Raw genomic sequence first — 56,019 nt, forward strand, 5'->3', positions numbered from 1 at the left:
GTCCGCCCTTCTCGGCGGAGCCACACGGGTGGGGAATTTCGATGAGCGTCAGTGGGGAAATTCAGCGAGCGCGGTCAACATGCCCCGCAGCGACGGAGCCAACACAGTGACTACTGACCGGCTCACCGAACGCTAGCTCAAGTCGGACACATCTGGAAGACATTCAAGGTTGAGTTGCCCGCCGACCCGGACGCGCTGGTGTTCCCGAGTCGCAAGGGCGCGTTCTTGCCCCTCGGTGAGTACCGGTGGGCATTCGACAACGCGTGCGCAGAAGTCGGTATCCACGGGCTGGTACCGCATGGCCTGAGACACTCCACCGCGTCGCTGGCGATCAGCGCAGGCGCTAACGTCAAGGTCGTGCAGAGACTGCTCGGACACGCGACCGCCGCGATGACGCTCGACCGCGACTGTCATCTCCTCAACGATGATTTGAGCGGTGTGGCCGATGCGCTGGGCAAGGCAATCGACAGCACTGCGGTATCGCTGCGGTATTCAGGACGAGGGACGAGCCTGAGAAGGCATAAAGAATGCTCTGAGCTGCGAAGCCCCCATAGCCCAATTGGCAGAAGCAGCGGACTTAGAAAAAAAATTTGCACAGTGTCGGTTCGAGTCCGACTGGGGAAGAAACCTGGTAGTACGGCCTTCGATGCCGCCGCAGGACACCACCCCCGCGAGCGACGGGATCGCGGCGGCGAGCGCGGCTCGGTAGCCGATAACGGGCTCCGCGTCGTCGAAGCTGCGGTATCCGAGCGATCTCCGCAGACGCCGGCACCTGGATCTCGAGGGTGTCGGGATCTGACGAGGACTCCGGTGATGTCGTAGTGGAAAGCACGATCGCAATCGCGCCGACGACTGTCCTGCGCGATATCCGCTGGAACCTGCGGCCCAGACCAATGGTCGTGGACGTGCGTTGAATGCCGACCCGCGGGGGTGGGTCGCGTTTCCAGGTGACGGACCGAAAGCTGTATTTCGTGCTGTCGTGACGCACGAGTGGAGGCTTTGAGAATCCGTTGAGGTCGACGCCCGATTCTCTTTTCAACCACGAAGACCGTGGCTCCACGAAAGGAAAAGTCGATGACCAACACCCCGTTCACCAAGCACGCAGGGACCGTCGCCACCTTCGGCGCGGTCAAGAAGCTCGCCGCCGCTGCCGCCATCGCGGGGGCCCTGGGGCTAGCTGGCCTCGGCATGGCCGGCATCGCGTCCGCGGCACCCGCCCATGACGCCGGGGCGGCGCACTCCACGTCATCCTCCGAGGATCACGCCGGCTCGGTCTCCGCGCCGCACGTGGAGTCGTCGGCCCCGCATGCCGAGGTGTCAGCGCCGCATGCCGAGGTCTCCGCCCCGCACGTGGAGTCGTCGGCCCCGCACGTCGGGTCGTCTGCCCCGCACGCTGAGTCGTCCGCTCCGGATGCCGACGCGGCCGCGCCGACGGGTGACGACGTAGTCCACGCCCACCTGATTCCCGGCGTGAAGCTCGTACCACCGGCCGCCGACTCGTCCGCGCCGGCCGCCGAGTCGTCGGCGCCGCACGCTGAGTCGTCCGCTCCGGATGCCGACGCGGCCTCGCCGACGGGTGACGACGTTGTCCACGCCCACCTGATTCCCGGCGTCAAGCTTGTACCACCGGCCGCCGAGGCTCCGCAGACCGCTCATCCGACTCCGGACTCCACGTCGAATCCGAACGAAATCGGCATGGTCTACCCCTCGGGCAGCATTTACCCCAACCCTCCCGATTACGACCCCAACTGCGGACCCGCCTGCTACGAGGTGATTGACGAGTGAGGCGCGCGACAAGCAAGTGAGTTGAGTGGGTAAGGGCAGGTGTTCCCAGTGGAACACCTGCCCTTACTCCGTTTACAGATCGGACCCCGAGGCGGCAGGCATTCACGTGCGACACCCTCGCGACGGCGTTCACCTGCCCGCTCGACTCGGCGCGCGACGCCTTCAAGGCGTACTTCCTCCCGTTGCGGTCCGTTGATGGAAAGGCAAACGGCGCAATGGTATTCGACGTCGCGAGGATCGTGTAACAGCAGACCACCGCGCCCAGTGTCGGTTCGAGTTCGAGGCGCCCAGGTCATTGCCCGACTGGCTGGATTCGCGTAGGTGACCCGTGAGCAGCCGATTGACACAAACCCCCGAGGCCGCCGTCCGCAACGGCGCTGCTGGCGCTCACCGCCACTGCTCCCGGTGGCGAGCCGCACTTGGACATCATCGCGGGGGCTAGGTCGCGAGATGTCCCGCCAGGACGCCGCTCGGGTATTAACGTGTGCGTAATTGATCGCCACGGTGGGGGGTCCCGTGTTCCGGAGCGTACGGTGAGCGTCCGAATCGACGCCGATCACGGCCCGACGCTGGCGCGCCATCGCAGCGGTCGCTCCGTGCTGGCCGTGGTCTTCCTCCTGCTCTTCGTCTTCTCCTACAGCGAAGAAGTCGTGTCCGGCGCGCTCGAGGCGATCGACCAGGAAAACATGCTCGGCTGGCTGATCGGGGTTGGTGGGACTCGACGCCGCCGTGCTCGCCGTCGTGGGCCTGCTCAAGCGTGACATCACCGCAGCCGACGGCGGGGTCTCCCGGCTGTGGCGTCCCTGGTGGGTGGCGGTCGGCGCCGTGCTCGGACTCGACGTCTTGTTGTGCCTGCTCCCCGAGGACCATCCGTTGTGGCTCCATCTGACCTTCTCGGTCGCCATGGCCATCCTGATGGGACTCGTAATGGCGTTGTCGCTCAACGCCGATCCAATGACGATCCTCAGCGGTACACGACGAGCCGCGGCACCGACCGACTGGATGCGGGTACGGGCCGTCGTTCCCCTCGTCGTGGGCGCCTTCGTGTGCTACCTGGTCGCCACGGCTTTCAACGACTTCTTCGACCTCGATACTCAACGGGCTCTCGACCCCGACCTGGCCGCCGAGGTCCACGCGATGCCGTTGCCGAAGCATCTCGGCGCCATGGCGACCTTGTGCGAGGGTGCGGTGAGCCCGGCGTTCTTCTACCAAGTGGTCGCCGTGATCCCTCTGCTTCTGCTCACCCTCGGCGTGGAGTTCACCTTCTTCCGGCGGGCTCTGGCCGAACCGGTGCAGCGGGCGGCAGCAGCGGCGACCGTGACCGTGATGTCGATCGGCCTCGTGCTGGCCTTGTCCACGCTGCCGTTCGCCGGGATCGGGTGCGGTCAAGTGTGGGGGTACTGGCATGAGTTTCTGGCGTTTGTGGTGTCGGTACAGGGTCTTGGCACAGGTCTGGCGACGCTGGTGTGGGTCCTCTTGGTGAGCGATCCAGACCGCCGCCTCGTGGGGGTTGATGATGGTTAAAGCCGTTGTCCGACAGGCTGATCGCGCTATCTTCGGCATCGTTTTCCTGATGCTGTTCGCCTTCTCCTACAGCGAGCAGCTGGTCTCCGGGGTCTTCGAAACCGACGCCGGTCAGGACCGCTGGCGGGTTTTGGTGATCATCGTCGACGCCATCGTGCTGGGTGTGGTCGGCGCGCTGAAACGCGTGGTGACTAAGACGGACGGCGATGCGCCGCGGCTGTGGCGCTGGTGGTGGGCCGGCGTGGCAACCTTGATCGGCGTCGATCTCCTGCGCCTCGTGGCGGTCGGTTCGCTGCCTGTCGACGTGCTAACGGCCACCATCTATGCCGCCGCCTTAGGCTTGACCATCGCGGCGTCGCTGAACGCCGACCCGCTCACGTTGTTCAACAGTCGGCGTCGGATTGCGGCGCCGACGGACTGGGCCCGAGTCCGCGCCATCGTGCCCCTCGTCGCCGGAGCCTGGCTCTGCTACTTGGCCGCAAGCGCCTACGTGGACCTTTTCGACGTCGACACCGACCGGACAGTCAATCCCAGGCTCGAAGCCGCACTCGAGACGCTCCCGGCCGCCGAACAGATGTCGGTGCTCTCACAGCTTTGCGAGGGCGCGATCAACGCCGCCTTCTTCGAACAGGTCGTCGCGGTCATTCCTGTCCTACTCCTCGCGATCGGTGTGGAGTACAACTACTTTCGTCGCACCCTGGCCGATGCCGGACAGCGTGCCGCCACCGCCGCTACCGCAACGGTGCTGGCCGCCGGGCTCGTTGGGGCGCTGTCGACGTTGCCGTGGGACGGTCACGGGTGCGGTGACGTGCTGTCGCGTTGGCACGAGTACATCGCCTTCCTCTTGGCCGTCCAAGGCGTCTTCACCGGGTTGGCGACGCTGATCTGGCTGCTGGTCTCGAGCACACCCGACGGCTTTGACGAACAGGACTCGATGGCCGCTTCGGAACACTGAAGCGCAACGGGCGGTAAGCGGGGCGCGCAGAACGGCGTCCGTCAGGTCATTGCCGTCGGTAAAGGCGGCCGTGCATGCGCAGCCAGGCGACGTTTCCGTTCGGGTCGCGCACGAAATTGGAACGGGTGCCGATGGGTTGACCGTCTGGATCCAGGTCCAGTCCATAGTCCGGCCGGTAGAAGGCGAAGCCCAGATGTGCGCTGGTGTCGGCGTCCTCGTCGGGGTGAGTGCTGGGATCGGCCAGGTCGCTCATGGTGCCGTGCAACCGGCCATCCCCGCCGTCGAACTCGATGACAACCTTTTCGAGGCTGCCGGATTCGGTGATCTGCTCCGTCACGTATCGCCCTTCGTAGGGCGCGAGGTCCGCCGCGCTCAAAGTTTGCGGTTCCGCTGGCGTATTGGTGATCCCCGCAAACCGGCGCAGCGCCCAATCATCGGCGAACAGGTCGGTCGTGAGCTGCGCTCCGCCCTCGGAGTTGGTGAGCAAGGTCATCGCGAAGTTTCGGCTGGGCACCATGAAGAAGCCCGACCTTTGGCCTTGCCAGGTGCCGCCGTGCTGCACGATCGTCTCGTTCTCGGCCGAGGGGCGCAGCATCCATGTCACCCCCATCCCGGTGAGCTCGACCTGCAGCGTGCCGCCGGCACCGGGGTTGGAGCGCATCGCCACAAGTGCTTGTTGGCTCAGCAGCCGAGTGCCGTTGGGAGCGGTACCGTCACCGAGATGAAACCGCGCGTAGCGCAACTGATCGCGCACGCTGGAGATCAACGAGCCGGTCGGGTTGCAGCTGCGCGGGAACCCCCAGAACCCGGTGTCGACAACGGGTTTACCGTCAACCACGTTGTGGGATACGGCGATATTGAAGCCGATGATCTGGTCCGAGAAGTACCGGGTGTGCTGTAGCTCGAGCGGATCGAGCAGCAGATTCTGTACCGCCGCCTCATAGGTGGACCCGGTGACGACCTCGATGATCCGCCCCGCCACGACCAATCCTGCATTGTTGTAGGCGAATACGGCACCCGGCGGTGTCAGTTGCGGCAACCGGGTCATCGACGCGACATAACGCGACAGCGCGTCATCACCACGGCCGAAGTCCTGCAGATCGTCGCCCAGCCAGCCCGCTGTGTGGTTGAGAAGCTGACGCACGGTGACAGCGGCGCTGGCTGACGGGTCCGCCACCGCGAAGTCAGGAAGATAGCGGCGGACCGGAGCATCGAGGTCCACTTTGCCCTGATCCACCAGCCGCATCAGCGTCGTACCGGTGAAAGTCTTCGTGGTGGAACCGATGCGGAACACCGTATCGCCGTCGACCGGTACCGGATGGTCGACATTGGTGACACCGTAGCCCTTTATGTACTCCTGGCCGCCCGCCAGGACGCCGACTGCCACCCCCGGTATCGCATAGGCCTTCATGCCCTCTTCGATCTTGGCGTCGAGTTCGTCGAACCCCGTTGCCACGTCGGACGCGGATGTCGTCGTGGGTTCCGGCGAAGGGTTCGACGAACATGCGGACAGGGCCAGCGCAGCGGCCCCGGCGACGGCTCCTCCCAGCAGGCCGCGACGCGAAATCCCCGCGACATCCGACGCCGCGGTCATGGTGGCGGGATGATCTCGTACGGCGGTGGTTGTGTCGCGCCGACACAACTCGTGTCCGGTCGCCCCGGATTGTCGTAGAAGGAGGCAATCACCTTCGCCCCGCAGTCATTCGTGTACACGCCATGAGCGACGCCGGGCACCGTCACGACGTGGGATTGCGAGAGATGTTGCGCCACATACTCACCCCATTGGGGTCCGGTCTGTCCGTCGTAACTCCCCGACAGAACGAGCGTCGGGATCGCGCTCTCGGTGACCGACCGGATCTCATCGGGCGCCTTGGGCACATCCCAGGCTGCACAGGCGTCGCGCAGGAAAGGCAGTTGCGGCGCTTGGGCGCGAACCGACTCGGGAAACTCCGGAAAGGCCTGCTTTGCTTTGTCGAGTTGATCCTCGACCGATTCGAACGGGACCCATTCACGGCACCACACGCTCAAGGTCAGGCCCCAGCCCATGGTCCCGACCCGCTCGGGATTGGCCCACACTTCGGCGTACAGCTCGGCGATCCGCCTGGGATTGTTTCGAGCCAGTTCGTCAATCGCGGCCGGGAACTCCTCTGGGAAGTGGGTGGCCAGCGGGACGAACCAGTTCAGTAGCGCGCCCCCGTCGAGGACGACTTTGGTGTCGCCGACCGACGGGACGGCGACCGTGGTGGTGACTGGCCGCTCTTCGAGCTGATTGACCAGTCTGATGAACGACTCGGCGAGGTCGGGATAGCGCGCCTGACATGCGGGCTGTGCCACGCATGCATTGGTCATGTTGTCGAACGCCTCTTTGGCGCTGCTCCACGTCCACCCGGGGGTGGCGGCCGAGGGTGGTGCCACCCCGTCGAGGGTCACCGACCTGATCCCGTCGGCGTCGTGCCGCATGTAGATCAGCGCGAGATCCGTGCCATACGAATGCGAAAACACATTCCACTGGTCGACACCCAACGCTGTCCGCAGGTCCGCAAGGTCATATGCGCTTTCGGTGGAGTTGAACGCCGCAAAGTCGGCCTCCGGGGCCAGGCGGTCGCGGCACGCCCGGGCCGCCTGCACATACTGATCGCCGGTGGAGGCCGCGTCATAGACCAGCCCGACCCGGCGCGCGTAGAACTGGTCGATCTCCGGGCAGGTCAGCGCCGGCTTCGACGAGTGAGTCCCCCGCTGGGACAACAGGATCAGATCCCGGTTGCGGTTGATGCCCACATCGTTCGGAATCGGCGGATCCGCGACCGCGTCGCCGCCGGGACCCCCAGTGAGGAACACAATCGGATCCGGTGAGGGTGGCTGCGTCTCCGACGGAATGATCGCCACCGCCAAACGGAGCGTGCGCCCGCCGGCCTTGGTACGGTCCTCGGGCACCACCAACTCCCCGCACCGGGCACCTTCCAACTCGGGCACCGGTTGCGGTGTTTCGGGGCAAGGCCCGGCCACGAATTGCGCAGGCGGATGTTCCACCGTTGTCGGCGTTGTCGGCGACGGGGCGCCAGCGGGCGGTGCGCTCGAGTTGCCGCACGCGGCGCAAACCACGACCACGATGAGCGTTAGCACAAACCCCACCCGGCGCACTGGACGCGCGGTGAGCGCCCAACCGTCAACTGGTGGAAACGGTCCCGCCCACGTCACGGCAGAAATCTTGACACACGAACCGAGCGCCGGTCATAGAAATATGCCGAACTCGCCAAGGGCTCCGCTGCGACACGGTCCACCATCGACCGTCAGTTCAGCGCGAGGTTGACGGCGACGACGAGCCAGCCCATTCCCGCATTCAGAAGGCCGATGACCACCGTCCATGCTCGGGCAAGCCTGGCCTGGCGAGCCGCTATCACGCCCCAGAAGAAGAGCAACACCACGTTGAGGTTGAGCGCGACCGTGGTGTAACCGATGGTGACTCCACCGTCGGGATGCTCCCAGTCGTCGGGCCAGTCAAAGGCTGCAGCGAGCAGCAGCACGGCCAAAGTGGGCAGGGCTGCCGCGACGACGGGCCACCCACTGGCGACATTTCGCAGAAAGGCGGCAATGTACTGTGCGCCTCCGGCCTCCTCGTGGCTCGAGACATGCAACCCGTACGCCCGGGTCAGCAGGCTCAACGCCACACCGAGGAGAATCCATGCGATTTCCTGCAGTGGGTTGCCACCGCCTTGGGCGGCCAGCAAGAGGGTCGTCATGATGGTGCCGGTGAGAAACGCGGCCAGTGTGCTGGACTCCAACCTCACAAGCTGCAAGCGTAAGCCGCAATCACGCCTCCGCGCCGGACCGACGCGGCCTATGACGCCTATCGTTGTCAGAGTTGCTTCCCTGAATGGTGGCTCAGATACGCTGTGATGCAAGGACGTATCGTCCTCAGCGGCGATTTTCAGCGCGCTCGCGGATGCCGAGCAGCATCTTGCGGTACATGGGGAAGTCGGCGAGTTCGAGGATCGGGGCGAAAGCCAGCCCGCCAGGATTGGCGTACGAGATTCGCAGCCTCGTGACGAGCCGTGTGCCACCGGAGGGTAGCGGGCGAAGGATCCACGCCCACGTTCCGGCGTTCACATGCCGCCACACCAGCACATGCGGCACAGCGACCTGTGCGACGCGCCACGGCGAATCATCCACTCCCTGAAGTGGATTCATTGGTGCCGCCGGGTCACCCACAGCGACCTGTTGCCACTGCGGCAGCACACTGCGAGCACTCGGGCGGCCGAGATTGTCCAGAAGGTCATAGGAGTACCAGCCGGCCTTGCCGAATCCCAACTGGACGATCCACGGCCACACCAGTGCGGGGGAGGCGTGGATCGTCATGGCGCGCGTCGCGCGCATCCCGAAGCGCGACACCGGATATTCGTCTCCTGGGAGCCGCTCGCCCTTCTCGGCTCCGGTGGCACCCCACCCGGTGTGCCAGCGCCGCGCGGCCGCGGCGACGGCGACTCCCGCCACCACGCATGCGGCACGTCCGAGTATCACCCTCGCATCGTTGCACCGATGACCGACGATGGCAGGGTGGGCGGCATTGAACATGCCGCATGATCGGAAGCACCGCCGTCCGCGTTGTTCGCCGATTGTCGGCTCCGCGCGGACCGCCAGTATCGTGGCCTGGTGCGATCAGTCGGGCCGATCCGACGCAGGCGATTCGTCAGGAGTATCGGGCGAATCGCAATCGCTCCGGCCCTGCTTCTGGCAGGTGTCCTCAGCCTTGCCATCGATATCAGCGCATTCAGCGGACGGTCCGACGCGGCGCCGGCGGATGCGGCCATCGTCCTCGGCGCGGCAGTCGATGACGATAAGCCGTCGCCGGTGCTCGAGGAGCGATTGCGGCACGCGGCGGCCTTATACACGTCCGGACAGGTTGAATGGGTTGTCCTGACAGGCGGTGTAGGACAGGGGGACACGCTCTCCGAATCCCAGGCAGGGCGCGACTGGCTGATCAAGGCCGGGGTGCCGGCGGACCGCTTGCTCATCGAGAACAGGTCGCGCACCACCAGGCAGAATTTCGTCTACGCCCAGCCGCTGCTCGCCGAGCATGAAATCAACCGGGTGCTCATCGTCAGCGATCCGCTACACATGCGCCGTGCCACCCGTATCGCCACCGACATGGGTCTCGACGCGCATCCGTCACCCACGCCCAGCAGCCGCTACAAAACCCTTCACACGCGAATTCCGATGCTGCTGCGCGAGGTGTACCACAGCGTGCAGTACTTCATGACGCGTCAGTGAGGAGCGATCACTACGGCTACGCCGAGGCGGCCAACGCCTTCTCGTCCTCGTCGGCGAAGGTGTCCTCCAGCGTCAGCGGCGAGTAGTCCAGGTCGATCTCACCGACCGGGCGGCCCCGGGCACTGCTAATGGTGCCGAATCGCCGCATTCCCTTGTCGCTTGCATACTGCTTCATCTCGCCGGCTTCCAATCCGAACGGAATCTCGTCGTAGAGAGTCGACCCGTCATCGGCGTTCTGCAGCACCAGTGGAATGAGCTCATTCATCCGCTCCTCGAACACCGTCCAGTTCGAGTCATCGGCGGCGACGTGGCGTCGACAGGTGAATGTGCCCCACGCCATGTGGCGCCGCTCGTCGTCGCCGATGCGCCGCACCAACTCCTGCATGCCGGGCAGGATGCCGCGGTCCACGCAAATACGGTGCCACGCATAGTATCCCGTCAACGCCATCATGCCTTCTATGACGTGGTTGTAGGTCGCCGATGCGCGAACCTGCGCGGCGGGGGACGGGTCGGCGTTCAACATCTCCAGCGAACACGGCAGTTCGTCATAAAAGATTCGCCGGTACGACGGAAGCTCATCGAGGTAATGGTGGAGGTCGTCGGTCAGCCCGACGGCGTCCAACCACATCCGGAACACCTGGGTGTGCTTGGCTTCCTCGAACGCGAACTGGGTCAGATACATCTCGTCGCCCAAACGGCCTTCGGCCCGCATCGCGGCCATGAACGGCTGGATATCCTGGGTGACGGCTTCTTCGCCGGCGATGAACTGCGCACACAGTCGTGCGGCGTAATCGCGCTCGAGTTCGGTCAGGGACTCCCAGTCCTCCCGGTCGCGGGAGAAGTCGATATCGGCGGGATTCCAGAACTTCGCGTTGCCCCCTGCGAAGAGCTTCAACGGGAGGCTGTCCCAGTTGAGGCCACCGGCGTCGAGTGACGCTGAGTTCCTGCGTGTCATTGTTGGACCTCCTTGGTCATTGTTCGGGCCGGGCTGCGGCTGGAGAACGCTTCGGCCAGGACGGATACGAGCCTGCGCACCGCGAGTGCCGGCTGATCGGGAGTCGGATCGTCGAGGCCGAGAACCGGATCCATGCCGCGCACGTAGGGCGCCAGCGCCATGTGGGGGAAGATCATCAGCAGCAACGACAACAGCGCGTCGGTGTCGCAATCGGCACGCAGGTCTCCGCGCGCATGCGCATCGCGTACCAGCGGCCGCAGAACCTCCAGGTAGTGGCGATGGATGACTGTGTGCACGGAAACTCGTGCGTCTGTGTCGATTTCGAAGTTCGATGCGGCATGCAGGGCACGGTCCTGCGGGTGCTCGGCGAAATAGGCCACCCAGGTGTCGAGCAGATCGGTGAGGAACTCGAAGAAGGGCCGGCTCGGGTCGAGCTCCCGGATTCGATCTTCGATATACGAGCGCACCCGCTGGCTGCCTAGATCTGCGATGTAGGCGTAGAGGTCGCGCTTGTCGGCGAAGTACTGGAACAGGCTTCCCTTCGCGACACCCGCGCGGCGTGCGATGACGTTCAGGCTGCCCTGGGAGTAGCCGTGCGCCCCGAACTCCGCCTCCGCCGCTTCGATCACAGCGGCGCGCCGGCTCGGGTCGACCCGAGCCCATGTCACAGTTGGCATCCACACCTCCCAGCGATGACCACTGGTCATATTACTGTGAGCGACGTCACAGTCAAGGGGTCTGGCCGGATCGTCTTTCAGTGCTGAGCCGACGCACGACCGTGCCAAATGCGATGGTGGCGAGTGGATCAGCTTGTCAGCCCGTCGCTCCTGCCGTCGCCGCCCTAGGATGTGGCGGTGCGCTCCGTGTTGCGGCCGTTCGACCTGTGGTGGCGCTATTTCCCTCAATTGGCGGCGCTGTACCTGCTGGGTTGGCTGGGTCGCCGCGGCGCCATCGAGCTGGCGGCCTGGGCCGGTTGGGACAACGACGTGTGGGCCGCTCTGATCATGCCGTTCGCGGGGATGGCGCGGCTCGGTTCATACGTCGCGATGTTCTTCGTGCTGCGCTCGGCCATCCCCGCGCTGGCGGCGCTGCCGCGGCGATCCGCGCGCAGCGTCGACGTGTTCGCCAACATCATCGTGCCGTTCTTCGCTATCTATCTGGCGTGGAAGCTGTTCGCAGAGGACTGGATCGAGTTCGAGACGGTGGCCCTCGACTATCGCATCGCCGACTCGGTCACCGAAGCGTTGACATCCACCGAGCCCACCGAGCTTCATCCCGATCAACTGCCCGTCGGCACCACCACGTGGGTGATCATCATCTCGGCGCTGGTCGTGCGTTACGTGCTCAGCAAGCTCAAGGACAAGCTGCCGGGGTGGATGATCGCCGTCCGCGTCTACGTCGACGCGCTGTGGGTCTTCCTTACGCTGAGCTTCGCTGCCAGCGAGGGCGTCGGCTTCCTCATCAACCCGATGGGCTGGATCTCCGAACGGCGAATCGTGGTGTGGTTCAACGAGACGCGGGCCGCACTGTTTTCCCACTTCGCACCGCTGGAAGCCCTGTGGGACGGCCTGATGGCGGTGCTGCGGACAGCATTCGGTGGAGCCACGATCCCGCTTCTCTGGCTCGCCGTCGCCGGGATCGTCTACGGCGTGTCCATGCCCGACTGGCGCCGCGCGGCTCGCCGCGTTGTAGGCAGTCGCGCCGACAGGGTGATCAACAGCGCGGCAGAGCGGCGCAAGATGCTCAAAGAGCGCGGTTGGGACGTGCCCGAGACGCTGGGCCAAAAGGTGCGCTCCTGGCTGCTCTCCAAGCTGGGCAATTACAGCACCATCGTTGATTCGGCACGGCTCATCCTTTACGGGGGAGTCTTCGCCCTGTCGCTGTACGTGTTGGGCTATCTCGGCTTGGCGTGGCTCGACATGTCCGGGTCTTTCTATCGGCCCGAGATGGGCAATGGCTACTTATTCCGGTTCGTGGCATGGCTTCTCGGTCCGCATCCGCTGCCCTTCTGGTACGGCTTCGCCGAAACGATCGCGCTCGGCTCGCACCTGATCATCGAGCCCCTTCGCATCTGCCTGATCGCGTCCACGGTGGCGTACTGCCTTGAGCAACTCGAAAAGCAGGAACCTATAACATCATCCGCGCCAGAAGCCGACCGTCAGCACTCGTGACATCGAGCGCGTCGGGCACCGCATCCTGCGGCAGCACGAACGCGAACTGCACCGGGCCGGGCTTCTCACACCTGATCCCCACACGATCGGGTGGAGTCGGCCCCAAACCCCCCGCCTTCTCCGATGCCCACCGCCGCTGACCGTCGGTGATGACAGCGCTGCAGGTTTCGGGGTTCTCACGCGCCGGACCCGACATGTCCACCGTCACCACCGTCAACACGGCGCCCTCGGGTAGCTGCGGCCCGAACCGGGAAGGCTCGCGGTTCAAGTGCCTCACCGAGTCGACCCCCCAGGTGTATCCGCCGGCGCCGCCGGACTCACCCTTCGCCACCACTACGTCCGGAACCACCGTGTCGCGGTAAGTGGTCCACTGATCGCCCAGTGTGGTCGCGATGATGACGCCGAGTGCGGCCACCATGACGACGGCACCGATCAGGTTTCGCACCCACAGCGCCGACAGCCATCTCATGACGCACGTTCCAAGGGAGCCTCGAGTCTCACGGTCTGTACTCGGCGGGCGTCTGCGAGCGGAACATCGATGACGAGACGCGAGTCCAGTTGCTCGTCATAACCCGTCCACACCCGCAGCGTGATCGGTGTGGATGAGCCGGGCTCGACCAGGGGCGGCGCGACATCGAACACCCACGACCCGCGTTGCGCGATACCGGGCCTGACGTTCCCCCGGAGAGTTTTGAGGAAAAACCGATCGGTGGGTGTGTACGTGTTCGGCCCGACGATCAGGTCACTGCGGGGTAGTTCGGTGGTGGCCGGTGCCTCCAGAGTGGCGTCGACAACCACCCAAACGCCCGCGGGTGCAACCGAATCCACTTGCGAAGAGATACGGATATCGGTGACGGTAGCCGCGACGTCGCGGCCGGCGGCACGCTGACCCGCCTCGCCGTACACGTCGAACGGTCCGGTGATGTCCGGCGGTGTCGGCAGGTTCTGCCACACCACCGCGGCCGCCGCGATCACAACGACTGTCGTGATCACCATCAGCGCCCGGCGCGTGCGCGGATTCACGGCAGCCCCTGAACCGGAACGACCACCCGACCGTAGTTGTCGGTGTCGATCCATTCCTTGCCGCCGTAGGTGACCATCAGCTGCGTGAACGTCTTCTTCCACACCCGGATGGTCACCTCCTGAACCGAGGCTGCGTTGGATTCCGGGACCTGCCAAGTGAACGCCAACTGTTCGGTGAGTCCGGGTCCGAGACTCTGAATCGCAGAACCGTCGCGCAGACGGAAGGTCCCGAAGATCTCCTTGCCGGGCAGACCCTGTAGGTCGAGGAGATCGCGGAGGCCTCCCGGCACGGTGCCGGTGTTGTCGACGGTCGCCACGACGCCCAGGTAGACCTTGCCGGGTTCGGCAGCGCCGATGGTGGCCAACCCACCCTTGAGTTCGCGGACGAACCTTGCCCGCTCGACCGTGATCGTGAACTGGCCGTCGCTGAACTCCTCGGCGACTTTGAACGGGGTGACTTGCTTGTCGACGGTCTCGAGGCCGCCGAACGCGGCGGTGGCCACCAGAATCAGCAGAAGCGCGGTCCGTCTGATCTGTGCGACGTTCAATCGGGACAACCTCTGCGCGACCCGATGCGTCCGCGGCACGGGGACCGGAGGTTCGCCACCCACGTTGGTGGATGCTAATCGCAACCGCGGCAGACCCGCAGTTCCTCTGCCACGCTGCCGTCACATCTACAGAAAGGACATCGGCAGATCACTCACCCGTCGTCCAGGCCGACGGTCATGAACGGTAAGCGCGGTAATGCGGCGGTGCAGGTTCTGGAAGGTCCCACGTCGAATACGTGTAGCGCTGTTCGGGACGATCCGCTGCGCCCAACATGAAGGCCCGGTGATAGCGGCCGGCACGTGCGATCGAGGCCAGCCAGGTGGCAACCGTGCTGATGCGGTTGCGCACACCGGTGAGGAACGCGATGTGAATCAGGCCCCACGCCACCCAGCCGAGATATCCCGACACCCGGATGCGCCCCACTTGAAGCAGCGCGTTGCCATGGCTGATGTACGCCGCCGATCCCAAATCTCGGTATCGGTAAGGGCGGCGCGGCCGCCCGGCGAGATCCCGTCGGATACAGGCCGCCGCGTGCAGGCCGCCCTGCATCGCGTTCTCCGCGACGCCAGGCAGCTTGTCACGCCCGGCGAGATCGCCGACGACGAAGATCTCGGGGTGTCCCGCGACGCTCAGGTCCGGCTCGACCTGTATGCGGCCGGCGCGATCGGTTGGCGCTCCGAGGGTTTCGGCTACATGGCGGGCGAACGGGACGGCTTCGACGCCTGCGGTCCACAGCACGGTGCGCGTCGAGAATTGCCTGTCGGGCGCACCGTTCTTCGGGGTGACGGTGACGCCGTCGCGCCGGACATCGGTCACGTGCACACCGAAGTGCATCTCGACGCCGAGCTCCGCCAAGGTCTCAGTGGCTTTCGCCGACAGGTCGGGCGCGAATTTCTTCAGGACACGCTGGCCGCCGTCGAACAGCAGCACCCGCGCCTCTTGCGGCTGGATGCTGTGGAATTCGTTGGTGAGCGTGCGGGTGGCCATCTCCCGGATCTGGCCGGCCAGTTCCACTCCGGTCGGACCGCCTCCGGCGACGGCGAAGGTCAGCCAGTCCGTCCGCTCCGGTCCGGGCGGCAGGGTCTCGGCAATCTCGAACGCGGTGAGGATGCGCTGCCTGATCTCGAGCGCGTCGTCGAGGGTTTTCATACCGGGCGCCCAGTGCGCGAACTCCTCATTGCCCAGGTACGACTGCCGCATACCGGCCGCCAGGATGAGGACGTCGTACTCGACGACGAACGTCGTCTCGTCGGGCCGTAGTGCGGTGACGGTGCGCGCGGACGGGTCGAGTGTGATCGCCTCGCCCAACAGGGGCTTGATGTTGTCGTATCGAGCGAACTCCTCGCGCAACGGACGGCTGATGTGGCCGATGCTCAGCTTGCCGGTCGCGCACTGGTAGAGCAGCGGTTGGAACAGGTGGTCGGCGGAGCGGTCGAGCAGGGTGATGTCGACATCCGCTTTGGCTAATCGACGCGCACAGAACAAACCACCGAATCCGCCGCCGATGATCAAAACCCTGGGTCGTTGCGAACTCATCATCGCCACGGTATTACCCAGCTCTGCGCCGACCGAAGCCCGCCGGACGCCGATGAAGACGCACCGGCGGCCCCGAGGCGAATAAGGTCAGCGCATGACCCCGATCATGACCAAGTCCGACGCAGCGGCACTGGTGGTCGCCGCCAAGACCCGAAAGAAAGGAACTCATCCACGAGGAGTTCGGCGACGGCATCATGAGCGCGATCAACTTCAAAGTCGACGTCGGGCGCCATGAGGATCCCGACGGAGACCGCGTAGTGGTCACGTTCGACGGAAAGTTCCTCGACTATCGCTGGTAACGCCTGCTACGCCACCTGTAGGAGCACTCCAGAATCGGGGCTGGAAATCCGGTGGGAACCGACGTCGGACGCCGGCTGTTTGAGCTGCGCGATGACCGTCTCATAGCCGTCGCTCTGCCACGCCCTCATGAAGACATCAAGCTCAACTCTCATTTTCCGCCCCTGCTCGGGGAATCCGCTGTCGTTGAGGTAGACGACTCTTTCGTCGAAGTCGATTCCGGTGACAACCACCTGATGGTCTGCGCCGTCGATGTTAGGCAGCGGCTCGCCTTCGACGGAGTTCCAGATGGTCGCGCCCTGAACGCCGACCGATACGGCCTTCCTGTCATCCTCCAGCGCGAACGCCAAGGCTCTCAGTGCGATATTGCCCTCGGTCTTCTCATATCTCGTGTACGTGGCCGCAATGCCATACTCGGCGTCCAGCAGAGCAATGGCGTCTTTGTCGGCGACGCGATCTTGGGTGTGCAGGCCCAAGTACATCGCCCTGGTTGGATCAACCACGCTCTGCATCGCCATCGCCTTCGCGGCGATGTCGGCTTCCTCCGGCGTGGTTCCTGTGAGCTGGCCGACCATCATCGCCGCCGACTGCAGCACGCAGTTCTCGGCGCGCTGCGGTCGCCAGTACTGCGCGCTGGCCTCCGGGTTGCCGTACATGCCGGTGAAGACGGCCGGGGCTCGGAACCAGTCGCTGATCGCATGGACGATTTCGGTGACTGCGTACACGGCGTAGTGGACGAACTCCGTCACCACCTGTACGCCGACGTAGGCGAGCTCCTCAACCACATGGGCCGCGGTGGCGACGATGGCCGCCAGCCCAAACTGGACGGTTGCCTGGGCGACCTGTTCGTTGAACGCTGCCGTGCGGGCCTCTTGCGCCGCGGTGAATGCCTCTGCGCGCTCGGCCTGTGCCTTGGCGAACGCCACGGCCCGTTCGTGCGCGGTGGGTTCCACGGTCAGCTCATCGGGTACCGACCACGACGGATGTTCCGGGTCAGTTTCGGTGTCCGAATCGGTCGTCGTCGTCGCGACGGGAACCAATTCCTCCGGGGGGACTTCGGCGGTCAGGGTGTTGGTGACCTGCTCGGTGTCGATGACCAATTGGTCATCGTTCATCCGCTCCAGATCGCGGCGCATCAAGTCCAGCGAGCCCACCAGGATCACCCCCGGCAGTGGCTGCACCGGGCCGTCGACTGTGGACAGTGGTGAGCCGACACCGACTGCTGACAGTAGGCCCGACACGATGCCGGTCGACGCTGTCGAGGGTCCGGTGTCGGGTGCCTGGGTCACCACGGTGTTGTGATTGTCGGCACCGGATCCATCCGACGGCACCAGTTCGGCCTCGATCACCAGCGTGCTGGCTTCGGGGGCGGCCTCGACACCGATGGTTTGGGCTGATGCTGTGACATCGGCTGGGCCGGAATCGGTTACGTGTGCCAGGGATCGAGTGCTGATGGTGCTGTCGGGCCGGCTGGCTGTGGTCGCTCCTACCGTGGCCGCGGTGCTCTTCTGCAGGCTCACCGAGTACTCGGTGGGCGCGCGGTCCGATCGATTCTTCGTTTGCTCCCGCTCGACCGGCGCCTCGGAGACGATCGGCTCGGTCGGCGGGGCCGAAGTGTCGACCAGCACAGGCGAACTGGTGTCGACATCCTCGACTGGGGCAGTGGCCGGTGTCGACGCGGCCTCAGCCGCGCCCGACTCTTTCGTCGACTCGCTCGCTGAGTCCTTCACCGATGAGTCCGCGGACTGTTTGTCGGCTGTCGACCTCTTCGTGGAGCGTGTCTCGGATGCATCGGCGGTGGGCTTCGTGGTCGAGCGTCCCGCACCGACAGATGTCCTGGGCTTCGTCCCCGAGACGGTCGACGTCGAGGAAGTGCCCGTCGACTCTGAAGCTCCGTCTTTAGTCGACGAGGAAGACTGCGATGTCCCCGTTGACCCCGATGACGTGCTGCCCGTCGATCCGGATGACGAGCTCGTCGACCCTGATGAACTCGAAGACCCGGATGACGAGCCCGACGATGAACTGGAGGACGACTGCCCTCCGTCGTCGGCGATCGCCGTCCCCATGCCGCAGGTGCCGACGAATCCCGCTACGCCGAGCGAGAAGGCAACGGCCCCGACCCGTAACGCCACCCTTGCCGAATTCACGAGCGGTCCGCCACCTCCGTGGTTGTGTTGGCCTGGCAAATCATCAGCTGCTCAGCCAGACGTACCAGAGGCCGTCGCCGCCCTGGCGGCAATCCCAGTGCCCGTAGTTGGCGTCACCCTGGGCGATCTCGACATTGGGGCCGTCGACATTGCAGGCCTCGAGCGTTGAATAGCCACCCTCCACCTGAACCTCGTCAGCGTGTGCGACGCCGGCGCCGACGCCGAGGGTCAGGAACCCTCCCACTGCCAGCGCTCCCGCGGCGATCATCTTTCTCATGCTCGTGCCTTCCATAGCTGCCTCGGATGACCGCGCACAATTTGCCGGCATATCGCCGCGCGCGGATTGAGAATTATTAACGCAACCGTTATGGCCCCGGCGGCAAAAAGTTATTAGTTCATCTGTTCAGATGACGACCGGCGGCTCACAGATCATCGACGTCGAGGATCTTGTCCTGGATCGCTCGAGCCACAAGAGCCGCCTTGGTCGGCGCAGCCCGACCGACCGCCGCATACTTCGCCCGGACCCTTTGCAAGTGGGTCGCGACCGTGGAGGGTTCGATGTACAACCGCTCGGCGACCGCATTCTTGTTCTCCGTCTGAAACCAGGCGATCAGCACCTGCTGCTCTCGGTGCGTCAGCTCCGGCCGTGCCTTCTGCCGGCCACTGTGCAAGGTCGGAGCCGTCCTCGTGACCACGTGCGGGCGATCGGTATGGGCGGCATCGATGGCCGCCGCCAGCACGTGTTCGGGTTCATGTTTGGCGATGCAGCTGACCGCCCCCGCATCGAGGGAGGCGGAGACGACGTCGTCGTTGACCGAACAGGTGTAGACGACGACGCGGTGTCCTGCCCCGCAGACTTGGCGTAGCGCATCGAGGTCCGGGCCGCCGCCGTCGCAGGGCAGGTCGAACAACACCACCAGCCCGGGCGCGGCGGTCTGGTATGCCGCGGCGAACTCCGCTGGACTGGTGAAATGGCCGATGATCTCGGTGCGTGGGTGGCTGCGCCTCAACCACGACTCGATACCCGCGTATACGACTCGCTGATTGCCGACCACCACGACCGATATCGAACGCTCCTCGTCGTCCGGCGGTGGCATGCCGCAGACCCCCTGTGTCGTACAGTCGCCGCTGGTTGTTTGCTTATGAAAGCATTGCTACGCCGCCCGCGATTCGGTTTGCGCTAAATCGAACTCATGGAACGGTGAGCGTCTGTGCGTCAGGCGGTTGGTTGCCCATAACGGGACTGATTAAAACCCGAAAAGACTTCCAGGGCTGGGGCAGGTCGATGACCGCACGGCCCGAAGCCGAGATGCTCGGCCGAGACGGCTCAGCAGAACTGGTACTCAACGTCCCAATAGCCCGGTGCGGGAATCCATCGGGCCGAGAACTGTCCGCCGAGAGCGGGATTGGCATCGTGGATCATTCCTGTCCCGCCGACGGCTGGGACGAAGCCCGGCGGATCCCAGGAAATCGAGACCGGGTCACCCGGCGTATCCGGCGTGCATCCGATCTGCTTCACGAGATAGCCGTCGGTGATCGTCCATTCCGCGCTGGCCTGATCTGGGCTCGGGGGAGGAGGGGAGGCCTGTGCGATGCCCGACGCCCCGATGGTCACCGCAGTCACCACGCCCGCCACCGAGACTATGAAACGCTGACCACGCATCCGACACCTCCTTGCACCCACGATGTCTGCGACGTTAGACCGTTCGCGATCGGGTGGTTTCGTTTCGGCTGAGTCGGGATCGAACCGCCTCCGCGTCTGCACGTCAACGGTTTCGAACCTGACGGCAACATCGACGCAACACCGCGTGGGTAGCTTCGAGCGACCGACAACCCGGGAGTCTGTGCAAATGAATGAGTCGTTCGCCGAAGCCGCTGCCGAAACCCTCACTAGAGGGATCGGGCGTCGCGATTTCGTTCGCGCGGTGGCAGCGGTGGGGGCCGGGGCGGGCATCAGCGCCGTCGCGGTCGCCTGCGCGACGGGTGACACTCCCGCAGCGACCGGCGCCACGACCGGACGCTTCGAGATCCTCCAACCCGACCACGGTGACATCGCCGGCGACCACTATCTGCGTTCGATACCCGATCAGGTGCTGTGGGGTTATGTGCCGACCGTGCACGCCACGCCGGTGATACAAATGCGTTCGGAGCAGACGATCACCGTGGACACCGTCTCCCACGAGGGCATCCTCGAGGATCAGGGCCGCAATCCGGTCGAGTACTTCGGCGGTAAGGGCGTCAGCGAATCCGACGTCCTGCGAGACGCCATTGCTGTCGCATCCGAATACGACCGCACACCGCGCAACTTCGATAAGGACGGCCCGCATGTGGTGACCGGTCCGGTGTTCGTCGAAGGTGCTCAGCCCGGGGATGTGCTGAAAATCGAGACGCTGCAGGCTATTCCACGGGTGCCCTATGGCGTGGTCTCGAGTCGGCACGGCAAGGGTGCGCTCGCTCGCAAGGCCGACGGATCCGCTCCGGACGGCATCAGTATCGAGGAAGTGATGCCGCCCGTGGCCACCGATCGCAGGCCCAACGCAGACCCGGTCGAGTACGGCAATGTCTCCACTTTCACCGCCGTGGAGGACGGTCACGGTGTCATGTCCTACGGCGACGCGCGGGTGCGGTTCCCGCTGTCACCCTTCATGGGACTGATGGGTGTCGCCTTCTCCCAGGACCGGGATATCACTGCGCCGACCGCGAATTCAATTCCCCCAACCGTCGGGGGCGGCAATATCGACATCCGGCTGCTGGGCGAGGGCTCCACGCTGTACCTTCCTGTCTTCGCGGAGGGAGCCCTGTTCTACGCCGGCGATCCCCACATGGCCATGGGGGACGGTGAAGTGGCGCTCACCGCGATGGAGGGCTCTCTGCGCGGTACCTACCGCTTGACGGTCTGTAAGCCGGGATCGGGAGATGCGCCATCGGTCGCATACCACTATCCGTTCGCCGAGACCGAATCCGCCTGGGTGCCAATAGGATTGTCCGGTCCCGACGGGGCAATCGGAGGCAGCAGAAGTGATCTGAACATCGCGATGCGGCGGGCGGTGGTCAACGCCCTGGACTTTCTGCAGAACGACCAGGGGATGGACCGCGCCACCGCCTATGCTTATCTCTCGGCTGCATCCGATTTCGTTGTCTCCCAAGTGGTCGACCGAACCGTTGGCGTGCATGGCCAGATCTACAAATCGCACTTCGCGGTGTGAGATGAGCACCGTCACCGCCGCGACAGGTACTTGTCGAGCTTGTCCAGCTGAGCCTTGTAACCCCACTTCATGCCGAATGCGGCCATCTTGGCCTTCGCGCCGATGTTGGTGATCGTGACGTTCAGCGCGACGACCGTCATCCCGTCTTTCTCGCTGAGGATGACATCGTTGACGTGCTCGATCGTTGACCCCTCTTCCTCGCCCTCGGTCCACGATCGCGCGTCATACGTCAGGCGCGCGCGTTCCTCAATACGGGTGAAGGTGCCGCTCATCGGCCAGCGTGTGCCCTGGTACTTACCCATCGCCTCGCCCGCTTCCATGACGATGTAGATCTTTCCGCCGACCACGAGGTCGATCTCACATTCCGGCACGAAAGTCTTCTCCGGGCCCCACCACTCCCGCACCATGTTGGGGTCCGTCCAAGCCTGCCAAACGGTTTCGATAGGAGCGCGGTACGAGCGTTCGAGGTTCAGCTTCTTGGTCTTCTTGAACATCTGCATGAGCATGGCGAATCCTCCTTGGGTCGATCGGCGGGCAAGCGGTGCAGCGGTCAGTCGTCATCGGCCCGGTCCTCAGTGCCTTCAGCGATGGACTCGAGATATCTGCCCAACGAGTCGAGGCGGGTCTCCCAGAGCTGCGCGAACGATTCGGCCCAGCGGCCGATCTCCTCGAACGGTGCGGCCTCCAGGTGGTAGATCCGCCGCCGAGCCACGGGTTGGCCGGCGACGATCCCCGAATCACCCAACACCCGAAGGTGCTTACTGACCTGCGGCTGGCGAATTTCGAGTGCCTCGGCGATCTCGCCGACCGAAAGCGGCCCAGCACGCAACAATTCGACGATCTTCAGGCGGCTTGGCTCGGCAAGCGCTTCGAAGACCGTCGACTGCACGGGTTCGACGCTAGGCCCGGCGACGTATTCCTGTCAAGGAATATGTTGTGAGCGGCTACCGTGGAGGTATGGCTCGCATCTTGATCTTTGGTGGCCACGGCAAGGTGGCCCTGCACCTGTCCCGGATCCTCAGTGAGCGCGGAGATGAGGTGACCTCGGTATTTCGCAACCCGGATCACTCAGAAGAGGTGATGGTGACCGGGGCCCAGCCACTGGTGGGCGATATCGAGGCGCTGGACGTCGACGCCCTCACCGAAATCGTCGAGGGACATGACGCCGTGGTGTTCTCCGCCGGCGCCGGCGGCGGCAACCCGACTCGCACCTATGCGGTGGATCGCGATGCCGCCATCCGCATCATCGATGCCGCCGAACGTGCGGCGGCGGACAGGTTCATCATGGTGTCGTACTTCGGCGCAAGCTCCGATCACGATGTACCGAAAGACAATTCGTTCTTTCACTATGCCGAGGCGAAGGCTGCTGCCGATGCGCATCTGCGTGACAGCGGCCTGCGCTGGACGATACTGGGCCCGGGACGCCTCACGCTGGAGCCGTCCACCGGCCGGATCGCCGTGGGTCCCGACGCGGTCGGCGGCGAAGTCTCCCGTGAGGACGTCGCGCTGGTGGCCGCTGCCTGCCTGGCAGATGACACCACCGTCGGGCGCACGGTCGAGTTCAACAACGGCGACGTCCCGATCGCCGAAGCACTGTCGCGCCACGCGTGACACTTCTTTAGCCATAAGGCTGCAATTCCGGTCGCCCAGTCGACTGCCGCAACGGCAAAGTTCACCGGTGAGCCGGCACCGCTGCGGTCGACTGGCCCCATTCTCGGCACTGCGGTCATACGATCGGCGCAACCGTCGCACGCCGAGCGGCCCCCGGGAAGGACACCGCGCTTGACCACACACGAACCAGCACGAGAGCCCGTGCGCTGGGCGACGCCGTCACGAGTTTTGACTCTCGTTGCCGCGGGAGTGCTGGCGGCGGGATGCGGAAGCTCGGGAGGAGAGGCGGCGGACACACACGACGCGTCGAAATCGCCCACCTCCCACGGGGCCCCGGCTGTGCAGAACCCAGACCCTCCACCGGACCCGAACGCGCCCGCCGACGGCGAGATGGTCGTCTTCTATGACATGGCCACCACCCCTGAAGCGACCAATGGGCGCAACATCATGCAGAACGATCAACTGCTCGAAGCCCTGGCCAATGACATCAACGAGACGCTCAAGTTGCCCCACAACATTTCGTTGCGCGGTTCGCAGTGCGACGAGCCCAACGCCTATTGGAGCGCCGACGACAACACCATCACCCTCTGCTATGAGGATGTGGACTGGGCGCAGCGAGTCTTCACCGAAGCCGGTGACCCCGATCCGAAGGCGTCGGCGCTCAATTCCGAGTACGCGACGTTCTACCACGAGGTCGGGCACATGGCGATCAGCATCTACGACCTTCCCGTGACAGGGCGCGAGGAGGACGTGGCCGATCAGCTCGCTGCCTTCGTGCTGTTGGCGCCCGGTGAAGACGGTCATGCCGACCCCGAATCGGTACAGGCGGTCAAGGATTTCGCGCGGGCGTTCGGCGCCTCCGGTGCGCAGGCCACGGAGCTGACCGCAGACGACTTCGCCGACGAGCACTCGTTGGACGAGACCCGTATGTACAACCTGGAGTGCTGGATCTACGGGTCGGATCCCAAGGCCAACGCCGACCTCGCCTCAAGCGGTCAGCTGCCCGAGGAGCGGGCGTCGGGATGTCCAGCAGAGTGGGAGCAGCTCGACCAAGCCTGGTCGACATTGCTCGATCCCTACTTCAAGTAGCGGTCACTCCTCGGCCGGGCACAACAGCGAGTGCACGACACCTGTTTTCTCATAACGGAATTCGTGCGCAGGGTGCCGCAGAGGCTCGACGGTGGCGTCGTGGTGCACGATGATCCCACCACCGGCGGGGATGCCGATCCCGGTTGCGGCTCCCTGCAGCGAATGGACGGTTCCCGACAGCCGCGCCCAGCCCGAGCGCTCGTCGTGCGTGTCGACGATTGCCGGAACGAACTTGAACACGTCGAGCAGTTCTGTCACGGCCGACTCGGATGTCTCGACGATTCCGTAGCGGCCGAGCTGGATCGCACCGGCGGAGATGCCGACCAGGATAGCCCCATGCGCGTAGCGAGCCCGGATCACGTCCGCCATGCCGGTGCTCTGAAAGACGTTCCAGCCGATCCGCACATCACCGCCGGCGAGGACGACCACGCTGGCCCGCTCGAGAAAGACGCGATCGTCGGCGCCGAACGACGAGCCGACCATGCGGAGGTCGGCTATTCTGACGTCGTCCATGGCCGCTTCGAAGATGTCGTAGAACTCGGGACGATCACCGTTTGATGCGCCGATGTAGGCGGCACTCGGGGGTGCGTCTCGAGCCAACTCGTCGACCGCCGGCTCGAGCAGCGACCGCTCCTGTCGCTTCCAAAACAGCAGTTGACTGTCTGCCAGCAGGAAGAGCGGTCGCGGCTGGCCCTGTGGACCCGACGTCAACTGGCGTCCCGGGACCGGGACCGACCCAGGCGCCACTTGTTCTTCTTGGGTGTCTGATACGCATCGTGGGTCCAGGCGTCCCACATGGCCTCGGATTCCTCCTGGACCGGGCTGTTGGTGACCTGCCATCCGAGGTTGCCGATTTCTGTTGTGCACCAACGGATCAGCGATCCGTCGGCGCCGATCTCCTGGGCGAGTTGGACTCGCTCGTCGGTGCTGAGCTCGTCGCTGAACGCCTGCATGGTGGTTTTCAACCGCCAGTAGGGCACGACCCCGTCGCACTGACTGCAGAGCGCCAGGAGCTCCACTCGTGCGCGGCCGAGCAGGGACGTCGGCTCCTCGTCGGCCGCGGGGCTGTCAGTGGTCTGCGCGCTTTCCGCGCTGGGTTCGTGCGCCTCCTCAGCCTGCCCGGTCAGTTGGCGGTACTTGATGCGGAGCTCTTCGAGCTCAGCCTCGACGGTCATGGCTCGTTCGCGCCACCATGCGGCGTGGTACTGCGCCAACTTCGCCTCGCAGTCCGCGCAGACCGCTCCTTCTCCCGCGACGTCGTCGAGCGTCGTGACCTTGGTGAGCACGAGACCGCAGAGCGCCTTATGGGCATCGCGGTTGAGGTAGTCCCCGTGGTGCACCACCGACGCTGATGTGTCCCGTACGTAGCTGTGGGGTGGTTCCACATCAGCCAAAGTAATTGAGCGGGACCGACGTTTCCGTTGGTTCGGTGAAAACGGTCGACAGCCCCGGCGCGCAGTGCCCCGGGGCTGTCGAGTGAGTGAAGTACTACGTGTTGTTGCCGGAGCTGTCGCCCCCAGCTTCGCCGGCGCCGTTGTCACCGGGTTTGGTGCCGGGTTCGCTGTCCTGCGTGGAGCGGGTCGGCGTGGCAACCGTCGTTTCCTTCTTCTTCGGAACGTCGACGTCCACGACCTCTTTCGCGCCTTCACCTGTCGGGGCCTGCGTGCCGGTAGTGGCACCCGGAGAGAAGTTCGCCGACGGCCTCAGCAGGTTGCGATCCGAGGGCTTCTTTGGCTGCAACTTCTTGGGCAGCAGGTCGCTGAGACGCTTGCGCTCCTGCTTCGCGGGCTTCGGCTGTTCGGAGGGCTTTTCGGAGCCTTTTTCCGCACTGAGTTCGGTCTTCTTCTGAACCGACTCATCCTGCGGCGACACCTTCGGCGCCTCTGCTGCAACGCCGGCTAGCCGCTGGCTGTCCGCCCTCAGGGGGACCTCCTCCTGCTCTGCCGGGGCTTCGTCGCGTACGACGATGTCGCGGATCGAACCGTTGATCCGCTCGGTCGCGCTCCACAATCCGTTGCGGAAGTTTTCGACCAGATTGCCCGGGCCGCCGATCGGGGCCGGCAGGGCGTCGCGAAGTCCGTAGAGCGCCGGGTCGGCCACCCACAGCGGACCGTCGACGATGTTCTCCACCGCAGTGAGTGCAGCTTCGGTGTCACCCTGGGCGACGGCGGCGACCGCCTGCACGACGCCCACCGGGCCGAGCACGGCTGCGGCGGCCAGCCGCAGGGTCGACGCGATCGCACCCTGGGTGACGCGAGAGAACGCATCGATCGGTCCGGCCACCTCTTCATATGCGACGGGCCCGGGCCGCTCGAACGCCTCGATGGTCCCCTCGACGAAGCGCTGCACCAGCGCGCCCGGATCCTGCAGCCCCTCGTTGATCTCGAGGGTGAGCCTGTAGAGCTGATCGCGGACGGTCATAACGAGCCCGCCGGGTCCTCCCAGCGGCGCCGGCAACGCGTCACGCAACGCGAACAGCGCGGGGTCGATCGTCCACAGCGGCGCGTCGACGATGTTCTTCACGAATGCTTCGAAGCCCCCGCCGTCGCCGCCGTCGCTGATCGCTTGCGCGAGCTCGATCAAGGTGAGCGGGGCGAGCGCGGTGGACCCGATCCGCAGCGCGGACGCGGCGAATCCCTGTCCGATCCGTCCCACGCTGTCGAACCCGGTGACCGGCCTGTAGTCCCTGACCCCTTCTGCACCCGACCGGTTGAACGCCGCGAGGGTGCCCTCGATGAAGTCCTCCAGCGCGGCACCGGGTGCGAATATCTCCAGCAAAGCCTGTTGCGCTTCGAATTGACGTTGGATCTCGCTGGTGTTCGCGGCCATCAAAGCCACGTTGTGCGATCGGCTTTCTGCGACGGTGTTCGCTGGTGCCGGTGCGATCGGCCCAGCGGCGATGACGCCTGCCCCCACAAGTGCCACCCCGGTCGTCACATATTTCTTGGCGCTGGCCTTCATCAAGCCCCTCCCCTTGTTTGCGCGCTTGCTACGAGTAGCAACCTACGCCTGCGTCGATACTGATGGCAAGTTGCCATGAAATCATCGATGGAGGGAATTGCTGTGATCGTCCGTGCCTTATCGTCCGATGATCAAAAAGGCGCTGTTGAACAGCTAAGATGCTCTCGAATCGTCTGTGAGCGATCGTGAGGGCCGCGAAACTACTTCGCTGATGTCTTGAACATCTGCACGTCCGCAAGGGAGCGGCGAGGGCTGTGGCAAATAGAATCTGCAAGCGCCGGCTGGTAGCTGGCACCTCCCAGGGTCACGGCGAGCAGGGCGGGCAGTCCTTCGAACGGGAGGCCGCTTCAGGCAGGGTCGCCTCGCTGTCCAGTTTGCGAAGATCGGCAGGGCGGCAAGCGTTGAGCCTGGGCCATTGCGCGACCGCCTGGGAGGGCCGAAGCGGCAAGGCGGAAAGAAAGCAAACGCGATGGACGTCGAGTCCGTTGCCCGCATCCGTCGCGTGGACCGCCCCTTACCGGGCGGCCACGGCGACGTTCACTGCACCAGCGAAGGAGTGCTGAAAGGTTGGCTGTCCCTTGCCGCCAGGTATTCGGGCCTCGGAGTCTCGGCTCGGTAGGGCGCCACGAGCTGGTTGTCGACGGAGTTGAAGACCAGAAAGACGTTCGAGCGCGGCAACGGCGTGATGTTCGAACCCGAACCGTGCATCACGTTCGAGTCGAACCACAGCGCGGTACCGGCAGGCCCGGTGACCTGGTCGATGCCGTAGCGGGCGGCGGCCTCGCTGAGCGTGGCCTGGCTCGGAACACCGATCTCCTGTTTCACCAACGAGGAGGTGTGGTTGTTGCGCGGAGTCGCGCCGACGCACGGGTAGAACGTCTTGTGCGAACCCGGCATCACCATCAGCGAGCCGTTGTAGGGAAAGTTGTCGGTCAGCGAGATCGAACACGACACCGCCCGCATGGCGGGCATGCCGTCCTCGGCGTGCCATGTCTCGAAATCGGAATGCCAGTAGAACCCGGTCCCGGTGAATCCCGGCATCAAGTTGATCCGCGCCTGGTGTAGGTAGACGTCACTGCCCAACAATTGACGGGCCACGGGCAAGACCGTGTCGAGGGTGACCACCTCGGCGATGACATCGCTGAACAGATGGGGTTGAAACACCGACCGGATACTGCCGCCGGGCTCACGAATGATCCGCGGGTCCTCCGGGTCGGCCTTGGCGCCGATGTTGTTCAACTCGCCGCGCAGCGTCGTCAGCCAGTTGTCATCCACCGCCGACCGCTGCACCAGGTATCCGTTGGCGTCGATCGACTGCAGGTCGGTCTCGAACAGCGGACCGTCCGACTCCTGGCCCCACACCGTGGGCTCGGCCCGCGGAATCGGATCGCTCGGTTCCGACAGCCGCGTGGGATATCGGTCCCTGGTGTCGGTAAATATGTTGTCGCTCAACTTGCTTGCACCGCCGGGGGAGGGTAGGTACCAGTCTCGTCGTGAACCTCTTGTCCGGTCACGGGAGGATTGAATACACACAGCATCCGCAGCTGAGTACGGCACGTGACGCGGTGGCGTTCATGCCCGTCGAGCAGATACATGGTGCCGGGCCCAAGCGGGTGCTCCTCACCGGTTTCGTGGTTGGTCAGCGTGCCCGTGCCCTCGACCACCCAGACCGCCTCGACGTGATGGCGGTAGTGGAAATCGCTGACCGAGTTCGCGTTGATAGTGGTCTCGTGGAAGGAGAATCCGACGCCGTCACCCGCCAGGATGATGCGCTTGGATCTCCAGTCCTTGGCCGACACGTCGCGTTCGGTGCCGGTGATCTCGTCAGTGGTGCGCACGATCACGTCGTGCTCCTTTCGGCGTGATGTGGTCAGGAAAGCGTTGCGGCGACCGACTCGGCGAGGATGTCGATGCCCGCATCGAGATCCGACTCGGAAGTGGTCAGCGGGGGAAGCAGCTTGACGACCTCGTCCGAGGGGCCGCTGGTCTCCATGAGGACCCCGCGATCGAACGCCGCGCGGCACACGGCCGACGCCATCGGCGCATCCTCGAACTTGAGCCCCTGCGCCATGCCGCGCCCGCGCGCGGAGACGCCGGGATATTTGTCGGCGATGGTTTCCAGGCGGTCTCGGACCTGCTGGCCCTTGGCAATCGTGTCATCACTGAATGTCTCGGTCTGCCAATAGATCTCGAGTGCCTTGCTGGCGGTGACGAACGCCGGGTTGTGGCCACGGAACGTGCCGTTGTGCTCGCCGGGGGCCCACACGTCCAGGTCCCTGCGGAACAAGGTCAGTGCCATCGGCAGGCCGTATCCGCTGATCGACTTGGACAGCGTGACGATGTCGGGGACGATGCCGGCCTCTTCGAAGCTGAAGAACCGGCCGGTGCGTCCGCAGCCCATCTGCACATCGTCGACGATCAACAGGATCTCGCGGCGGCTGCACAGCTCGGCGAGCGCCTGCAACCACTCCATTCGCGCGACGTTGAGACCGCCCTCGCCTTGCACGGTTTCGACGATCACCGCGGCCGGGTGGTTGAGCCCGCCGCCCGAGTCGTCGAGCACGCGCTCGAACCAGTGGAAGTCTTCGGTGGCGCCGCCGAAGTAGTTGTCATACGGCATCGGTGTGGCGTGCACCAGCGGGATTCCGGCACCGGCGCGCTTCATCGAGTTGCCGGTGACCGACAGTGCGCCGAGGGTCATGCCGTGAAATGCGTTCGTGAAGTTGATGATCGATTCGCGACCGGTCACCTTGCGGGCCAGCTTGAGCGCCGACTCGACGGCGTTCGCCCCGGTCGGGCCCGGGAACTGCACCTTGTAGTCGAGGTCGCGAGGCTTGAGGATCAGCTGCTCGAAGTTCTGCAGGAACTCCGTCTTGGCCGCGGTCGCCATGTCGAGCGAGTGCACGATGTTGTCGTTGGCCAGGTATTCGATCAACGGCCGTTTCAGCTCGGGGTTGTTGTGGCCGTAGTTCAGCGCGCCGGCTCCGGCGAAGAAGTCGAGGTAGCGCCGCCCGGAGGTATCTGTCATCCACGAGCCCTGCGCAACGGCCATGGTGGTCGGCCATCCACGGCAGTAGCTGCGTACTTCCGATTCGACCGAGTTATAGACCTCGGGAAGGTCGGATTCGTCGGGACGGGGGAGTGTTGCTGGCGTAGACATGTGTCCTTTCTGAGGGGTCAGTCGGCCAAAGGTGTGGTGATGGGTCCGATGCGGACAGTCGGCTCGTCCTCGTGGGACTGATCGGCCGCCAGGTGTGCGGCGGTGAAGCGGGGTTCCTCGATCAGGGGCACCCCGTGTCGCCGGGCGAACGCGCCGAAGAACGCGCGCGAAGCCGAGTTGCTCGGTGCCACCGTGGCCTCCACCGTGACCGGATGGCCTCGGCGGTTGGCGCGAACGCGGTGGACGAGGCCGTCGAGCATGGCGCTGGCCAACCCGGTTCCCCGCGCAGCCGCCGAGACGGCCACCTGCCAGACGAAGAGGACCTCGGGGCGAGCCGGCGGATGGTAGCCAGTGATCAATCCACAGATCTCGCCGTCTTTTTCCGCGACGATGGAAGTACTGGCAAAGTCCGTGGCCATCAACAGGTATGTGTAGGTGGAGTTCAGATCGAGGACTTCGGTCTCGGCCACCAGACGATGCATTGCGATGGCATCGCCCTCATTCGGCGAGCGGAGATGATTCGTCCACGAATCTGGCTGCACTGCTGGCGCTTTCAAACCAGCTGTCCGCTCCTCCGGGACTGGGTCCCGGTCGCGAATGGTCACTTGCGTTGTCACCACCGAACAAAATCATCGAATCACATCAGTTACGTCATCGGCGTTATGACGGTATGTCAGCAAAAAATGACAGGCAAGTTTCCACAGCTCACGGGCACGCGCCGGGCGGTGTCCGGGCACGGGGGTTACCTGCGCGGATGCCGAAGTGTGAGACGGCGGTCACTTGATCAAGCCGTTATCGAAACGTTACCTACCGACGTCGTAAATGATTCGTTCCCCTTACAACGGGTACGTTCTGACGCGTCCGTCACTGTGGATGGAATGTCGTCAGGGCCCGCGGGTGTAGGGGTTTTGCGCCTGGCGCTCGGCCGGTTTCCGAGTGCGCCGCGGACATCGGATCGATTGGAGAGGGTAATTCTGTGCGCCGCATCGTCGGACTGTTCATAAGTGCTACCGCCATAGCAGTCGCATTCGCCGCGCCGGCAGGGGCCGATCAGGCGGAGTTTGTGCGCAAGCTTCAGGAGACGTACGTCTTCCTGTCGGCGGACCAATTGATCGCCGCGGGCAACAAGGTCTGCGCCAACGCGTCGCGTGGCGTGCCTGCCGCCGAATCGATGCTGATGGTGCGCGAGGATTTGGGCGTTTCGGTTACCGCTGCAGCAGACATCGTCAGCATCGCGATCAACGAACTCGGTTGTTGATCCGCGGCCGCTTCAATTGACGGCTGAGGTTTGGTAACAAGCTGGTCAAGCGCTGCGTGGCACGCTGAGCGTGCCGACGCCGAATTGCTAGCTTGCCCGCGTGAAATCGTCTGTAGGCCCACTCTGGGCAGCGCTGTTCGCGATGCTGCTCGTCTGCGTTGGGATCCCGACGCCGACGGCCGCTGCGTATTCACGGGACGGGTTGCCGGTGGAGACGCTCGAGGTGCCGTCCCCGGCGATGGGGCGAAACATCCGCGTGCAGTTCCAAGGTGGCGGCCCGCATTCGGTGTACCTGCTCGACGGGCTGCGCGCGCAGGAGGATGCCAACGGTTGGGACATCAACACCGGTGCGTTCGAGTGGTTCTACGAGTCGGGTATCTCGGTCGTGATGCCCGTGGGCGGGCAGTCCAGCTTCTACACCGACTGGTATCAGCCTGCGGTGGGAAGCGCAGGCACCGTGACCTATAAGTGGGAGACGTTCCTGACTCAGGAACTGCCCGCCTGGCTGGCGGCCAACCGGGGTCAGGCGCCGATCGGCAATGCCGTTGTGGGACTTTCGATGTCGGGTAGCGCGGCGCTGACCCTCGCCGTATGGCATCCGCGCCAGTTCATCTTCGCCGGTTCGCTTTCGGGCTACCTCAACCCGTCGAGCGGTTTGTGGCCCACGCTGATCGGCTTCTCGATGAAGGATGCCGGCGGCTACAGTGCGGCCCATATGTGGGGGCCGACGTCGGATCCGGCATGGCGGCGCAACGATCCGATGGTCAACGTCAACACGCTGGTCGCCAACAACACCGCGCTGTGGGTCTACTGCGGAAACGGCGCGACCTCCGAACTCGATGACGGCGCGAACTTCGGTGCGCAGTACAGCGCGCAGTTCCTCGAAAACATCACGCTGTCGACGAACAAAGAGTTCCAGCGGAAGTACCTCGCCGCAGGCGGACGGAACGCGGTGTTCAACTTCCCGACTGACGGGACACACACCTGGGCGTACTGGGGTTCGCAGCTTCAGGCGATGAAGCCCGACCTGGTGCGCATCCTTTCAGGCGCGCGCCCCTGACAGGGTTCGGTCATACGATGGCCGGGAACCGATTGTGTGGGGTGAGACATGACGGATCCGCGCGACGGCGATTTTCACGAAGAGATCGCCCGGTTGGCACGGAGCCTGTACAGCCAGAAGAGCGCCGACATGGGCGTCGACAACCTTGCCGACGAGGTAACCACGACGGCGGTGCGCATCCTGCCAAATGTGCACCACGCGGGAATTTCGCTGGTCGATCCGAAGAGCCGGCGGGTGCGCTCGGTCGCGACCACGGGTCCGGCGCCCAAGAACCTCGACACCTTGCAGGAGGAGCTGCAGCAGGGCCCGTGCGTCGACGCCAACCATGACCACGTGGCGGTGCGCATCGACGACTTCGAGACCGAGAACCGATGGACTGAGTTCATGCGGCGCGCCGTGGACACCACCCCGGTGCGCTCCAGCCTGTCCATCCAGCTCTACACCCATGATTTGGAGATCGGTGCGCTGAACCTCTACTCGGACCGGGCTCGCGCGTTCACGCCACAACTCGAGGATCTGGCGCTGGCGGTGGCGGCGCACGCAGCGATCGGTTTGGCCACCGCGCGTCGTGACGATCAATTCCAAACCGCTCTGGCATCGCGCGACATCATCGGGCAGGCCAAAGGCATGATCATGGAGCGCTTCGGCGTCGACGCGTCCGCTGCGTTCAACCTCCTGGTGACGCTCTCCCAGGAGAAGAACACGCCGTTGCACCTGATCGCGGTGCAACTGGTGGACACAGCGCACCGGCCAACATAGCCAAAGCCGAGTAATTGCGGCCTGACCGGCGCGGATGGGTCCCCGTTTAGGTATCGGTACCGTGAAGCCGCTACCCTATTGCGCGGGTTAAGACTGCAGCCTCGCGCGATCGGCCATGACCGCTACGGTGGTTGCCAAACAAGAGGTGAGGCTTGGACGGACAACTTTGTACCGAGAACTGGGTGGGACGCGTCGCTGTCGTCGCCGCCTCAGGTGACCTCGACATGCTCACGGCACCGCAGCTGCGCGACGCTGTGCAGGCGGCGTTGGGCAAGGATCCGGTGGGCTTGATCGTCGATCTGACCAGTGTTGAGTTCCTGGGGTCCGCGGGCATGCAGGTGCTGATGGAGACCCACAACCAGACCGACGGCACCGCGACCAAGTTCGCCGTCGTCGCGGACGGATCCGCCACCAGCCGGCCGTTGAAGATCACGGGGATCGCCGACCTGATCGACCTGTTTTCCTCGCTGGACGCCGCGCTCGACAACATCACAGCGTGAGCTCGGGCCGGACGGGGTAAACAGAGAACACCATGAACGCTCCGACGGAACTCGGCTTTTCCAGCAACGGCCCCGCAGACGCGCAGACCGTTGCCGAGTTCCGCAATGCCTTTGCGCAATGGCTCCGAACGAATTTCGCGCTCGACGCCGACCGGCTCAGCGACATATTGCTGGCGGTGAACGAAGCGCTGACCAATTCCGCTGAGTTCGCCTATGTCCAGGCTGGGCAGGCCGGAACCATGTCGGTGACGGCCCGGTATGACGCCGAGGATCGGCGCCTCGTCGCGACCGTCTCCGACCAGGGAGCCTGGCTGGAGAAGGAGCCCGACGGCAAGCCGAACACCCGCGGTCGCGGTATCCAGCTCATGCGCGCCCTGTCCGATCGGGCCGCGATCGACGCCTCGGCGTCCGGCACCCGCGTACAGCTCGAGTTCGACGATTGCCGGCTCGCCTCCGAGGAGCCTTTCGCAACTTCTGCTTGATTGTGTTTGGCCGGCGTCCGACGCGGGTAAAGGCGCATCGCTGACTTCCATCGCAGAAAGCGAGCGCAGGCATGGGCGAAAACTCCCCGGGCGTCGACAGCGCCCCACCCGACAGCTGCGCCGGGCGCGAAATTTGGCAGCGGTAACCCGGACGCGGTGGGGAACCGGAAATGTCCGTCGCAGCGATCGAACGCCCGTCATCGCAGCCCAGGCGTGCGCTGTCCGTCGCCTCCAGCACAGGTGCAATCGGTGGACCCGGCCACATCGTCGTGATAGTGACAGGTGAGGTCGACGCCGCCAACGCCAAGGAGTTCGCGGCTCTGGTCGCTGAAACGATCGCAGACGCACAGCACGTCACCCTTGACCTGTCCGGTCTGGATTTCTTCGCCTTCGACGGGGTCACCGCCCTTCACGCCCTCAACGCCCGGCTCCTTCGGGCCGGTGTGCCGTGGCGCGTGCTGCCCGGTGCCGTCGTGTCCAGGGTTCTCGCACTGTGTGATCCCGAGGAGCTGATTCCGGTGGTCCGCGTGAACCCGCCGACGCCGCCTCGCAGACCCCGGCTCCGGCTGGTGGGCTAATTTCGTACCTCGTTCTGTGACGGTCGTGGCGCCTGTTGCTGATTTGCTGTCGTGTCGCCTGTGATTTACCGCTCACTTTGTCGTCGAAAGGTAAGAAACCTTTATAAACGCGCTCGACCGCGTTATTCGGAAAGTCTTGCGGCAGCGGTATTTCCACAGGTCATGACCGTCTTGGCGTTGCCGAATTTTGGTAACAATCGGGTAACGCACGCTTTTCTAAGCGGTGTCTGAGAGGTTCACAGATTGTCTAAGGTGCCGCTTTTCGCACCGCCGCGGGATATCGGATTTCGTCGCTAGACTCGGTCCAGGCCGCGCCGATTTGGCGCGTTACGACTTGGAATCTAGGGCCGGTTGCACGCGATGCCGGCGGAGGTACCGATTTTCGATGGTTGACTTTTTGATGCCTGAACATGCGCCTACGGCGTTGGGTGCGGTGAAGCTGAGCCGAGGACCGATCGGCGATATCGCCGCAACCGGCACCGGCGCAACCGTGGTGACGCACCCGGGCGACGACAGCGTCGCGGTGCTCAATCCCCGCACCCTCGCCGCCGAGGCCATCGTCGCGGTCCACGGTGAGCCCTTCGCGGTGGCAGTCCACGACGACCGCGCTTATGTGAGCACGTCGTCCTGGACCCACAAGGACGAGGTGACCGTCCTGGACACCGCGAGCAGGTCGGTAATCGCTTCGTACCCGCTGGCGGACAACGTCACGGCATTGGTCGTGAGCCCCGACGGCAAGCGCGTCTACGCCGGTCGAACCGGTGACGGGCACATCGACGTCGCGGTGATCGACATCCCCGCCGACCGCGTGGGCACCATCGACATCGCGACTGGCGCGGGCATCGGCATCGATGCCCTCGCGATCGATCCGACCGGAACGCGGCTATACGTCGCGACCACCGACGCGCGCGGCAGCGCGGTCCTCACCGTCGAACTCGAGACCGGCCGTGTCGGCGGCGCGGTGCGTATCGGTGCACCGATTCGCGATATCGCGCTCGCCGACGGTGCGGCGTTCGTCCTCAGCTCGGACCGGACCCGCGGCGGTGTGGTGCACGTGATCGAGTTGTCGTCGGGACGCATCACCGATGTCGTCGAGGTTGGCGGCGCCCCAACGCAGCTCGCGATGGGCGAGGACAAGAGCAGGGCCTACATCGTCGACTATGACCACGTCGCGGTGTTGTGCACGCTGACGCTGCAGATCGTCGACACGATCACCGTCGACGGCAGGCCGTCCTGCGTGGCGGTCGATTCGCACGGCGGTCGGCTTTATGTGGCCGACTACTCGGGCGGGGTGGCGATGTTCGCCGTGAGCGCGTCGATGCCGCTGCTGTACTCGGAGTTCGTCGCGACGGATCCGATCGCGGCCCCCACGGTGCGCGAGCTCGAGCCGGTCACGGCTTAGGTAGCGCAGACCAGGGTCACGGCGTTCTCAGCTCGTCCGCGGCGAGGGCGAAGATCTCGTCGCCTGAGCCGATCGCGACGAAGTGCCCTGCTCCGTCGACGGGATGCCACACCGAACCTGGCATCGAGTCCGACACCGCCTTGTTGATCGGATCGGGCACGAGTCGGTCGTCGAGCCCCTGCCACAGATGCACCGGCCTCGCGATCCGCGAGATGTCGAAATCCCAGCGCCGGTAGAGCACTTCGGCGTCGCGGACCAAGCCGTCCGAGCCGTGAGCGAAGCATTCGACGACCGCATTCATGAACGTCGTTTCGACCTGTGGGCGACTCAGTATCTGCCGGTCGTACTCACCGACCGACCTGCGGAGGGTCTTGACGAATCCGTCGCGCATGGTCTTGGCGGAGTACCCGAGCGCGGCATACATGAGGCGAAAGGCGGGCTTGAACCGTAGCGCGAGGAAGCCGCCAAGGGCATCGATCTTCGACAGGTACGGCGCCGCGGAATTGTCACCGAACGCGCCGTAACTACCGGGCGCAATGCTGCTGACATGGCGCAGCCGCCCGCTGTCGATGTAGGCGGCGGCCCCCAGCGCCCATGGGCCGCCCTCCGACCAGCCCGTCACGCCGAACTCCCGGTAGCCCAACACATCCGCGATGGTCGTCAGGTCCTCGGCCCAGCTGGCGTACGACCGGGCCCTCTGAACGCTCGACTGTCCCATACCCGGGCGGTCGACGCCGACGAGCCGGATCCCGTTCTTGGCCGCCGAGTCCGCCAACAGCAGGACCTCCAAGCGGCTGCTGGGCCCACCGTGGTTGTGCATGACAAGCGGACCGTTCGGGTCGCCGACCTCGGCGAGGGCCAGCCGACGACCGTCGCGCGTCCTCACTTCCGCAGTCATATCGTCCTTCCATCAGATCGCGCTGAACCTTCGTCGCGGTTGTCCCGTCGTACCACCTGAAAGGCCACCGGGGTCTTCGGGTCACGAAGGGAGCGCGGTATGCGCGCAATACTGTTGACGATGGTCGGGCTGGCCGCGGTGGCATGCGGTGCGATTCTCACGCCGGCGGCCATCGCGTCGGCGGCCGATTCGGCGGAGCTGACCATCGCCACACTCGAGGCACAGGGCTTCGACGTCAAGGTCAATCGGATCGGGAGTGCGCCCCTCGACGAGTGCGTCGTCACCGATGTCCGAAATGCCCGTGAGCGAACCGAATTGGTGCGACGCGGCGACGACCTGATCCGGGTGGTGGCCCAGCGCACGATCACCGTCACCGCGGATTGCTCACGCTGATGCGTCGGTTTCGGTGCGGTTGGTCGCGCCTGCCGCAACCAACCACACCGGAGTCGCTAGCGACCGCTGCAGTCCAGCGACACCGAGATCGGCTTGCTGATGGTCACGGGGAACAGCACCCCGTCCTGATTTCCGCCGAGCAGCGGCACCAACTGGGTGAACTCCTGGGGATTGCGCACGCTGGTGACCACGCAGTCGGACAGCGGGGCCGTGCCGATCTTGTCGATCGTCACGTTGTACCCCTGATCCTGCAGCTTGCTGATGACCTCCTGCGCCGACTCCTGATCGTCGGCCGATGCGACACCCGCGGGCAGCATGACAGCCACGCACACGACGGTGGCGACTCCGGCGAGGATCCGTGTGGTCCGCATGCGGTCCATGATCCCCTATCAGCGCTCGGCGCGCTGGTAAGCGGTCACAACCGCGGCGCCCCCGAGCCCGATGTTGTGCTGCAGCGCGGCGGTGACGCCCTCGACCTGTCGCTTGTCGGCCGCACCGCGCAACTGCCACGTCAACTCCGCGCACTGCGCGAGACCCGTCGCACCAAGCGGGTGCCCCTTGGAGATCAGCCCGCCGGAGGGGTTGACCACCCAACGCCCGCCGTAGGTGGTGTCGTTGTTGTCGATGAGCTTGGGCGCCTCACCCTCGGCGCACAGGCCCAGCGCCTCGTAGAGCAGTAGCTCGTTGGCCGAGAAGCAGTCGTGCAGCTCGATCACTTGAAAGTCGGCCGGTCCCAGGCCGGACTGGTCGTAAACCTGCTGCGCGGCTTTGACATTCATGTCGTAGCCGATGAGGTTCTTGGCGCTGCCGTCGAAGCTGGACCCGAAGTCGGTGGTCATCGCCTGGCCGACGATCTCCACCGCCTGGCCCGCCAGGCCGTGCTTGTCGACGAAGTCCTCGCTAGCCACGATCGCCGCTCCGGAGCCGTCCGACGTGGGCGAGCACTGCAGCTTGGTCAGCGGGTCGGAGATCATTTTCGCGGCCAGGATGTCGTCGAGGGTGTACTCCTCCTGGAACTGTGCATACGGATTGTTCACCGAATGCTTGTGGTTCTTGTATCCGATCTTCGCGAAATGCTGTGCGGTGCTTCCATGTTGACGCATGTGCTCGCGACCCGCGGCGCCGAACATCCAGGGCGCGACGGGGAATCCGAACTCGTCGATCTCAGCCATCGCCGCGACGTGCTTCGCCATCGGGGATTCCCGATCGTCGTGGCCGCCTTGGAGCGACCCGGGCTGCATCTTCTCGAAACCAAGAGCGATGACGCAGTCGGCGAGCCCGCCGCGAATCGTCTGCGCGGCAAGGAACAACGCCGTGGAACCGGTCGAGCAGTTGTTGTTGACGTTGGCGATCGGAATCCCCGTCAAGCCGAGTTCGTAGAGCGCCCGGTTGCCCGACGTCGAGTCACCGGCGACGTAGCCGACGAATCCCTGCTGGACTTCGGAGTAGTCGATGCCGGCGTCGTCGAGTGCCTTGGTGCCCGACTCCTTGGCCATCTGAGGGTAATCCCACCCTTCACGGCGGCCCGGTTTCTCGAACTTGGTCATTCCGACACCGACGACGAAGACCCTGTTACTACTGACGGTCGACATTGATGATCCTTTCGCTGCCCTGCGATCGACAGAAACATACAGCGCGCCACCTGTCTATCGGCTGATGAAAGCGTCGAGGAGGTCACCCTGCGGCGGCCCCTGGCATCGAACCTGATCTTGATTACGGCCTTCGCGGCCATTGTGGCCCGCGCGGGACGGGTTGTGGTGTAGACCTGCAAGAGTAGAACGTGTTCTAGTTTCGCGGTGAGGAGTCGGTTATGGGCCTACGGGTGGTGCAGTGGGCGACCGGGGGCGTCGGCGTCGCAGCGATCAAGGGTGTGCTCGAACATCCCGACCTCGAACTCGTCGGGTGCTGGGTGCACTCGCCGGCGAAGGCAGGCAAGGACGTCGGCGAGATCGTCGGCATCGGGCCGGTGGGGGTGACCGCAACCAACAGCGTCGACGACATCCTCGCCCTCGACGCCGACGCGGTGATCTACTCACCGCTGTTGCCCAATCCGGACGAGGTGGCCGCACTGTTGCGGTCCGGTAAGAACGTCGTCACCCCGGTCGGATGGGTGTATCCCAGCGCCCGGCAGGGCACGCCTTTGCAAGAGGCGGCGCTCGCGGGAAATGCCACGCTGCACGGCACCGGCATCGCGCCAGGCGGGATCAGCGAGAAGTTTCCGCTCTTGTTCTCCGCGTTCTCGACCGGCGTGACATTCGTTCGGGCCGAAGAGTATTCCGACCTTCGCACCTACGAGGCACCCGACGTCGTACGGCACGTGATGGGCTTTGGTGAGGTTCCGGAGAAGGCGCTCAGCGGACCGATGCAGAAGCTGCTCGACGGTGGCTTCATCCAGGCGGTGAAGATGATCGTCGACAAGGTGGGTTTCCGTGCCGATCCGAAGGTCCGCTCCGCGCAGGAGATCGCGGTCGCCACTGCACCGATCGAATCACCGATCGGTGTCATCGAACCGGGGCAGGTCGCCGGCCGCAAATTCCACTGGGAGGCCCTCGTCGACGAGGAACCGGTGGTGCGAGTCACCGTGAACTGGCTGATGGGTGAGGAAAACCTCGACCCCGCTTGGACATTCGGCCCCGAAGGCCAGCGTTACGAGATGGAGGTCCGCGGCAACCCGGATGTCAACATCGTCGTCAAGGGCTTTCAGTCGGCGGTCGGCGGAGAGGGCCCGGAGTACGGCATCGTCGGCACCGCGGCGCACTGTGTGAACTCGGTGCCCGCGGTGTGCGCCGCAGAACCCGGCATCGCAACGTATCTCGATCTACCGTTGATCAGCGGCAGGGCGGCGCAGGGCCTCGCGTAGTGTTGGGGGCCGCGCGGGCGACGCCGCTCACCTGGCACACTCACGGGCTGTGACGAGACGTGCTTTGGTACTGGCCGGGGGCGGCGTGGCGGGTATCGCGTGGGAGACCGGCATCCTGACCGGCATCGCCGACGAGTCGCCCGCGACCGCCGATGCGTTGTTGGCCTCCGACGTTCTGGTCGGCACATCGGCGGGTTCGACGGTCGCCGCACAACTCGGGAGCGGCCTCGGCCTGCCCGCGTTGTTCGACCGGCAGACCTCGGCGACATCGTCGGAGATCAACCCCGGCGCGGGGATCGAGACGATCACCCAGATGTTCCTCGACGCGATGACCGCTCCCGGCTCGAAAACCGAGAAACTGCAGCGGATCGGTGCGATCGCGCTCGCTGCGGGCACCGTCGCCGAAGACGTGCGGCGAAGGGTGATCGAGCAGCGGCTGCCGTCGCACGACTGGCCCGACCGCGATCTGCGCATCACCGCCATCGACACCGAGACCGGGGAACTGGTGGCGTTCGACCGCACCTCGGGCGTCTCGCTGGTCGACGCGGTCGCGGCCAGTTGCGCGGTGCCCGGTGTGTGGCCGCCGGTCACCATCGGGTCGCGCCGCTTCATGGACGGCGGCGTCGGTAGCACCGTCAACCTGGCCGTGGCCGACGATTGCGATGTCGTGGTCGCCCTGATCCCACAGGGCCTGTCGTCGCCGTCACCGTTCGGGACGGGCGCCAGGGACGAGGTCACCACGCGCAACACTTTCGGCGTGTTCGCCGACGACGAGTCGCTGGCGGCGTTCGGCGCCAACCCGCTCGACCCCGCGTGCCGGACACCGTCTGCGCATGCGGGACGCAGACAGGGCCGCGGCGTCGCCGCTCAGATCGCCGAGCACCTCGGCCTCTAATCTTCGGTCACGCTGGGCGATTCGGGCTTGGTGTCGAACGCGTCCAGTGCGGCGGCCGCCAACTCGATACCGATGTCGATCACCTCGGCGGCGCGGTGAAATTCCAGGCTCCGACAAGCCGAACGGGGTACCTCGATGAGCATGTCGGGCGGATAACCGGCGAGCTGGTGCCTGGCGAGCGCCGCCTGCGCGATGTCGATCGTGCGGTTCATCACCTCGAAGCTCCCGAGCTTGGGCACCACGGACGCTTCCTTCGTCGCGTCGACGAGCTCCTCCTCGCTGTCCCCGCCCGCCGGATCGTCCTCCGGTCCCGATCCCGTGCGGTTCAGCATCGCATTCGACTCGAACAGTGACGCGGTGCTGCGCCACACCCTGGCCAGCCACTCGGTGGTGGCGCGTTGACCCTGTCCTGCTGGTTCTGCAGGTTCTTCGCTGCCGCCGGCCTCGCTGCCGGCCAAGGACACCGCGATGGTCAGGTCGGCGTTGACGGCTGCGATCGGCGCCATCGGCAGCGGTTCGAGGATGCCGCCGTCGGCTAGCAGGCGCCCGTCGAGCACATGCGGTGCGATCACCCCGGGGATCGCGATCGACGCTCGAATCGCGGCGTCCACCGGGCCTCTCTGCAGCCAAACCGACTTGCCGGCGATGAGATCGGTCGCGACCGCGGTGTAGGGGATCGGCAGGTCCTCGATGCGCACCTCGCCCAGGATGTCGCGAACAGCGTCGAGGATCTTGGTCGCGCGCAGCACGCCCGCCGCGGTGATCGAGGGATCGAGCAGCCGCAGCACGGCACCCTGGGTGAGCGACTTCGCCCAGTCGGAGAACTCGTCGAGCTTGCCCGCCCCGTGCAGCCCGCCGACGAGGGCGCCCATGGACGATCCTGCGATGCCGACGATCTCGTAGCCGCGGTCCTGAAGTTCCTCGATCACCCCGATGTGGGCGTAGCCGCGGGCGCCACCGCTGCCCAGCGCCAGCGCGACCCGCTTGCCAGCCATGCCGCCATTGTCGCCTGCCGGCGCCGGTTGTGGCCGCCGGTTCAGGCGCAGAGGCCGTCGGCCGCCGCCTGCACGGCAACGATGACCGCGGCCTGACGGGGCGGCGGCAACTGCGTCCACGGCGTGCCGTACGTTCCGGGCCCCGCCGAATCCGTAGATTGCACCATGCCGAGGTAGGGCTCGATCTGAGACTTCGGGTCACCACCCTGTTCGTCCATCCACTGCCGCGCTGTGGCGCAGGCCTTGAAGTACTCCTCCTCGGTCGAGTCGGCGGGAGCGCCGACCGCCGTGGTGACACCGTCGGGGGAGACGGCGACCGAACCCGGTGCCGCGGTGGGCGTTTCCGAGCTGGTGGCCGTGGGCGTCGAGTCGGCTGACGGCTCGGAGGTGTCTTCGGTACCCGACGAGCATCCCGCGACGACACCCACCATCACTGCGGCCGCCGCGACACCGTGACGCATGCGCATGCCCGTCAATCTAGGCAACGGCTCGCCCGCGACCGACACCGGCTGCACCGATCGGCGAGGTTGCGCTCACGGTGAATCTATCCGCCGACCCCGCAAATACGGGTCTGGCCTGCGACGACAGGCGCCGAGCGTGCGGGACCGTCACCTCGGGCCGGGTTGGAATGGCACGCCCATGCCAGGCTTGCCCTCATGACGACCGGACGCCAGGAGTGTTGTAGGCCCTAGCGCCGCCCCCTGCCCGTTTCCGGTTCTCTTGGAGCTCCCATGGCCTCCCCTGCAGTTCTGCCCTCTGCCGCACCCGCGGTGTCCGCACCGACGCGGCTGCGGCTGCCCGATCTGTTGCTCGCTTCCGACCGCTGCGCCGACGACGTGCTCACCGGTCGCTACGACCACCTGCTGCCTGCTGGCGGACCGCCTCGCAACGAACGCTGGTTCACCCGCCTCCATGGTGATGACGAGCTCGACATCTGGCTGATCAGCTGGGTGCCCGAACGGTCGACTGAGATGCATGACCACGGCGGCTCTCTTGGGGCCCTGACGGTGATCTCGGGCGCGTTGCGTGAGACCCGCTGGGATGGTGGAGCGTTGCGGCGTCGCCGGCTGCACGCCGGGGATCAGGCGGCCTTCCCGCTGGGGTGGGTCCACGACGTGGTGTGGGCACCCGACGGTGACACGTCGGCGCCGGTCGTGCCCGCGCTGAGCGTGCATGCCTATTCACCCCCGTTGACCGCGATGTCGTATTACGAGGTGACGGAACGGAACACGTTGCGCCGCAATCGGACCGAGCTGACCGATGGACCGGAGGGGTGATCATGACAAGTCGTATCGACCGGATCCTGGACGATGCCCGCGCCCGCCTGCACCGGTTGCCCGCGGCCGAGGTGCCCGCGGCGTTGGACCGCGGTGCGATCCTCGTCGACATCCGGCCGCAAGCCCAACGCGCACGCGACGGGGAGGTGGCGGAAGCGTTGGTGATCGAACGCAACGTGCTCGAATGGCGTTGCGACCCGACCAGCGAGGCGCGGCTGCCGCAGGCCGTCGACGATGACGTCGAGTGGGTGGTGCTGTGCTCGGAGGGTTACACCTCGAGCCTGGCGGCGGCGGCGCTGGTCGATCTGGGACTGCACCGCGCGACCGACGTCATCGGCGGATACCACGCCTTGAAAGCCGTTCTGGTCTAGTCCTTCTCGTCGCTGCTCAGCAGCGGCCGCAGGCGTTCGGTCTTCTCCGGTGTCCAGCCCGGCGGCTGCAGGATCGCCGCCCACGCGTTGGCCACATCCTTGACGTAGACGTGGCCGTGCCCGTCGGGCACATCCACGGCCACGGCCATGTCCGCCGACACCTGGAGGAACGTCACCACGGGTATCCACTGCATCCGGCCGGAGACGTCGTAACCTCGTGGCTCCTTGAGCCAGTCCGGTTCGGCGAACAGCAGATCCGGGTTGAACCACGCGATCGGGTCCGACGCGTGCTGCAGGTACACCACCCGCGGATCCCCCCAGGGGCCGTCCGGCCGGCTCAAATCCTGGGCGCTGGCGGCGAAGTGGACGTTCTCGCCGTCGTCGTAGATCGGCAGCCACATCGGGGAGCCGGGGTCGCGGTCACGGGTCAGCTGCGTCCAGATCGTGTTGTTGAACGTGGGGCCGCTGAACAGTGCACCGTCCGTGCGGGCGATGAGGTTGTTGAGCGCGAGGAAAGGCGCTTCACCGCCGAACGATCCGAGGCTCTCCCCGAACACGACCAGGCGCGGTCGCTGCGCCTCGGGCATCTCCCGGATCAGCGCGTCGACGGCCTCGAACAACGCCTGACCCGCCTGTCGCGCGTTCTCCTTGTCCACGAGGAACGACAGCCAACTCGGCAGAAACGAGTACTGCATCGACACGATCGCGGTGTCGCCGTTGTACATGTATTCCAGCGCAGAGGCTTCGGCTTCGTTGATCCAGCCGGTGCCGGTGGTGGTGGCCACGGCGACGACGTCGCGGTCCAGCCCGCCGGTGCGCTGCAGTTCGCGGGCCGCCAGCGCAGCGGTTGCCTTGATTCCGTCCGCGGAATGCAGACCGGCGTAGACGCGGATCGGTTCGACGGCAGGCCGGCCGTTGAAATCCGTCAACTGCTCGACCGTCGGCCCCGCCGCCACGAATATCCGGCCCTGGTGGCCAAGGGATTCCCAGCTGGCCAGCGACTGGGGGCCGCCGGACCGCAACGGTGATGTGGGCGCAGTGAAATCAGGGTCGGTCTCGTCGTTGACTGCCGCGAACGTGTTGTTGATCGTGCTCATCGCGAAGCGCACCACGATGCCGTTCAGTAGCGCGATGGTGAGCGCGATCAGCAGCACCACCACCACAACCGCCGAAACCCTCGGCGGTGCAACGCGTTCGAGTTGCCGGACCAGGAAGCGCACGAGCCTGCCGATCAGCTGCCCGATCTCGACGAGCACGAACAGCGTCACGATGGACAGCACGGCGGTCAGGGGATGATCCCAGAAGCCCATGCGCGGAACACCGTTGAGATCGCGGACCTCGTCCTGCCAGATGTGGAAGTAGACGATCATCAGGATCTGGCCGATGACGCCGATGACCACTAGGGCGATCCAGGCCTGTCGCGGGGCGGGCGGGCTGCTGTCCTTGGACCGCATGTAGCGCACCAGCCACACCACGAACACGCCGAGGGCATAACCGAAAGCGCCTGCGCCTCCGCTGACCAGCCCCTGGAACAACGGACCTCGCGGGAGCAGCGACGGCGTCATCGACAGCCACAGGAACACCAGGCCCAGCGCGGTGCCGGTGAAGGTGTAGTTGCGCACCCACCAAGGCGTGTCCTTGGACGTCTTGACCGGCTTCTCCCGCGGTTCTTCGACCGTGCTGTCGGTGTCGTCGCGGGTGTCGGTCACCACCGCAGATTAACGGTGGCGGAAGGCCGGTGGGCGCTTCTCGGTGAACGCGTTCATGCCCTCGGTCTGGTCGTCGGTCGCGAACGCCGAGTGGAACAGCCTGCGCTCGTACAGAAGGCCCTCGGCCAGGGTCGATTCGAAGGCACGGTTGACGGCCTCCTTCGCCATCCGCGACGCCGACAGCGACATTCCGGCGATGGTCTTGGCGACCGCGTTGGCCTCGTCGAGCAGTGTGTCGGCGGGCACCACCCGCGACACCAGGCCCGCGCGTTCGGCCTCCTCGGCGCCCATGTTGCGCCCGGTGAGGATCAGGTCCATGGCCTTGGCCTTGCCGATGGCGCGGGTCAGCCGCTGCGAGCCGCCCATGCCGGGCAGCACACCGAGCTTGATCTCGGGCTGGCCGAATTTCGCGGTGTCGGCGGCGATCAGCAGATCGCACATCATCGCCAACTCGCAGCCACCGCCGAGCGCGTAGCCGGCGACGGCCGCGATCGTGGGGGTGCGGGTGGCGGCGAACGAACCCCAGGCTGCGAAGAAGTCGCTGGCGAAGACGTCCGCGAACGACAGGCTCGCCATCTCCTTGATGTCGGCTCCCGCGGCGAACGCCTTCTCGTTGCCGGTGATGATGATGGCGCCGATCGCCGGATCGTTGTCCAATTCGGCTGCCGCGGAGGTGACTTCGTCCATCACCTGGCTGTTGAGCGCGTTGAGTGCCTTCGGCCGGTTCAGCGTGATGGTCGCGACACGGTCGTCACGCGTGACAATAATGGTGTCGTAGTCGGTCATGAGAACTCCAGTTCGCGATCGGCCGGCGCGAAGTAATCCTCCACGTCGGCTGTGGTGACCGCCGCCAACGAGGCGGGCGACCATTTCGGATTGCGGTCCTTGTCGACAACCTGGGCGCGGATACCCTCGACGAAGTCGTGGGAGCGCAGCGCCCCGCACGAGGTCCGGTACTCCTGGCGCAGCACGTCTTCGAGTGTGTCGAGTTTCGCGGCGCGGCGCAGCGCTTCGAGCGCGACGGAAACCGAGACGGGCGAGCGGCTCTCGATGAGATCGGCCGCCTCGCCGGCAGCTGCGTCGTCGTGACCGCGCAGCGCGGCGACGATGTCGAGGACGGTCTCACCGGCATAGCACCGGTCGATCCATTCGCGTTGCCGCAGAAGATTACTCGGCGGTGGCTCGACGGCATGGGCGGCCAGTGCGTCATTGATCCCGTCCGCGAGGATCGCGGCCTTGAAGTCGGCGAGCTTATCGTGGGGTACGAAGTGGTCGGCGAATCCCATCGCGATCGCGTCGGCGCCGTCGAAGTTCGCGCCCGTGAGCGCGGCGTGGTAGCCGAGCAGCCCGGGTGCGTGCGACAGGATGAGTGTGCCGCCGACGTCGGGGACGAAGCCGATGCCGACCTCCGGCATCGCCATCTTGGTGGTGTCGGTGACGACGCGCACGCTGCCGTGGGCGCTGACCCCGACGCCACCGCCCATCACGATGCCGTCCATCAGGGCGACATACGGTTTGGTGAACCGGCCGATCTGGGCGTTGAGCAGGTATTCGTCGTACCAGAACAGGCGCGCTTCACGTCCTTTGTCAGGTCCCTCGGCCCTGGCGCTGTGATAGAGCGCGACGATGTCGCCGCCCGCGCACAGGCCGCGTTCGCCGGCGCCGTCGACGATGACGGCGGTGACGGCATCGTCGTGGGCCCATTCGGCCAGCACACGCGACATCGCGGTGACCATGGAGTGGTTCAGCGAATTGATGGCCTTGGGCCGGTTGAGGGTGATCAGGCCGACGCCGCGGTCAACGGTTACTAGGACATCCTCGTTTTCGCCCACGAGTATGCAATGTAGAACGTTGCCCGACCTGCGAACGCTTTGGGTAGGGTTTCTTGTGAACCAGCTGGGAAAGTGATCGGCGCGGCCGGGAACCGACCAGGGACATGATTCGTTGACGCTGTGTTCGCCGATTGACGATCGACATCATCAGGAGAGGAACCCACGGTGCGGGAATCCAGCAACCCCGTATTTCGATCCCTGCCAAAGTCGCAGGGCGGATATGCGCAGTTCGGTACCGGGGCCGCCGGCTACGGTACGCAGGCGGTTCACGCCGACCCCTATGTGACGCAGTACCCGGAGCAGCGCCAGGCCGGCGTTGCCCGCCCGATGACCATCGACGATGTCGTCACCAAGACCGGCGTCACGCTGGCGGTGTTGGCGGCCGTCGCAGTCGTCACCTACTTCCTGGCGGCGGTGAACCCGGCTGTTGCCCTTCCGCTGGCGATGGTCGGCGCGATCGGCGGCCTGGTGTTGGTCCTGGTGGCCACCTTCGGTCGCAAGCAGGACAACCCCGCGATCGTCTTGAGCTACGCGGGCCTGGAGGGCCTTTTCCTGGGCGCCATCTCGTGGGTGTTCGGTAGGAGCGTCGAGATCGCGGGCGGCAGCGCGGGCGCGCTGATCACCCAGGCGGTGCTCGCCACGTTCGGCGTGTTCTTCGGCATGCTCGTCGTCTACAAGACCGGCGCCATCCGCGTCACCCCGAAGTTCACCCGCATGATCGTCGCCGGCCTGTTCGGTGTCCTGGTGCTCATGCTCGGCAACCTGGTGCTGGCGATGTTCGGTGTCGGCGGCGGCGAGGGCATGGGCCTGCGCGCCGGTGGTCCGATCGCGATCATCTTCTCGCTGGTCTGCATCGGCCTGGCCGCGTTCAGCTTCCTGATCGACTTCGATTCGGCCGATCAGATGATCCGCGCGGGTGCACCGGAGAAGGCGGCGTGGGGCGTTGCGCTCGGCCTGACCGTCACGCTGGTCTGGCTGTACATCGAGATCCTGCGACTGCTGTCGTACTTCCAAAGCGATTAGCAGCTCGACGAGAAGGCCCGGCACGAAATGTGCCGGGCCTTTTCGTTTTCGCGGATTAGGACAGCCGCTCGATCACCATCGCCATGCCCTGGCCGCCGCCGACACACATCGTCTCGAGGCCGAACGTCTTGTCGTGGGTCGTCAGGTTGTTCAGCAGTGTCGCGGTGATCCGCGCGCCGGTCATGCCGAACGGATGGCCCAGTGCGATCGCACCACCCGAGACGTTGAGCTTGTCCTCGTCCATGCCCAGTTCGCGCGCCGAGCCGAGCACCTGCACCGCGAAGGCCTCATTGATCTCGTAGAGGTCGATATCGCCGATCGACATGCCGGCGTTGGCCAGCGCCTTCTTCGTCGCCTCGATCGGGCCGAGACCCATGATCTCCGGCGACAGCCCGCTCACTCCCGTCGACACCACACGCGCCAGCGGCGTCAGACCCAGCTCGCGAGCCTTGGTGTCCGACATGACGATCAACGCGGCGGCGCCGTCGTTGAGTGGGCAGGCGTTGCCGGCGGTCACGGTGCCGTTCGGCCGGAACACCGGCTTGAGTTGGCTGATCTTCTCGTAGGTGGTCCCGGCCCGAGGACCATCATCGGTGGAGACGACGGTTCCGTCAGGCAGCGTCACCGGGACGATCTCGCGCTCGAAGAAGCCGTTCTTGATGGCCTCCTCGGCGCGGTTCTGCGACCGAACACCCCAGTGGTCCTGGTCCTCGCGGCTGATGCCGGTGTACAGCGCGACGTTTTCGGCGGTCTGGCCCATCGCGATGTAGACGTCCGGCAGCAAGCCGTCCTCGCGCGGGTCGTGCCACTCCTCGGCACCGGCGGCCGCCTGATCCGAGCGGCTCATCGCGTCGGCGAACAACGGGTTCTTGCTGTCGGGCCAACCGTCCGCCGTACCCTTCGGGAACCGCGAAACCGTCTCCACGCCAGCCGAAATGAACGCATGTCCCTCGCCGGCCTTGATCGCGTGGAACGCCATGCGCGTGGTCTGCAGCGACGACGAGCAGTAGCGGTTCACCGTCGTGCCCGGCAGGAAGTCGTAGCCGAGCTGCACGGCCACCGCCCTGCCGACGTTGAATCCGGCCTCGCCTGCGGGCTGGCCGCAGCCCATGATCAGGTCGTCGATTTCCCGCGGATCCAGTGCGGGCACTTTGTCCAGCGCCGCGCGCACCATCTGCGCGGCCAGGTCGTCGGGACGGATGTCGACCAGTGAACCCTTGGCGGCGCGGCCGATCGGCGACCGCGCGGTCGCGACAATGACGGCTTCAGGCATGGTGTCTCCTCGCATTGACGGCTATGAGGAGAACCTAGCTCGCCGACGCCACGATGGGTGCGGGGACCCCGGTCGACCGCCGCCACAGCCTGCTGAATCCGCCCACCCGGGCCAGCAGCGCGAAGCCCTCACCCGAGCGCGTCCGCCACGGTAACTCCGGCGCCGCGCCACCGAGCCAGTCGCTCAACGCATTACACAGCGCAGGCAGCAGTTGGTTGGCTGCCAGCGCATAACCGGCGCCCGACGGGTGGAACATGTCGGGGGAGAACAACACGTCGGGGGTGGACCGAAAGTGCGGCGCCAGCAGGTCGGCCAGCGGCACGGGAACCCCGCCCTCGGCTCGCACCGCAGCCGTCTGAACCCGGGCCAGCTGAAGGCCGCGGCTGCGTGTCACCGCGCGCAGGGGCTGCGGTATCGCGGTGATGACGCCGAAATCAGGGCAGGTGCCCACCACCACGACGGCGCCAGCGGCCCGCAACCGACGCACCGCCCTTCCCAGTCGGCGCGCCGACGGTCGGATGCCGTTCGGCCGGGTGATGTCGTTGGCGCCGATCATGATCACCGCGGCGTCGGGCGGTGGGCCCGCGACGAACATCGCGTCGATCTGGCCCGACAGTCCCTTCGACGTCGCCCCGACGATCGCCTTGGTGCTCAGCCGGATCCGCTTACCGGAGACCTCGGCCAGACCCCTCGCGAGCAGGACTCCGGGCACCTCCTCGGCGGAGGTGGCGCCGTAACCGGTTGCGGTGGAGTCGCCGAAGACCATCAGGTGCAGGTCGAACGGCACGTCACGGCGCCAGCGCTCGACGGGACCGCCGCCAGGTGCGTAGACGCCGTCGGCGCGGGGCGGGATGTCCCACGCATGCGGAATGACGCGACGAGCCTGATCGGCCTGCCCGATCAGCAGGTTGCGCGCCCCGATATAGGCCGAACCGACCGAGCCGAGCGTGGCCGCGGCTGCAAAGGCGATGGTGCTCGTCCGTCGTGGTGTGCCCACGTCGGCAAGTTTAAGAGGCTTTTCCGGGGCTATCCGCGTGGCGAGAAGCGTTAAGGGGTCACATTGCGGTATCAACTCCGGTATCGAATATGACTCGCTGATTGTTGAAACGAACATAAGGTGTCAAGCTAAGATGCGAGTCACGTCCAGAAAATTAGGCGTGCTCGACACCACGGCGGCTTGAAACGTCGGAGGGGGTGGTTGTAATGACCGCACCAAGCAAGGTTGGCCATGTTCGCCGGCCAGGAGTATCACCTGTTCACGCGCGTAAACCGCGCAAGTTTCCAGTCAGCGACGGAGCGCCGGTAGAGGTCGTCGAAGACGGCCCGAGCCTCGGCGGTCGGCTTGCATCGCTCGCGGCCCTGCTAACTGTTCGGCCCACGCTAGCTATCGGCAGCTATGCGCCGAAGCTGCCGTGGCCGTGGGGTCTTGTCGACTTCGTCTCGCGCATCTCGCGGCCTGCGCCTGGCACCGTGCGGGCCACGATCTCTTTGCCGAAATGCACTGCGCAACTCGTCAGGGCGCCTGGTGTGCTGCCCGCGGACGGCAAACGCGGCGTCATCCTCTACTTGCACGGCGGCGCATTCCTGACCTGCGGTGTCAACTCGCACGGCCGCCTGGTGCAGGCGCTGTCGGGCTACGCCGATTGTCCGGTGCTGGTCGTCAACTACCGGATGATCCCGAAACACTCCGTCGGCATGGCGATCGACGACTGCTACGACGCCTACCAGTGGCTGCGCCTGCACGGCTATGAGCCCGACCAGATCGTTCTGGCCGGCGACTCCGCGGGCGGCTACTTGGCGCTGGCCCTGGCCGAACGCCTGCAGCGCGAAGGCCTCGAGGGTGAGGTGCCTGCCGCGATGGTGACGATGTCGCCCCTTTTCGAGATCGACAACGAGGCGCGGGCCAACCACCCGAACATCCGTACCGACGCGATGTTCCCGCCGCGGGCATTCCACGCGCTCGTCGACCTGATCGAGGATGCGGCGCGGCATGGGCGCAAGGATGGCAAGCCCGAAGAGGTCTACGAGCCGCTCGACCACATCGAACCCGGCCTGCCCCGCACGCTGATCCACGTCTCGGGCTCCGAGGTACTGGTGAGCGATGCGCGCAAGGCCGCGCGGCGCCTGGCTGCGGCCGGTGTGCCGGTCGAAGTCCGCGTCTGGCCAGGGCAGATGCACGTGTTCCAGATCGCGGCGCCGATCGTGCCCGAGGCGAAACGCTCGTTGCGCCAGATCGGCGAATACATCCGCGAGGCCACCTGGTAGCCGACCTGGTGACGGCGGGAGTCGCCTGACACGATGGAGTCATGCGGATCGCCCGGCACGTCAGTGAGCTCATCGGCAATACCCCCCTGGTGCAGCTGAACTCTGTTGTACCGCCGGGGGCGGGCATGGTCGCGGCCAAGATCGAGTACCTCAACCCCGGCGGCAGCTCGAAGGACCGCATCGCGATCAAGATGATCGACGCTGCCGAGGCCAGCGGGGAGCTCAAGCCCGGCGGCACGATCGTCGAACCGACGTCGGGGAACACGGGGGTGGGGCTGGCGCTGATCGCCCAGCAGCGGGGTTACAAGTGCATCTTCGTCTGCCCTGACAAGGTCGGCGAGGACAAGCGCAACGTGCTGCGCGCATACGGCGCCGACGTGGTGGTGTGTCCGACCGCGGTGCCACCCGATCATCCCGACAGCTACTACAGCGTCTCCGACCGGCTGGTCGGAGAGATCGACGGCGCGTGGAAGCCGGACCAGTACTCCAACCCGATGGGGCCCGAGTCGCATTACGAGACCACCGGACCGGAGATCTGGGCCGACACCGACGGCAAGGTCACGCATTTTGTGGCGGGTGTGGGCACCGGGGGCACCATCACCGGCGCCGGTCGCTACCTGAAGGAAGTGTCCGACGGCAAGGTGCGGGTCATCGGCGCCGATCCGGAGGGTTCGGTGTACTCCGGTGGCTCGGGACGGCCGTATCTGGTGGAGGGCGTGGGCGAGGACTTCTGGCCCAAGGCCTACGACCCCGCGGTGCCCGACGAGATCATCGCGGTTTCGGATGCCGATTCGTTCGAGATGACGCGCAGGCTTGCGCGCGAAGAGGCGCTGCTCGTCGGCGGGTCATGCGGTATGGCAGTGGTGGCCGCCAACAAGGTGGCCGAACAGGCCGGCCCCGACGCGCTGGTCGTCGTGCTGTTGCCCGACGGCGGAAGAGGTTATCTCGCAAAGGTTTTCAACGACGACTGGATGTCGTCGTACGGCTTTTTGCGTAGCCGGATGGACGGGTCGGTGGAGGAGTCCACGGTCGGCGAAGTGCTGCGCGGCAAGTCGGGGGCGTTGCCCGACCTCGTGCATACGCACCCGTCGGAGACCGTCCGCGACGCCATCGGGATCCTGCGCGAATACGGCGTCTCACAGATGCCCGTCGTCGGCGCCGAACCGCCGGTGATGGCCGGGGAGGTCGCGGGCAGCGTGTCCGAACGCGAACTGCTCTCCGCCGTGTTCGAGGGACGGGCCAAGCTCGCCGATGCGGTGGCCGAGCACATGAGCCCGCCGATGCCGCTGATCGGCGCCGGCGAACTTGTCAGCGCCGCAGCGAAAGAACTTCGCGAGTGCGACGCTGTGATGGTGGTCGAGGAGGGTAAGCCCGTCGGCGTGCTGACCCGCCACGACCTGCTCGGTTTCCTGTCCGACGGAAGCAAGCGCCGGGTTCGCTAGCGTCTCACCGTCATCGGGCCGTCGACGCCTGGCAAACAGCCCGACAGGGTCTGGCGAAGCGGTGTCTGCCGCAGAGTTGCTGACTTTTGGTAGCGGCGGTGTGTTTCGCACAGAAAACCCTGCACAAAGCCGCTTCTCGGGTAGATTAGGCACGCTTGAACCCAGCTAAGCCATTGACTGGAGCCGTCCATGAACGATGAACCGCCGCCTCCGGCACGCGGTCCGTCTTCACCCGACGGTTCGCAGGGCGACGGCACTCCGCCACCGCAAATGGCGACCAGGTATCCACCTCCAGCGCAACCGGTTCAAGCACTACCGAGAGAGGCTTACACGCCCTGGTTCACCCGCGTGTTGGCCTGGCTGATCGATAACATTCCCACGTTCCTCATCCTCGGCATCGGCTGGGCCGTGTTACTCGCAACGCAGGAAACCACCTGTGTGACAGAGTATTCAGACGCCGACATGCGTGAGATCTGCGTGATGGAGCCGTCGATGCTGGGACAGGCGTCGGCTTCCTTCATCGCTCCGATTCTCGTTCTGGCATACGTGATCTGGAATTACGGCTACCGACAGGGCACCACCGGCTCCAGCATCGGCAAGTCGCTGCAGAACTTCAAGGTGGTCAGTGAAAAGACCGGGCAGCCAATCGGTTTCGGTATGTCTGTCCTGCGGCAACTGGCGCATACCATCGACGCCGCGATCTGTTATATCGGTTATCTGTTCCCGCTGTGGGACGCCAAACGGCAGACCATTGCGGATAAACTCATCAGCACCGTCTGCTTACCATTGTCGTCAACCGGGAAGGTCACATGACTGATCAACCGCCTCCTCCGCCGGGAAACAACCCTCCGCCACCTCCCGGTGGTTATCCGCCACCGCCCCCGGCCGGGGGCTACCCGCCACCGCCCCCGCCTGGGGGTTACCCACCTCCTCCGTCGCCGGGCGGGTATCCGCCGCCAGGGGCCGGATATCCGCCACCGGGGCAGGGCGGTTACCCGCCTGCAGGTGGCTATCCGCCACCGGGCGGGCCGGGATACCCTGGCGCTCAGCGGTATAGCGTCGGAGAGGCGTTCTCGTGGGCGTGGGGCAAATTCACCTCCAACGCCGCCGCGTTGATCGTTCCGACGCTGGTATACGGGATCATCGTCTTCGCGGTGCAAGCCTTGTTCAGCGCGCTATCGGCCGTGGTGGACCCGGAGTCGACGAGCTACTCGTCGGACGGCGACGGATTCTCCTTCTCCTACAGCGTCTCCGGGCCCGCCAGTATCGCGATCACCATCCTCGGCTGGATTGTGGCGCTGGTCGTCGGCGGAATCATCCAATCTGCCTACTACAACGGCATGTTGGCCATCGCCGACGGTCAGCCGGTGACGATCGGTTCGTTCTTCAAGCCGCGTAACGTCGGCGCGGTCATCATCGCGGGCGTGATCGTCGGGCTGTTGACCTCGATCGGCTTTGCGCTGTGCGTCCTCCCAGGATTCATCGTGGCCATCTTCACGATGTTCACCGTGATCGCCCTGCTGGACCGCAACCTCTCGCCGATCGACGCGATCAAGACGAGCTTCGACATCGCGAAGAACAACTTCGGTCAGGTGCTGCTGACATTGCTGGCTGTCTTCGCCATCACGGTCGTTGGGGCGTTGCTCTGCGGCGTGGGTCTGCTCGTCGCGCTTCCGCTGGTCGCGCTCATCGAGGTGTACGCCTATCGCAAGCTCAGCGGGGGTCAGGTCGCCGACCTCAACCCGCAGCCATTACCGCCCGGTCCGCCGCCTCAGGTCACTCCGCAGCAGTAACCGATCATCGGAAGGCGCTGACGCCGGTCAGCGCCTCACCGATGACCAACTGATGCACCTCCGAGGTGCCCTCGTACGTCAGCACCGACTCCAGGTTGTTGGCGTGCCGGATGACCGGATACTCCAGGGTGATCCCGTTGGCGCCCAACAGGGTTCGACACTGACGGGCGATCTGGATGGCCTCGCGGACATTGTTCAGCTTGCCGAGGCTGACCTGCTCGGGCTTGATCTTGCCCTCGTCCTTGAGCTTGCCGAGGTGAAGGGCGAGAAGTTGAGCTTTGCCGAGTTCGACTGCCATATCAGCGATTTTGGCTTGAGTCAGCTGGTAGCCCGCCAGCGGTTTGTCGAACACCTCCCGTGTGCCGACGTAGTCCAGCGCGCTCTGCAGGCAGTCCCTGGCGGCGCCGACACTGCCGAACACAATGCCGAACCGGGCCTCCGACAGGCAGCTGAGCGGCCCGGACAGTCCCCGGGCGTCGGGAAGCTTCGCGTCGGCCGGCAACCGGACGTCGTCGAGGTGTAATTCCGAGGTGACCGAGGCCCGCAGCGACAGCTTGTGTGTCATGTCGGTCGCGGAGAATCCCGGCGTTCCGGCGGGCACCAGAAATCCGGCTATCCCGTCGTCGGTTCGGGCCCACACGACCGCCACATCGGCAACCGACCCGTTGGTGATCCACATCTTCGAACCGCGCAGGATCCAATCCGATCCGTCCCGCT

The 56,019-nt window shown here is 65.4% G+C and carries 60 protein-coding genes and 2 pseudogenes (1 of these 62 only partly in view); 28 read left to right on the plus strand and 34 right to left on the minus strand.

Going from position 1 to position 56,019, the window contains the following annotated elements; translation table 11 throughout:
• Positions 1–171: 171 nt before the first annotated feature.
• The 5 genes and pseudogenes from AU192_RS24995 to AU192_RS25000 all read left to right on the plus strand — a co-directional run.
• A pseudogene (locus AU192_RS24995) lies at positions 172–495 on the plus strand (tyrosine-type recombinase/integrase); the annotation flags it as partial.
• A 579-nt stretch (positions 496–1,074) separates the two neighbouring features.
• A complete protein-coding gene (locus AU192_RS06160; RefSeq protein WP_133148015.1) occupies positions 1,075–1,785 on the plus strand; it encodes a hypothetical protein in 711 nt (236 codons plus the stop codon).
• Positions 1,786–2,318: 533 nt separating this feature from the next.
• A complete protein-coding gene (locus AU192_RS26205) occupies positions 2,319–2,546 on the plus strand; it encodes a hypothetical protein (RefSeq protein ID WP_341271743.1) in 228 nt (75 codons plus the stop codon).
• Positions 2,497–3,309 (plus strand): hypothetical protein, encoded by an 813-nt coding sequence (locus AU192_RS06165; RefSeq protein WP_341271744.1) that lies wholly within the window; start codon positions 2,497–2,499, stop codon positions 3,307–3,309. Before AU192_RS26205 ends, AU192_RS06165 begins: the two co-directional genes overlap by 50 nt.
• 49 nt (positions 3,310–3,358) lie before the next feature.
• A complete protein-coding gene (locus AU192_RS25000; RefSeq protein ID WP_341271745.1) occupies positions 3,359–4,264 on the plus strand; it encodes a hypothetical protein in 906 nt (301 codons plus the stop codon).
• Positions 4,265–4,310: 46 nt separating this feature from the next.
• Here the strand turns inward: AU192_RS25000 and AU192_RS06175 are convergent, their stop codons facing one another.
• The 4 genes from AU192_RS06175 to AU192_RS06190 all read right to left on the minus strand — a co-directional run bounded on the left by AU192_RS06175 (position 4,311) and on the right by AU192_RS06190 (position 8,782).
• Positions 4,311–5,858 (minus strand): serine hydrolase domain-containing protein, encoded by a 1,548-nt coding sequence (locus AU192_RS06175; RefSeq protein WP_082694922.1) that lies wholly within the window; start codon positions 5,856–5,858, stop codon positions 4,311–4,313.
• Positions 5,855–7,237, minus strand: a complete 1,383-nt coding sequence (locus tag AU192_RS06180) for an alpha/beta hydrolase (protein ID WP_233151493.1) — start codon at positions 7,235–7,237, stop codon at positions 5,855–5,857. Before AU192_RS06180 ends, AU192_RS06175 begins: the two co-directional genes overlap by 4 nt.
• Before the next feature lie 317 nt (positions 7,238–7,554).
• Positions 7,555–8,052: a hypothetical protein gene (locus AU192_RS06185; protein WP_064394912.1), complete on the minus strand. Its 498-nt coding sequence runs from the start codon at positions 8,050–8,052 to the stop codon at positions 7,555–7,557.
• Between the two features lie 127 nt (positions 8,053–8,179).
• Positions 8,180–8,782, minus strand: a complete 603-nt coding sequence (locus AU192_RS06190; RefSeq protein WP_064394984.1) for a hypothetical protein — start codon at positions 8,780–8,782, stop codon at positions 8,180–8,182.
• 84 nt (positions 8,783–8,866) lie between these two features.
• Between AU192_RS06190 and AU192_RS06195 the strand changes: the two genes are divergently transcribed.
• Positions 8,867–9,532: a YdcF family protein gene (locus AU192_RS06195; protein WP_242656911.1), complete on the plus strand. Its 666-nt coding sequence runs from the start codon at positions 8,867–8,869 to the stop codon at positions 9,530–9,532.
• 16 nt (positions 9,533–9,548) lie between these two features.
• On the opposite strand, the gene AU192_RS06200 is transcribed toward AU192_RS06195, so the two are convergent.
• Positions 9,549–10,487: a R2-like ligand-binding oxidase gene (locus AU192_RS06200; RefSeq protein WP_064394913.1), complete on the minus strand. Its 939-nt coding sequence runs from the start codon at positions 10,485–10,487 to the stop codon at positions 9,549–9,551.
• Positions 10,484–11,164 carry a TetR/AcrR family transcriptional regulator gene (locus AU192_RS06205; protein WP_064394986.1) on the minus strand — a complete coding sequence of 227 codons (681 nt, stop codon included), beginning with the start codon at positions 11,162–11,164 and terminating at the stop codon, positions 10,484–10,486. The genes AU192_RS06200 and AU192_RS06205 overlap by 4 nt, the downstream gene beginning before the upstream one ends.
• A gap of 177 nt (positions 11,165–11,341) precedes the next feature.
• Between AU192_RS06205 and AU192_RS06210 the strand changes: the two genes are divergently transcribed.
• Positions 11,342–12,658: a hypothetical protein gene (locus AU192_RS06210; protein WP_064394987.1), complete on the plus strand. Its 1,317-nt coding sequence runs from the start codon at positions 11,342–11,344 to the stop codon at positions 12,656–12,658.
• Here AU192_RS06210 and AU192_RS06215 read toward each other — a convergent pair.
• The 4 genes from AU192_RS06215 to AU192_RS06230 form a co-directional block, all read right to left on the minus strand.
• A complete protein-coding gene (locus AU192_RS06215; RefSeq protein WP_242656912.1) occupies positions 12,615–13,127 on the minus strand; it encodes a hypothetical protein in 513 nt (170 codons plus the stop codon). The two genes, AU192_RS06210 and AU192_RS06215, sit on opposite strands and share 44 nt — an antisense overlap.
• The gene (locus tag AU192_RS06220) at positions 13,124–13,681 is read right to left on the minus strand and encodes a hypothetical protein (RefSeq protein WP_120275460.1); all 558 of its coding nucleotides are present in this window, start codon (positions 13,679–13,681) and stop codon (positions 13,124–13,126) included. Before AU192_RS06220 ends, AU192_RS06215 begins: the two co-directional genes overlap by 4 nt.
• Positions 13,678–14,292, minus strand: a complete 615-nt coding sequence (locus AU192_RS06225; protein WP_064394914.1) for a hypothetical protein — start codon at positions 14,290–14,292, stop codon at positions 13,678–13,680. Before AU192_RS06225 ends, AU192_RS06220 begins: the two co-directional genes overlap by 4 nt.
• Before the next feature lie 112 nt (positions 14,293–14,404).
• Complete coding sequence (locus AU192_RS06230) at positions 14,405–15,766, minus strand: NAD(P)/FAD-dependent oxidoreductase (RefSeq protein WP_064394990.1); 1,362 nt, start codon at positions 15,764–15,766, stop codon at positions 14,405–14,407.
• 149 nt (positions 15,767–15,915) lie between these two features.
• On the opposite strand from AU192_RS06230, the pseudogene AU192_RS25005 reads away from it, so the two are divergent.
• Positions 15,916–16,065, plus strand: a pseudogene (locus tag AU192_RS25005) (cyanase); the annotation flags it as partial.
• 6 nt (positions 16,066–16,071) lie between these two features.
• Here AU192_RS25005 and AU192_RS06235 read toward each other — a convergent pair.
• The 4 genes from AU192_RS06235 to AU192_RS06250 form a co-directional block, all read right to left on the minus strand.
• Positions 16,072–17,793: a cysteine peptidase family C39 domain-containing protein gene (locus AU192_RS06235; protein WP_082694923.1), complete on the minus strand. Its 1,722-nt coding sequence runs from the start codon at positions 17,791–17,793 to the stop codon at positions 16,072–16,074.
• A gap of 460 nt (positions 17,794–18,253) precedes the next feature.
• Entirely contained in the window at positions 18,254–18,487 is a 234-nt protein-coding gene (locus AU192_RS25010) for a hypothetical protein (RefSeq protein ID WP_082694931.1), read from the minus strand.
• A 145-nt stretch (positions 18,488–18,632) separates the two neighbouring features.
• Positions 18,633–19,307 carry a LuxR C-terminal-related transcriptional regulator gene (locus AU192_RS06245; protein ID WP_064394917.1) on the minus strand — a complete coding sequence of 225 codons (675 nt, stop codon included), beginning with the start codon at positions 19,305–19,307 and terminating at the stop codon, positions 18,633–18,635.
• Between the two features lie 230 nt (positions 19,308–19,537).
• Entirely contained in the window at positions 19,538–19,873 is a 336-nt protein-coding gene (locus AU192_RS06250; protein WP_064394918.1) for a hypothetical protein, read from the minus strand.
• Positions 19,874–20,060: 187 nt separating this feature from the next.
• Between AU192_RS06250 and AU192_RS06255 the strand changes: the two genes are divergently transcribed.
• Positions 20,061–21,416, plus strand: coding sequence for an acetamidase/formamidase family protein (locus AU192_RS06255; RefSeq protein WP_064394919.1), 1,356 nt, complete (start codon positions 20,061–20,063; stop codon positions 21,414–21,416).
• 11 nt (positions 21,417–21,427) lie between these two features.
• Here AU192_RS06255 and AU192_RS06260 read toward each other — a convergent pair whose 3' ends face one another.
• Positions 21,428–21,922 carry an SRPBCC family protein gene (locus tag AU192_RS06260; protein WP_064394920.1) on the minus strand — a complete coding sequence of 165 codons (495 nt, stop codon included), beginning with the start codon at positions 21,920–21,922 and terminating at the stop codon, positions 21,428–21,430.
• 44 nt (positions 21,923–21,966) lie between these two features.
• On the minus strand, positions 21,967–22,305 hold the full coding sequence (locus AU192_RS06265; RefSeq protein ID WP_064394921.1) for an ArsR/SmtB family transcription factor: 339 nt from the start codon (positions 22,303–22,305) through the stop codon (positions 21,967–21,969).
• 68 nt (positions 22,306–22,373) lie between these two features.
• Between AU192_RS06265 and AU192_RS06270 the strand changes: the two genes are divergently transcribed.
• Together AU192_RS06270 and AU192_RS06275 are read left to right on the plus strand one after the other, a co-directional pair.
• Positions 22,374–23,027: an NAD(P)H-binding protein gene (locus AU192_RS06270; protein WP_064394922.1), complete on the plus strand. Its 654-nt coding sequence runs from the start codon at positions 22,374–22,376 to the stop codon at positions 23,025–23,027.
• Between the two features lie 201 nt (positions 23,028–23,228).
• Entirely contained in the window at positions 23,229–24,116 is an 888-nt protein-coding gene (locus tag AU192_RS06275) for a DUF4344 domain-containing metallopeptidase (protein WP_082694924.1), read from the plus strand.
• Positions 24,117–24,119: 3 nt separating this feature from the next.
• On the opposite strand, the gene AU192_RS06280 is transcribed toward AU192_RS06275, so the two are convergent.
• The 7 genes from AU192_RS06280 to ectA form a co-directional block, all read right to left on the minus strand.
• Positions 24,120–24,827, minus strand: coding sequence for a Type 1 glutamine amidotransferase-like domain-containing protein (locus AU192_RS06280; protein WP_064394924.1), 708 nt, complete (start codon positions 24,825–24,827; stop codon positions 24,120–24,122).
• Complete coding sequence (locus AU192_RS06285) at positions 24,824–25,501, minus strand: hypothetical protein (protein WP_242656913.1); 678 nt, start codon at positions 25,499–25,501, stop codon at positions 24,824–24,826. Before AU192_RS06285 ends, AU192_RS06280 begins: the two co-directional genes overlap by 4 nt.
• A 103-nt stretch (positions 25,502–25,604) precedes the next feature.
• A complete protein-coding gene (locus AU192_RS06290; protein WP_064394925.1) occupies positions 25,605–27,077 on the minus strand; it encodes a hypothetical protein in 1,473 nt (490 codons plus the stop codon).
• 537 nt (positions 27,078–27,614) lie between these two features.
• Positions 27,615–28,529: an ectoine hydroxylase gene (gene thpD, locus AU192_RS06295; protein WP_064394926.1), complete on the minus strand. Its 915-nt coding sequence runs from the start codon at positions 28,527–28,529 to the stop codon at positions 27,615–27,617.
• Positions 28,526–28,921, minus strand: a complete 396-nt coding sequence (locus tag AU192_RS06300) for an ectoine synthase (RefSeq protein WP_064394927.1) — start codon at positions 28,919–28,921, stop codon at positions 28,526–28,528. The genes thpD and AU192_RS06300 overlap by 4 nt, the downstream gene beginning before the upstream one ends.
• A gap of 26 nt (positions 28,922–28,947) precedes the next feature.
• Positions 28,948–30,237, minus strand: coding sequence for a diaminobutyrate--2-oxoglutarate transaminase (ectB, locus tag AU192_RS06305; RefSeq protein ID WP_064394928.1), 1,290 nt, complete (start codon positions 30,235–30,237; stop codon positions 28,948–28,950).
• A gap of 17 nt (positions 30,238–30,254) precedes the next feature.
• A complete protein-coding gene (gene ectA / locus AU192_RS06310) occupies positions 30,255–30,794 on the minus strand; it encodes a diaminobutyrate acetyltransferase (RefSeq protein WP_064394992.1) in 540 nt (179 codons plus the stop codon).
• A 419-nt stretch (positions 30,795–31,213) separates the two neighbouring features.
• Here ectA and AU192_RS06315 point away from each other — a divergent pair, with 419 nt between their 5' ends.
• From AU192_RS06315 to AU192_RS06345, 7 genes are all read left to right on the plus strand, one after another.
• Positions 31,214–31,495: a DUF732 domain-containing protein gene (locus AU192_RS06315; RefSeq protein ID WP_064394929.1), complete on the plus strand. Its 282-nt coding sequence runs from the start codon at positions 31,214–31,216 to the stop codon at positions 31,493–31,495.
• Between the two features lie 142 nt (positions 31,496–31,637).
• Positions 31,638–32,555: an esterase family protein gene (locus tag AU192_RS06320; protein WP_064394930.1), complete on the plus strand. Its 918-nt coding sequence runs from the start codon at positions 31,638–31,640 to the stop codon at positions 32,553–32,555.
• Positions 32,556–32,603: 48 nt separating this feature from the next.
• Positions 32,604–33,314 carry a GAF and ANTAR domain-containing protein gene (locus AU192_RS06325; protein ID WP_082694925.1) on the plus strand — a complete coding sequence of 237 codons (711 nt, stop codon included), beginning with the start codon at positions 32,604–32,606 and terminating at the stop codon, positions 33,312–33,314.
• Positions 33,315–33,466: 152 nt separating this feature from the next.
• Positions 33,467–33,814 carry an STAS domain-containing protein gene (locus AU192_RS06330; RefSeq protein WP_064394931.1) on the plus strand — a complete coding sequence of 116 codons (348 nt, stop codon included), beginning with the start codon at positions 33,467–33,469 and terminating at the stop codon, positions 33,812–33,814.
• A gap of 32 nt (positions 33,815–33,846) precedes the next feature.
• Complete coding sequence (locus AU192_RS06335; protein WP_064394932.1) at positions 33,847–34,296, plus strand: ATP-binding protein; 450 nt, start codon at positions 33,847–33,849, stop codon at positions 34,294–34,296.
• 170 nt (positions 34,297–34,466) lie between these two features.
• Positions 34,467–34,874, plus strand: a complete 408-nt coding sequence (locus AU192_RS06340) for an STAS domain-containing protein (protein ID WP_064394933.1) — start codon at positions 34,467–34,469, stop codon at positions 34,872–34,874.
• A gap of 385 nt (positions 34,875–35,259) precedes the next feature.
• Positions 35,260–36,276: a YncE family protein gene (locus tag AU192_RS06345; RefSeq protein WP_064394934.1), complete on the plus strand. Its 1,017-nt coding sequence runs from the start codon at positions 35,260–35,262 to the stop codon at positions 36,274–36,276.
• A 16-nt stretch (positions 36,277–36,292) separates the two neighbouring features.
• On the opposite strand, the gene AU192_RS06350 is transcribed toward AU192_RS06345, so the two are convergent.
• Positions 36,293–37,174 carry an alpha/beta fold hydrolase gene (locus AU192_RS06350; RefSeq protein ID WP_064394935.1) on the minus strand — a complete coding sequence of 294 codons (882 nt, stop codon included), beginning with the start codon at positions 37,172–37,174 and terminating at the stop codon, positions 36,293–36,295.
• Between the two features lie 99 nt (positions 37,175–37,273).
• Here AU192_RS06350 and AU192_RS06355 point away from each other — a divergent pair, with 99 nt between their 5' ends.
• Positions 37,274–37,567: a hypothetical protein gene (locus tag AU192_RS06355; RefSeq protein WP_064394936.1), complete on the plus strand. Its 294-nt coding sequence runs from the start codon at positions 37,274–37,276 to the stop codon at positions 37,565–37,567.
• A 56-nt stretch (positions 37,568–37,623) separates the two neighbouring features.
• On the opposite strand, the gene AU192_RS06360 is transcribed toward AU192_RS06355, so the two are convergent.
• The gene (locus AU192_RS06360; RefSeq protein ID WP_064394994.1) at positions 37,624–37,938 is read right to left on the minus strand and encodes a hypothetical protein; all 315 of its coding nucleotides are present in this window, start codon (positions 37,936–37,938) and stop codon (positions 37,624–37,626) included.
• Between the two features lie 18 nt (positions 37,939–37,956).
• A complete protein-coding gene (locus AU192_RS06365) occupies positions 37,957–39,159 on the minus strand; it encodes a lipid-transfer protein (RefSeq protein WP_064394937.1) in 1,203 nt (400 codons plus the stop codon).
• A 218-nt stretch (positions 39,160–39,377) separates the two neighbouring features.
• Here AU192_RS06365 and AU192_RS06370 point away from each other — a divergent pair, with 218 nt between their 5' ends.
• Together AU192_RS06370 and AU192_RS06375 are read left to right on the plus strand one after the other, a co-directional pair.
• Positions 39,378–40,427 carry an NAD(P)H-dependent amine dehydrogenase family protein gene (locus AU192_RS06370; RefSeq protein ID WP_064394938.1) on the plus strand — a complete coding sequence of 350 codons (1,050 nt, stop codon included), beginning with the start codon at positions 39,378–39,380 and terminating at the stop codon, positions 40,425–40,427.
• 49 nt (positions 40,428–40,476) lie between these two features.
• Entirely contained in the window at positions 40,477–41,322 is an 846-nt protein-coding gene (locus tag AU192_RS06375) for a patatin-like phospholipase family protein (protein WP_064394939.1), read from the plus strand.
• Here AU192_RS06375 and AU192_RS06380 read toward each other — a convergent pair.
• On the minus strand, positions 41,319–42,317 hold the full coding sequence (locus AU192_RS06380; protein ID WP_064394940.1) for a patatin-like phospholipase family protein: 999 nt from the start codon (positions 42,315–42,317) through the stop codon (positions 41,319–41,321). The genes AU192_RS06375 and AU192_RS06380 overlap by 4 nt on opposite strands.
• A gap of 41 nt (positions 42,318–42,358) precedes the next feature.
• Entirely contained in the window at positions 42,359–42,784 is a 426-nt protein-coding gene (locus tag AU192_RS06385; RefSeq protein ID WP_094289266.1) for a lipoprotein LpqV, read from the minus strand.
• A 264-nt stretch (positions 42,785–43,048) separates the two neighbouring features.
• Here AU192_RS06385 and AU192_RS06390 point away from each other — a divergent pair, with 264 nt between their 5' ends.
• Together AU192_RS06390 and AU192_RS06395 are read left to right on the plus strand one after the other, a co-directional pair.
• Positions 43,049–43,594 (plus strand): cysteine dioxygenase, encoded by a 546-nt coding sequence (locus AU192_RS06390; RefSeq protein ID WP_064394941.1) that lies wholly within the window; start codon positions 43,049–43,051, stop codon positions 43,592–43,594.
• Between the two features lie 2 nt (positions 43,595–43,596).
• Positions 43,597–43,965, plus strand: coding sequence for a rhodanese-like domain-containing protein (locus AU192_RS06395; RefSeq protein WP_064394996.1), 369 nt, complete (start codon positions 43,597–43,599; stop codon positions 43,963–43,965).
• On the opposite strand, the gene AU192_RS06400 is transcribed toward AU192_RS06395, so the two are convergent.
• Genes AU192_RS06400 through AU192_RS06410 form a run of 3 tightly spaced genes read right to left on the minus strand, consistent with a single transcriptional unit; the run spans position 43,962 to position 47,506 of the window.
• The gene (locus AU192_RS06400) at positions 43,962–45,674 is read right to left on the minus strand and encodes an alpha/beta hydrolase (RefSeq protein ID WP_064394997.1); all 1,713 of its coding nucleotides are present in this window, start codon (positions 45,672–45,674) and stop codon (positions 43,962–43,964) included. The genes AU192_RS06395 and AU192_RS06400 overlap by 4 nt on opposite strands.
• A gap of 9 nt (positions 45,675–45,683) precedes the next feature.
• Complete coding sequence (locus AU192_RS06405; RefSeq protein WP_064394942.1) at positions 45,684–46,460, minus strand: enoyl-CoA hydratase; 777 nt, start codon at positions 46,458–46,460, stop codon at positions 45,684–45,686.
• Positions 46,457–47,506 carry an enoyl-CoA hydratase/isomerase family protein gene (locus AU192_RS06410; RefSeq protein WP_064394943.1) on the minus strand — a complete coding sequence of 350 codons (1,050 nt, stop codon included), beginning with the start codon at positions 47,504–47,506 and terminating at the stop codon, positions 46,457–46,459. Before AU192_RS06410 ends, AU192_RS06405 begins: the two co-directional genes overlap by 4 nt.
• Before the next feature lie 165 nt (positions 47,507–47,671).
• Between AU192_RS06410 and AU192_RS06415 the strand changes: the two genes are divergently transcribed.
• Complete coding sequence (locus AU192_RS06415; RefSeq protein WP_064394944.1) at positions 47,672–48,529, plus strand: Bax inhibitor-1/YccA family protein; 858 nt, start codon at positions 47,672–47,674, stop codon at positions 48,527–48,529.
• A gap of 55 nt (positions 48,530–48,584) precedes the next feature.
• Here AU192_RS06415 and AU192_RS06420 read toward each other — a convergent pair whose 3' ends face one another.
• Together AU192_RS06420 and AU192_RS06425 are read right to left on the minus strand one after the other, a co-directional pair.
• Positions 48,585–49,802 (minus strand): acetyl-CoA C-acetyltransferase, encoded by a 1,218-nt coding sequence (locus AU192_RS06420; RefSeq protein WP_064394998.1) that lies wholly within the window; start codon positions 49,800–49,802, stop codon positions 48,585–48,587.
• Positions 49,803–49,836: 34 nt separating this feature from the next.
• Positions 49,837–50,799, minus strand: a complete 963-nt coding sequence (locus tag AU192_RS06425) for an SGNH/GDSL hydrolase family protein (RefSeq protein WP_064394945.1) — start codon at positions 50,797–50,799, stop codon at positions 49,837–49,839.
• A gap of 206 nt (positions 50,800–51,005) precedes the next feature.
• Between AU192_RS06425 and AU192_RS06430 the strand changes: the two genes are divergently transcribed.
• The 4 genes from AU192_RS06430 (at position 51,006) to AU192_RS06445 (ending at position 55,302) form a co-directional block, all read left to right on the plus strand.
• The gene (locus tag AU192_RS06430; protein WP_064394946.1) at positions 51,006–52,067 is read left to right on the plus strand and encodes an alpha/beta hydrolase; all 1,062 of its coding nucleotides are present in this window, start codon (positions 51,006–51,008) and stop codon (positions 52,065–52,067) included.
• A gap of 41 nt (positions 52,068–52,108) precedes the next feature.
• Positions 52,109–53,509, plus strand: coding sequence for a cystathionine beta-synthase (locus AU192_RS06435; RefSeq protein ID WP_064394947.1), 1,401 nt, complete (start codon positions 52,109–52,111; stop codon positions 53,507–53,509).
• 189 nt (positions 53,510–53,698) lie between these two features.
• Positions 53,699–54,322, plus strand: coding sequence for an RDD family protein (locus tag AU192_RS06440; protein ID WP_064394948.1), 624 nt, complete (start codon positions 53,699–53,701; stop codon positions 54,320–54,322).
• Positions 54,319–55,302: a YciC family protein gene (locus AU192_RS06445; RefSeq protein WP_064394949.1), complete on the plus strand. Its 984-nt coding sequence runs from the start codon at positions 54,319–54,321 to the stop codon at positions 55,300–55,302. Before AU192_RS06440 ends, AU192_RS06445 begins: the two co-directional genes overlap by 4 nt.
• A gap of 4 nt (positions 55,303–55,306) precedes the next feature.
• Here the strand turns inward: AU192_RS06445 and AU192_RS06450 are convergent, their stop codons facing one another.
• On the minus strand, positions 55,307–56,019 hold the 3' portion of the coding sequence (locus AU192_RS06450) for an acyl-CoA dehydrogenase family protein (RefSeq protein WP_120275463.1). The gene runs 460 nt beyond the window's last position; 713 of the gene's 1,173 nt are visible here — the last part of the coding sequence; the start codon falls outside the window, past its right edge; its stop codon occupies positions 55,307–55,309.

Source organism: Mycobacterium lehmannii (genome assembly GCF_001499925.1).
Taxonomy (GTDB): Bacteria; Actinomycetota; Actinomycetes; order Mycobacteriales; family Mycobacteriaceae; genus Mycobacterium; species Mycobacterium lehmannii.

What these genes read in the sequence shown, in the direction of transcription:
- AU192_RS06160 (WP_133148015.1), top strand. Translation starts at nt 1,075, where the DNA reads ATGACCAACACCCCGTTCACCAAGCACGCAGGGACCGTCGCCACCTTC.
- AU192_RS25000 (WP_341271745.1), top strand. Translation starts at nt 3,359, where the DNA reads ATGCTGTTCGCCTTCTCCTACAGCGAGCAGCTGGTCTCCGGGGTCTTC.
- AU192_RS06175 (WP_082694922.1), bottom strand. Translation starts at nt 5,858, where the DNA reads ATGACCGCGGCGTCGGATGTCGCGGGGATTTCGCGTCGCGGCCTGCTG.
- AU192_RS06200 (WP_064394913.1), bottom strand. Translation starts at nt 10,487, where the DNA reads ATGACACGCAGGAACTCAGCGTCACTCGACGCCGGTGGCCTCAACTGG.
- AU192_RS06205 (WP_064394986.1), bottom strand. Translation starts at nt 11,164, where the DNA reads ATGCCAACTGTGACATGGGCTCGGGTCGACCCGAGCCGGCGCGCCGCT.
- AU192_RS06215 (WP_242656912.1), bottom strand. Translation starts at nt 13,127, where the DNA reads ATGAGATGGCTGTCGGCGCTGTGGGTGCGAAACCTGATCGGTGCCGTC.
- AU192_RS06230 (WP_064394990.1), bottom strand. Translation starts at nt 15,766, where the DNA reads ATGAGTTCGCAACGACCCAGGGTTTTGATCATCGGCGGCGGATTCGGT.
- AU192_RS25010 (WP_082694931.1), bottom strand. Translation starts at nt 18,487, where the DNA reads ATGAGAAAGATGATCGCCGCGGGAGCGCTGGCAGTGGGAGGGTTCCTG.
- AU192_RS06245 (WP_064394917.1), bottom strand. Translation starts at nt 19,307, where the DNA reads ATGCCACCGCCGGACGACGAGGAGCGTTCGATATCGGTCGTGGTGGTC.
- AU192_RS06250 (WP_064394918.1), bottom strand. Translation starts at nt 19,873, where the DNA reads ATGCGTGGTCAGCGTTTCATAGTCTCGGTGGCGGGCGTGGTGACTGCG.
- AU192_RS06255 (WP_064394919.1), top strand. Translation starts at nt 20,061, where the DNA reads ATGAATGAGTCGTTCGCCGAAGCCGCTGCCGAAACCCTCACTAGAGGG.
- AU192_RS06260 (WP_064394920.1), bottom strand. Translation starts at nt 21,922, where the DNA reads ATGCTCATGCAGATGTTCAAGAAGACCAAGAAGCTGAACCTCGAACGC.
- AU192_RS06270 (WP_064394922.1), top strand. Translation starts at nt 22,374, where the DNA reads ATGGCTCGCATCTTGATCTTTGGTGGCCACGGCAAGGTGGCCCTGCAC.
- AU192_RS06290 (WP_064394925.1), bottom strand. Translation starts at nt 27,077, where the DNA reads ATGAAGGCCAGCGCCAAGAAATATGTGACGACCGGGGTGGCACTTGTG.
- ectB (WP_064394928.1), bottom strand. Translation starts at nt 30,237, where the DNA reads ATGTCTACGCCAGCAACACTCCCCCGTCCCGACGAATCCGACCTTCCC.
- AU192_RS06320 (WP_064394930.1), top strand. Translation starts at nt 31,638, where the DNA reads ATGCTGCTCGTCTGCGTTGGGATCCCGACGCCGACGGCCGCTGCGTAT.
- AU192_RS06325 (WP_082694925.1), top strand. Translation starts at nt 32,604, where the DNA reads ATGACGGATCCGCGCGACGGCGATTTTCACGAAGAGATCGCCCGGTTG.
- AU192_RS06335 (WP_064394932.1), top strand. Translation starts at nt 33,847, where the DNA reads ATGAACGCTCCGACGGAACTCGGCTTTTCCAGCAACGGCCCCGCAGAC.
- AU192_RS06340 (WP_064394933.1), top strand. Translation starts at nt 34,467, where the DNA reads ATGTCCGTCGCAGCGATCGAACGCCCGTCATCGCAGCCCAGGCGTGCG.
- AU192_RS06345 (WP_064394934.1), top strand. Translation starts at nt 35,260, where the DNA reads ATGGTTGACTTTTTGATGCCTGAACATGCGCCTACGGCGTTGGGTGCG.
- AU192_RS06350 (WP_064394935.1), bottom strand. Translation starts at nt 37,174, where the DNA reads ATGACTGCGGAAGTGAGGACGCGCGACGGTCGTCGGCTGGCCCTCGCC.
- AU192_RS06355 (WP_064394936.1), top strand. Translation starts at nt 37,274, where the DNA reads ATGCGCGCAATACTGTTGACGATGGTCGGGCTGGCCGCGGTGGCATGC.
- AU192_RS06360 (WP_064394994.1), bottom strand. Translation starts at nt 37,938, where the DNA reads ATGCGGACCACACGGATCCTCGCCGGAGTCGCCACCGTCGTGTGCGTG.
- AU192_RS06365 (WP_064394937.1), bottom strand. Translation starts at nt 39,159, where the DNA reads ATGTCGACCGTCAGTAGTAACAGGGTCTTCGTCGTCGGTGTCGGAATG.
- AU192_RS06370 (WP_064394938.1), top strand. Translation starts at nt 39,378, where the DNA reads ATGGGCCTACGGGTGGTGCAGTGGGCGACCGGGGGCGTCGGCGTCGCA.
- AU192_RS06380 (WP_064394940.1), bottom strand. Translation starts at nt 42,317, where the DNA reads ATGGCTGGCAAGCGGGTCGCGCTGGCGCTGGGCAGCGGTGGCGCCCGC.
- AU192_RS06385 (WP_094289266.1), bottom strand. Translation starts at nt 42,784, where the DNA reads ATGCGCATGCGTCACGGTGTCGCGGCGGCCGCAGTGATGGTGGGTGTC.
- AU192_RS06390 (WP_064394941.1), top strand. Translation starts at nt 43,049, where the DNA reads ATGGCCTCCCCTGCAGTTCTGCCCTCTGCCGCACCCGCGGTGTCCGCA.
- AU192_RS06395 (WP_064394996.1), top strand. Translation starts at nt 43,597, where the DNA reads ATGACAAGTCGTATCGACCGGATCCTGGACGATGCCCGCGCCCGCCTG.
- AU192_RS06405 (WP_064394942.1), bottom strand. Translation starts at nt 46,460, where the DNA reads ATGACCGACTACGACACCATTATTGTCACGCGTGACGACCGTGTCGCG.
- AU192_RS06420 (WP_064394998.1), bottom strand. Translation starts at nt 49,802, where the DNA reads ATGCCTGAAGCCGTCATTGTCGCGACCGCGCGGTCGCCGATCGGCCGC.
- AU192_RS06430 (WP_064394946.1), top strand. Translation starts at nt 51,006, where the DNA reads ATGACCGCACCAAGCAAGGTTGGCCATGTTCGCCGGCCAGGAGTATCA.
- AU192_RS06435 (WP_064394947.1), top strand. Translation starts at nt 52,109, where the DNA reads ATGCGGATCGCCCGGCACGTCAGTGAGCTCATCGGCAATACCCCCCTG.
- AU192_RS06440 (WP_064394948.1), top strand. Translation starts at nt 53,699, where the DNA reads ATGAACGATGAACCGCCGCCTCCGGCACGCGGTCCGTCTTCACCCGAC.
- AU192_RS06445 (WP_064394949.1), top strand. Translation starts at nt 54,319, where the DNA reads ATGACTGATCAACCGCCTCCTCCGCCGGGAAACAACCCTCCGCCACCT.